Raw genomic sequence first — 40,887 nt, 5'->3', positions numbered from 1 at the left:
TATTCCTACTACGTCTCTTGTACTACTTGTTGATATGTAATGCTTTCAAAGAACTCTTTTCGCTTTCTCTTAGCGAACGTGGGTGCAAAGATAATAACTTTTATTTTTAACTTCCAAATTTTATCGAAACTTTTTTCAAAAGTTTTTTGTTTCATCATTTAAACACCTGCGTTCTCTCTCGAATGCGGATGCAAAAGTAGTGCTTTACAACATATCCACCAAACATTTCTGCAACTTTTTTTTCACCCGGTTGCTATCTCTTTACGCTAACTACTGAACCTCTGAACGTTACAACTGCAACTTTTTTTATCTCTCACTTTACAACAGTTTATGGATATACGGAATGATTTTATAGATCCTTATAATGTACATGGAAAGACGGTATACTGATAAAACATCTATACTTTTGGATTTCTCAAATCGTAGTAATGAATTTGGAAACTCATTACTATAATGTATCTTTGTCACCATATCAATTATTCACCTAAAAACTTAATTCTAGAATGGAATCAGTAATGAAAAGAACGACAGCCACCGGCTTTTTGTCTACTTGTGCCATATCGTTGGCCCTATTTTCTTCGTGTACCAGTGTTGAACCCAATACACTTACACCCGAAGAAATCGCAGACGGCTGGCAACTCCTCTTCGACGGCAAAACATTAAACGGCTGGAAAGATTACAACGGAACAACCCTGACACAACCCTGGCATGTGGTTGACGGATGCATCCAAGCAAAAGGAGACGGTAGCGACGCGAGTGGTTATATCGTAACCGACAAGCAGTATGAGAACTTCGAATTGTCTTGGGACTGGAAATTGTCCAAAGGAGGCAACAGCGGTATGCTATACCATGTAGTCGAACGTCCCCAATTCGCCGTTCCATACGTCACGGGACCGGAATATCAGTTAATAGACGAACCTAACTTCCCCGAACCACTGGAAGAATGGCAGAAGTTGGGTGTCGACTACGCCATGCACCTCCCCGACAAGGCAAAAATGAAAGTAAACCCGCAAGGAGAGTGGAACAATTCAAAGATCGTATTCGACAACGGACATGTAGAACATTGGTTGAACGGAGTCAAAATCCTAGAATTCGAAGCCTGGACTGACGATTGGTATGCAAAGAAGAACAGCGGTAAATGGGCAAACGCCCCAGAATACGGCTTGGCCAAGAAAGGTGTCCTTTGCCTGCAAGACCACGGATACCCTGCTTCTTTCCGTAACATCAAGATCAAAGAACTCCCCCGCAAGACAAAAGAAGTGACGCTATTTAACGGTACAGACCTGAAGGGATGGGAAGCCTATGGCACGGAAAAGTGGTATGTAGAAGATGGTTTGCTGATCTGTGAAAGCGGTCCGGACAAGAAATACGGCTATCTGGCTACACGCGATTACTATGACGACTTCGACCTGACGGTTGAATTCAAACAGGAAGCAGACGGAAACTCCGGCGTATTCATCCGTTCCTTTATCGAAGAGGATGTTAAAGTGAACGGTTGGCAGGTTGAAGTAGCTCCCAAAGGCCATGACACTGGCGGCATCTATGAATCATACGGACGCGGCTGGTTGATCCAAATCCCGGATGAAAAAGAAAATATCCTGAAAGAGGGTGACTGGAATACCATGCGTATCAAAGTACAGGGAGACAATGTCCAAACTTGGTTGAACGGTCAAGAGATGGTCAACATCAACGATGAAAAGATCGGAGCCGGACAGGGACGCATTGCTCTGCAAATCCATGATGGAGGCGGTATCAAGGTTCTCTGGAGAAACCTGAAAGTAAAAACATTATAAACTCTTGTCCCATAAAAAATGACTCCCGTTCCAAACAATATGAGACGGGAGTCGTTTTTTCATTCCTTGCGACCATGTCTTTTACGAGGAGACTGGGGGCGTTGCTTTTCGAGATATTGTTTATACTGATCCTCCGTCAGTATCTTTTTCATCTCCGCATCCCGATCATCCCGCAAGCTCATCATCTTTTCGCGCATCTTCCGACGATCCAAATCGGCCTGTTTTCTTTCCGCTTTCATCTTATCTCTGAACTCAGCTTCCACTTTACGGAAATCTGCCGCCTGTTTCTCATCCAATTTCAGATCAGCAATCATTTTTTCACAACGTTGTGCCGGATCACCTCCTTTTTTTGCACCTCGTTTGCCATCTTGGGCAAAAACAGAAACCGAACTGATCAAGAGAACCAAACACAATCCTATTACCTTCTTCATAAACTAATTACCTGTTATTAATATTAAACTTATTTGTTTTTGAAGCGCTTCTGGATAATAGACTTGGAGCCGGACGAAAGGTTTAACCCAGATCGATGTTATTTTATTATTTAACAATGATTCCCTATTGAACCGGACCACAGGTAATTCCTTCCGTTTTCCACTTTTGTAGAAAGGAATTCAATTTGTCCAAAAAACGTTGATAGTCCTTGTTGGAAGCATCCGTCCACCCTGTTTCCGCATAAGCGGCCAAGCGGGGATAGACTTTCAGATTCATGCTCTCGACTGTCGGGATAAACTCTCCCCACATTTGGCATCCTAATCCCAATACTTTACTTTTCTGATCATCCGTCAGGCCTTCCGGTACAGGATTGAACGAGTAAGCTTTTTCCATAGGAATCGACTCGTATGAATAATCCAAATAGGTATATTCATGATAAGAATTCACGACATCATATCCCTTTTCTATTGTTTTCCTAATAAGAGCCGTGTCTCCCTTCCAGAAATGGACGATCGTACCGGAAGCCAACTCCTGCTTCACGCCTTCTGTATCGGCATCTGACTGATATTCGTGCAGTTTATCTCCGGTAATTTCATTCCACCCCATCATTCTCTTGCCCTTGGCTGCCAACATATTGGATATTTCATTTGTAAAATAGACCTGAAGTTCGGCCGGAGTCTTCAAATTATGTTTGGTCATGTAAGCACGTATCGCTGGGGAATTTTTCCATTGATCATATTTCACTTCATCACCTCCGATATGGAACACAGAACCGGGGAAGATCGCGATTACCTCATCTGTCACCTCGTCCAAGAATTTCATCACGTCAGGATCAGCCACATTAAAAACTTCATAATGTACACCGAATTTCCCCGGCACTTTTATCTGTTTTCCGCTCGTCCCTAACCAGGGATAAGATGCGATAGCTGCACTGGCATGTCCTGGCATACTCACCTCCGGTATTATCGTTATATGGCGTTTTGCCGCATAATCCACAATTTCTTTTAAATCTTCCTGCGTATAAAAACCGCCATGACGTTTACCGTCATACACGTCACTCCCAAAATGGTTGATTTCGGAAGAATCCCTGAAAGCTCCTATTTCCGTCAACTTCGGATACTTCTTTATTTCGATACGCCATCCTTGATCGTTGGTCAGATGCCAGTGGAAGACATTCATTTTCAGGTCTGCCATTTCATCCAACAGCTGCTTCACCACTTCTTTGCCTTTGAAATAACGACCTTCGTCTAACATAAAGGCACGCCACGAAAAAGCAGGGTAGTCCGTAACGATCGCCTTCTGTACCATCAACTTGCCGTCTTTTTCTTTGATCACCTGCCTCAAAGTCTGAACACCATTCAGGATACCGGCCGGTGAATTGGCTTTTATCATGACCTTCCCGGATATTGCGTCCAAAACATAGCCTTCCTTTTTATCCGGCAAAACAGTCGGGTCCAACTGTAAGGTTATATCCGCCTTCCCGCCACCTTCATTCAATACGGCTCCGACTGAAAAGTCGGAAGACAGATAGGATTGAAGGAGTTGCGCTTCATTCGCCAGCTCCGAAGGATAGGCGACAACGGGCTGGCTCTTCAATTTGACAAACCCGGAAGTGTAGGCGATTTCCGCCGGTTGGGGAATCACGGCATATTCTTCTATCGGGAGTTCCTGACAAGAACAAAGAAATACCAAACAAAGGGAAATAAGAAGACTTGATTTCATAAATGTCCGAATTTAAAGTTAGCTCAATGCGACAACAACATCACACTGAGCTACAAAATTAATCTTTTTATCCGATAGCCGAAATAATTATATCTCAAAAACAACATCTTAGAGCCTGTTTAAACCAAACATTTTACCTCCAAATAAAAACGGTGCAGTCAATAGCACAATATAAACAACTCATTACAAGTAGCTTACAGAGGTTTTCCGTTCATTATGGTTCAATCCTACATCTTAAAATAAATATATTAATATATATATAAGCTCATTTCCTTGCCCCTCTTTAAACCGGCAAAGACACGACAGGAACGAGAAAAATCCCTTCTTTCGCATCCGGAAGTCCGGTCTTTCACCTCCCGAACTCCATGGTTTGACACACCAAAGTCCCTTGTTTCGTACGCAGAAGTCCCTTGTTTCAAGGCTCACCCAGATATTGTACGATCGTCCTCACCTGCAGGGGGAATCAACATCTTCTTTCCTTTCCTCCAACCGTTACCCTGTAGCTCTGTCTTTAGCTCCGGGTTTCCCCCACCCATTTGGACAACCGTTTCCCTGCCGATGCCGGCATCAAATCCAGACCGTAAAAGACCGCCAATTCCTGCCCCCCGTAACTCCTGACTTCGAATTCATTCATCACCATAATCCCCATCATTTTATCGCCCTATAAAGATAAGAAATAATTACTGATATTCAAAACATAATGACATCTATATTCTGCCTTTTCCTACCCGTTTCCGCACCGATCTTCGCCGATACTCCCCAAACCGTATTTCTGCCTGTTGCGAGGCCCTACCTTCGTGTTGTCATCGATAATGAAAACAGATAAATATCCTCGAAAACAAACAGCAAAACAGTGTCGAACAAAATTCAAACAGGCTCTAAATCAACACTGAAAAAAGTCATTCTTCCAGATTCTTTTTCCGGAGCAGTGCTTCCAGAAAATAATAATCAGCATAAACGATCGGAACATCGATCTCCGTTCCTGCCGGTTTATGCCCGGTGCTTGAATGCAACAAAAAACCATGCATCTGATTCAAGGGAACCCTATATGATTCCGTCAGATTTTCCATAATGGTATCAGCCCATTTTTTATATTGTCCACCCTTATCCGAATAAGCCGACAATTCATATAAAGCAGATGCAGTTATCGTAGCAGCCGACACATCCCGGGGAGAGGCTGGGATCTCCGGGTCATTATAGTCCCAATAAGGGATCAGATCCGACGGAAGATTGGGATGATGAAAGATAAAAGAAGCGATTTGTTCAGCCTGATTCAAATATCTCCTGTCTCCAGTCTCCCGAAAACACATCGTATAGCCATATAAACCCCATGCCTGTCCACGCGCCCAAGCAGACTCATGAGCATATCCCTGATGGGTATGTTTGTTTCGGACATTACCTGTTATCGTATCGTAATCAATCACATGATAAGAACTATAATCTTTCCTGAAATGATTCTTCATCGTATTATCGGCATGAGTCACCGCAATTTTGTAGAATGTAGAATCACCCGATGCTTTGGTTGCCCAAAACAGAAATTCAAGGTTCATCATATTATCTATAATAACCGGATATTGCCATTTATCTCCATTATGATCCCAGGAACGAATACAACCGACCACCGGGTTAAAACGAGAGGCCAAAGAGTTTGCCCCCTCCAGCAATACCTGTTTATATTTATCCGATTGCTCCATACGGTATCCGTTGCCATAACTACAATAGAGCATAAAACCCAAATCATGAGTACCCTTATATGATTTTAAAGGCTCCAACAATTCAGTTTGAAACTCCGCCTTTTTTTTCCAAAAATCATCTTTTGTATATTCATACATATACCAAAGTTCACCAGGGAAAAAGCCACTACACCAGTCCCTGGCACGAACCAATCGCAAGGAGCCGTCAGACTGGATATTACGTGGAGATGGTAGTTCTTCCGGCGTCTTACCCAGAGAAATCCGGACATTTTCCGTTTCTGTCAGTGCATAACGCAATTGCTGGTCTGCAAAAGCAAAATCCTGACTGACCAAATCACCCGCTCTTTCTCCTGTACAGGAAAGAGCCATTAAACCTACACAGATAAAAGAAAATGCTTTTTTCATCTTCATAATACCGATTTATATGTAACATTTTTATTTTCTCCCGGTAAAAGGAATACTCTAATACTTTGTTTGGCAGATAATTCCAAATCCGTATCAAATCCGATAATTAAAATACCCGGATTCGGCGAATCATAGCTAAATTCAGATTGGGCAGGTGAAATATGCCAACGAACTTTTTTAGGACCTTCGACCTTTATATACAACTTCTTGCCATCTTTTTCCAATAACATGACATTATCAGCTACAATCTTAGCCGAAGCCGGAGTTACCATCGTCCACGTCATCATCGTAAAACGCTTGGTTGCCTCAATCACATCTTCCACCACCACATACTCTTTATCGACTAAGGAAACAGCCCGTTTTGCACTTTTTACCTGATCCTTATACACCGGGGTCAGATCAGAAATAACATACATATTATTTTCCTGATCCGAATAACCGTCAATCTGAGCTTTGCCCTTTACATCCTGGTATTTATGATTAAATGATAATGTGTTATGGGCAAAATTATTATAACGGTAAACATCCCAACGTTGAGAATTCTGGCGCGAATTCCACAGTTCAACCCCTCTCGTTTCCAATCTGTTGTACTCTTCTCCTCCCATATCCATTCCCCAAAGGACACCATCCGCTTCCAATAAAAAACTACCGACATCCATATGTCCGTGATTGACAGAAGGCGACCCCATTTTCATACCGACATAAACGGCAGACGAATCATTCCAGGAAGAACGCATGAAACAAACCGGATTATCCCCTTGTGCCTTCCATGACAGTCGAGCAGGTATCTGTGGATTCGCCAATGAGGCAGAAGCGCCCCAAATCAACATGGCCGGAGCCAAACGATTCTTTTTGATCCGTTTTTGTCCGTCTTTTTTATATAGTTGCACCTGGTTATATAAGATAGAGGCATCTTTTGTCTTATCATAAAACCAAAACATAGTCGGTGCTAAAAATGCAGTCCCTCCATTGTCTGAATAAGCAAAGTTTTTCAGATTCGGAGTAACGGCATGTAAGATGTACTCGCCTGTCTTTAAGAAACCGGGCAACTCACTTAATCCATAATCCGTTCCAAAGGCCTTTTCTATAGCACTAAGAAACATGGCATTGAATGATGTTCCATAATCCCAATAACCAATACCTTCCGGATAAGCTCCGTCAGGAGCATAATGTCCCATAGGAATCGAGATTTTATCGATAGCCCGGTTTATGACAGTTCGTGACAACTCCGGTTCTTTCTCCCATATAGCCAAAGCACCATAAGTAACACCTGCATGGCAAACCTGGCTCCAATTGTGGACAGCATTGACAAACCAATTGTATCGTTCATCAAAAGAAGGTTTCAGGCCTTTTTCGACAATCGCTTTTTCTATTACCTCCTTTGTCTGTACCGACAATTGAGGATAAAGCCAATCATATCCGATCGCCAAAGCCATCGTCATTTCCCCCACATCCAGGAAATGGGAAGGATTCCAGTCAGAAAAAGAGGCCGCTTTCAACATCTCGCTCTCCGCCCGTTTCAAAAACTCATTCTTCCCAGTCATTCTATAGGCATAACTCAGAATGAAAATGCGGCGTAGATTTTCTCTCGATACACTCAATAAGCGTCTGCCGGTCTTTATCCGTTCATTCAAGGGCAGTTTTACGATTTCTCCCGCTTCGTCCACTAATGACAGATGAATATCTTTCCAAACAGCATCCTTCATTATCACTTTTTTCAACGCTTTTTCTTCCCCCTTCTGTAATAGAATCCGGGGATGACCGGACAAGCGGGCAGAAGCATTCACAAACTCTTTTTGTGCAAATGATGCATTGTGGCAACAAAATAAGGCCACTAACCATACCAAAATACGTGCTTTCATCCTTCTTAAATTTAAGTTACTTATTATATATCACACTCTTTCCTGCATATTCATTTTGAGGCAGCTCTACGGTAATCCGGGTTAAAGCCTGTTTTCCGTCCCATTCGGTTTGTATATTTTCTTGTGCCGTCCCAACGATTCTCTGATTAACAGACAGATGGAGTTTCTTCATGAAACGGGTCGGATCAGAAACGCCCAATGTAAGTATTTCACCGGCATCGTTATATTTCACCATCAACATTCCGGGAGCATCCATCTCCACCACGATCTTGTCATGGATCCGAAGCGTTCCACCTTTATAAAAGACCGCATAAGCCATATTTAATCCGTCATGCCGAACAGCCTGCACATCAGGACAATTCGCCAAAACAACCACTCCTTCCTCTTCTACCTGTTTCTCGATAGACAACGGATCGGCGGAAGGAACGACCATATAGGCATAACCTTCATTATTCGGATAGCTACCGTGATCGACAGAAAGGGTGAACACATCTTGCTGAATAATGTCTGTAGGTGTAGTAGTCTGCCGGTTAGCAATCTTCCAGCTTCCTTCCGTACGCTGATTGGATAATATGACATTCTCTTTATTGAGGAAATAATACCCCACTCTGTCATGCACCACCCATCGTACCCCTTTTTTCATACGAGATCCCCGTTCTTGCGGATGAATGCCGTCGGCATCGCTTACGGTCACCTGCCCGTTCAAGAGACATTGATTGACAGTTGTCAAAACCTGGTTCTTCATCCGGCTGGATATGTCCGTCCCCAAACAAACGTATGTTTTATCGAAGAAGAACCATACTTTCTTGGCCGCTAAACCTGTGTGCGGACTTTTAAAATCGAGACCAACCGCCCCATATGTTCCATCTGTAACCGCCCCGACATAATCAGTCAATCCCCATTTCTGAATTTCATTCTCACCCGGCATCTTATCCAATTGCACAATCGTTGCCCCTGGTATCTTCATCCAATCATAAACTGGTGTCAATCTTTTATATTCATCTCCCCTGACAGAAAGATAATTTGTCCCGTCGCCTCTAAAATGATTCATCAACCCTTCCCCATTATACGGTTCTTCCATATTGGCATTGCGGGTAGAATACATTCTGACAGAAGTATAAAAGTCAGGACGTTGGAACACAAAATGATCCGTTCTCCAAAAGAATTTGGCAAAAGAGCCCGGCCGGCAGGAGGAATCCCCTTTTCTTAAACAGATGATATTATCCAATTCCGCTTGCCTGTAATCAGTCAGGTTTCTCAACTTTTCAGGATCGGAAGGGCTCCACACCCTTTCTTCACCCGGCCGGGTGATGTCCCGGTTCAAGATACCCGGATCCGAAATCCTTCCATAAACCATCTGTTTGCAAATGCCGTCTAAATAATAGTCAATCAATAACCGGACAGCTTGTTCCGAAAAACGGAATTTCGTATCCGCCACATTCGAAGCCCATTCTATAAAAGCACTGGCATAACCGGAACCATAAGAAAGTGTGTTGTTCACCCAATCCGTCCGGTGATGGAAGCTAAAATCATGTTGCATGCCTCTTTCGGTCGAGAATTTTATTTCTCCCTCTATAACTTTCATCAGCATGGCAACCTCTTGGACATCTCTTTTAAAAAGAGCCGCTTTCGCTTGCAAACCTGCGATCTTTATGCGATCACCGCTGGGACGTGCTCCCCAAGCATTGATATTCCCACGTTCCGCTATCTTCAACATCCGTTCCGATTCTTCCGGAGACAAATCCCGGTCGAGTATCAATAACAGGCTCACCATCGTATTAGGCGTACCAATTTGGTTCCACCACCAATTCTCACAAATGAAATCATTTTCCAACCAGAAAGCCAATGCCTGATGAACGGCTTTCCTTACCTGTTTATTTCCTTTGTAAGGAGACCCTTTCTTTTGATAAGCAATGCTTAACGCCAACATATTGCTGAGATGCCGTTCATGCTGGAAAGCCGTACGGGTAGTATCGACATAGTCTATCCCCGGCCAACTTCCATCCGGCTGAAGTGTTTCCAGCAATGTCTTGATCCGGCTGTCAGAAACCAAAGCGCTTAGTAATTGCATGGCAAAACGTTTTCTAAGTTTCTCTATATCGGCATCTTTTTTAGCTACAAACGATTGACCTCCCTGATTATACCCACTTAAAGAGAGTGGCATCAATGTCGGGAAAACCCATGCAAAATGGTGTACCGGATAAATATGAGGGCGGCTATTTTCAACATATTCCCCATATGCAGACTCCCCATATATACCCGCCATAACCTCCAGCAAATTGTCCGGCCAAGTGGCATGCGTCCCAACATTCGGTCCTTCATACCACTTCCATTCAGATGGAGATTTTTGATAGCGAAGCAGATAGTCCAATGCCTTTTTGACCGACTTTCCCTCCTGTTCCCATAAGAACAGATTCTCACCCGTCAAATTATAGGCGACCCAAAAAGAAGCAGTCATAGGAGCCAACGAGAAATAGGTATACCAAATACCATTCTTCTCGCGAACCACTTCTGCCGGCATGTGACCGTCACTTGCGATCTTATCACCCAAATCACCTTTAATCAACTTGATATTACGTTCGATTTCCTCTTTATCATCCAAAAAAGAAGCGGCTAACAAAGAGCCCAGACGTCCCCAATCAGCCCAATTATTCTTCCGTTCACGAATTTCATTTGTCGCTTTCCGATAAACGGACGTCACCCAATCCTTAAAAAGCTGCTTCTCATCGGCGTCCCATACCGACGTATCATCCATTAACTCAGCTGCCATTAAAAATGCCGACCCGGAGTAGCTCATCACCAATGGTCCATCCGGTTCCGAATATTTCTTATTAATGGTAGCCCATGCATTCATAAAATAACACGCTTTTTCTCCATACCTTTTCTTTCCCGACAACCGGTAAGCCAGTGCAGAACAATAAGCGGCAAAAGCATCCTGTTGCAACGCCAACGAATTGGCCCGGTGCTCTTCGGGTTTCACATAGTAACCGGGAACAGCAAAGTCATTTCGTGCATGGTGAGTGACCTGTTGAATGGAATCTGCATAACGGATCAATTGCACATACGCCGTATGATACGGTTCCTGTTTCCGTCCTATCATTTTTTTCACAAAGGCTATTTGTTTTAATGGATGCATGCTATGGTTCGCCCATAGCGATTGGTACATGCCAAACAAACAAAAGGACATCAATATTCCAATAATTACTTTTCTCATAACATTCCTATTATTTCATGGTACTATTTTCAATCACTTCATCTTAAAGACTCTCTCGCCTCCAGTCAAATAGAAAGGTTCTTTCAACATCCCATTCTTCGCTTGTATTTTTATCGGACAATTAGAACGGACAAGAAGTGAGGTTTGATCATATTCCATATAAAAACTACCTCGATTCTCCGACTCAACCTTAAATTCCTTATTTTCTACAAAGGATCCATTTCCCACATACACACTATTTTTTCCTTTCCGCTTTGCAAAAATAGCAAAATCACCACAACATTTCTGATTATTCAATATGACAGGTCCATCTTTCAAAATATTAACTAATGTAAAAGTATCACCTTCTTTTGTCTTTACTTTAATAGCACAACCTTTTTTTCCCAATGAATCCAATTTTATCCGGTCAACAGACTCAATTAAACCAGTGGATAACTTATCCGATATGGGTTCATAAACAACAACAAACGGTTCTTCCACAGCAGGTTTCTCTTTCCGCATCGTAACAACAAGAGAAGGTTTGCTTTGATAAGGAGATGAAGCGGTTTTCGCACTGGGTGCTAAAGCTGTAAAATAAGAAACATCTGAAGATGCCGGCATCCACATCTTCATGTAGCTTGTTCCTGTGTTTAATAGTTTTGCAGAAAATAAAGCGACAACCGTGCTTTCATTGCGTCCGGTTGTCCGTACCGAACGGAAATACCGTAACCCCGGATGATCCTCCCCAACACAAGGATAAGAAAGAACCTCATCTTGTTTCAGTACTTTTCCGTCTTGTGTATAAAGAGCCACACTATCACCTATATTATGGTACAAATAATCATTACTGATCGCATTATCGGAACGATAAAAATCCACATAAAAGCCATGTTTCTCATCGATACGAAGAATCGATAATAAACGGTCTTGATTCGTTTTTGTCGAACCATCATAATATTTTGTCAATGTATACGAAAACTCCTCAGATATAGCCTTTTCACCAACTGAAGGTTCCATCGATACCAATTCAACCTGTCCTATCCTTTTCGTTCCACCTCCACCTCTAAACGGAGTTACCGAAGTAGAGGCACCTGCAGCTACAACCGTGTTATGAGCCGCCCATTGTGTATAATAATTAACATGCATCGGATGTTCATAGGTAGGTCCATTACCCGGATCGATACCTTGAACAGTCCCGGCTCCATATAACTCCATGCTCATACCATTGGAATGATTATGATTATAAGTAGCTCCCTGCACTACACACATTAACCCATTCTGCGGATCTATTCCATTTCGCTGAAGATAACAAGATGCAAAATCCAACTTCTCCGATCTGTTCCAAAGATGATTATCAACACTCTTAGCCTTCGGTAATTCAGGCAAATAACATAACAATCCAGTCAATCCGGATTTTGAACGGTCATATTGTCCTGCCTGTTCCAAAATCATGGCAGCATTCAACAAATCCGGAAGAATCGGTAGCTGATATTTGTCGGCCATCAGAATAGCACTCTCCAAGCACTCCATGCTTTGGCGCGGTCTTCCCGTATCGCCAAAAGCGGAAGCGGTTAAGTCGGGAAACGAATATTTCAACATAACATAAGAAGCGTTCAACAAAATAGGATATTGATTAAAAATCTGATAGCCATTATTTTCAAGCATGAGTGCAGCTTCTATTAACTTCGATACCGGATAATTATGATAACCTCCTGGTTCTTTCCAATGCCCATCCGGTGTAAACCACAACTTGGATGCGGAAGGTAGGCTTAGTTGTCCGCAACCATCCACAACCGTATCCCGGTTCAAATAAAAATCCAAATAAAAATTCCTTTTCTGTGCATCTTTTAATGATAACGCTGCTGCGACCAAAGTCGAACTTTCAGCGGCAAACCAGTTATTCCCTGTATATCCCCTAAACGACAACGCCCAAGCGACCTTTTCAAAAGCTTTGTCATAATTTTCCAAAGGATACTTATATTTTACCAGATAAGGATACAAGAAATCATAAGCCAAAATCAACGGCTTCTCTTTCTCATCTCCCAACGTCTGGATATCTAAAAAGCCGGTACGTCCAGGGCCGTCAATCGGTTCCTGATAGACAACTCCGCTTACCCACTGGTTCAAAATATCGGCAGCAAACTTAGCATATTTTTCTTCTCCTGTCAGCCAATAAATGACAGAAGCCTCATAAGCCAATGCATTGATTCTTCCGTTAATAGTGCCCACATATGCCTGTGGGTCCACACATTCATATTTCTGAGTGTCCGGATTCAGCAAATTCATTGTCATAGACGTATCATTCGGGACAATATCCTCCATTTCAGGAACAACATAAGCCCGGCCTTGCGGTGTGATCGGAGCACGTTTATGTGGTGATACCCGTACAGTCGGAACCGGAGCGTCACCTTCGTAACCAATCAATTGTGTACCTTCTTTATCTGATATAAAACGGGTATAACGTTTTCCGGGAATCCTGTTCATCAAATAGCGGTCCAAAATCCAATCCGGTTCTGCCTGATGCCTTTCCACATAGACAGCCAACCGTTCCTTTGTCTGATTGAAAATATGTTTCGCCCAAGCCTGTTTCTCTATTTTATCTAACACAGCCACTTTATCCTCATCTTTGACAAGAATATGCGGATATTTCTCTGCCCAAACCGATAAGCTGGCAAACAAGACTAAAATTATACTATATATCGTTTTCATCATTTGTCCATTATAATTGTTCCAATTGCAGTTTTTTCTCAGAAGAAAGCCATTCCTGCCGCTTTTCTTTACCGTTCCATCTATAAAGATTATCTTTTATATCTGTTTCTTTCATGCCAAATGCCCGAATGCCATACTCATTATTATACTGAATCTTATTATGCCTAATTTGAATCAAGTTAGAGCCATCATGCAGATATTCACCCATAAAACCACATCCATCATTCCCTTCAACCAGACAATTTTCGATTTTGCCGTTATGACATTCGGCCATCAACAGGCCATGCCAACCATTTCTGGCAATTTCGCAATTTTCGACCTTTAATGACTTACAATGATCAAGAACCAATCCACAACCACGTATGGAAGTATCGAATCGTGAATCCTTTATCATAATATTGGAGGAGTGTTGGATCATCAGGTTATGTTGTAGCCTTGGACCGGGAACGACATGTGCACCATTTTCCGTAAAATCGCAATGGTCGATCTCGATTCCTTCCGCATCCGATATATAAACTCCTGATCTGGAAAAGTTGATCACAGTCAGATTTTTCAATTTAATATTGCTGAAAGCATGTCCTGCTTCTCCTCTCATAGAAATTCCCGCCAAGGCATTACTATAACGCCCGGTTCTGTAGAAACGTCCGGAATTCGGATCATAAGCTTCCTGATGTTCTTTGGAACCATCCACTACAAGATTCTCTATCGTAATATTTTTTGCATCCAAATCACCCAATAAGATAGCTGCCGTCCGGATCGTCGGTTCACAAATCAAGACTGTGCTCCGCCCTTCTCCACAGATATGTATATCAGAAGGAATGGTCAAGGATTGTTTCAATCGATATTCACCGGCACGTAAAAAAAGCGTTTTGCCAGAACCGGCATTCGTATTCAATACTGCTTGAAGATCTTCCCGGCTATTTACTTCGATCACAGAATGCCCCACCGGCTGAGCCTGTTCCAATGTCGCACCTGCATGATAAGCGATCTTACTTTCCTGAATATCAATAAGTTCATAAGGTTTCTGCCGAAACTCTTCACGAAATGCAGTCAGTTTCCATAGGGCATTTGCCGGATTGTTCATGTTAGTACGACTACATAATTCTTTCAGGTAAGGCATGTTGACTCCCTTTGCCGTAAAATGATCGATGCAATGTTCAAATCCTGCACGATATTTAAACCGTTCCCGTTGCGAAGGAACGCCATAAGCATAAACAGAATCACCGCATATAAAACGTGCAGAATACTCCAAACCTAAAGCCAACCTGTTATCCGCAGCACTGAACAGATCCACCCCCTGTGTATAAGCGATACGTGCCGCTCCTGAAAATTCATAAAGTCCCATTTGGACATGTCCCTGATCCCGACGGGTCTCCTGGCACTGGCCGGTAGGATAAATATACTTAATCAGACTGCCATTCGCATTAGCATGCAGATAATGATAGACTGCATTATCGAATAATTCCCTATTATCAGTAAAAACAGCAATGGCCAGCAAGGTATGCATAATAGCTCCATCCCAATTACCGTTTGCAACAGGAAAATAATAACGAATAGTTGGATAGAAAGCCGACATCATCAATCGTGTCATATTTTCCGTATCTATCTTTTTCCACCCAGGATAATTATAGCGCAAAATCTCGGCAGCATTACAAAACTCATAACCAGTCAATGCCACAAGCAATTTGGCGTTATTCTCATCGAAACTGCGTAAAGTATTGGCCCACTTCTCAATAATATCTATCACTATTTCAGCATAACACTCTTCTCTTGAAATATACCATAAGACGGCACAGCTATACGCCATACGTGCCGACTGAGACAAATCCTTTCCTCCTATATCAGGTTGGGAATAGGGTCCACTGATCACATGGGCAAATGGTTTTACTTGAAAATCCAATGGCGTTTTTTCCTTCAACAAATCATAAGCATCCTTCCAAGGTTGTTTTCCCGCCAAAACTTGGTTACGCATATACTCCAAGTCTGCTGAATTCATATCTATTCCGGGATGTACAAACTTTTGGGCAGTTCCGCTACCGGTCACCAGCAAAAGCATAGTCACTATCAATAAAAATCGTATATTATGTCTCATGATATATTGGTTTATATAATAGAATAGACTAAAAAAACAAAATTAAGGGTAATCAGTTGGTAAGTCGAAGAACCTGAATTCAGCAACTTACCAACCTATCAATTCATCAATAGAACTTACATTTTATACCTTTTGACACTAACAGTCACCTCACTCGCAGAAGCCTTGTTAATATAAACATATGCTCTATATTTACCGTCAGCCGTCTCAACCCACGCACCGGCCTCTTCTTTTAATCCCAAGATATAGTTCGTACATTTAGACATATCGATTGTCTCAAAATCCAAATCATCAATAAATTTGCTGTATTGCAAGTCAGACAGTTGTCGATCTTGTAAGCCATAAACTTTGATCATCTTGGTATTATTGACAAAACCGGAAGGGAGTTCTGTTCCACCCATATATTCTTTTGGAGAAGAAGAAGTATAGAAGGCATGTGACAAATCCGATTTTTCACTATACGCATACATGATATCAATTTTCGCAGCCAACGAAGGGTTAGCCTGCAAATCTGCTTTTGAATAAATATGCACGGCCTCTCCCTCATTCAAGAATGAAAGATAACATTTATCATTAGTCACTGACAAATTTTTGGCCATATCCATTTTTGAAATCTTATACGGACCTAATTTGTATTCCGCAACTTGACCGTTACTGGCTTTAACCGAAAATGAAAACTGTACATCTTTGCCACGAGCTTCTTCCGGAATAATATAATAATAACGAAGAGTTGCCGCACAGGTATCAACAGTGAAGTCTATAACAGTTGTTGTCCCGTTCGTCTGTGAATCAGAACAAACTTTTACCGGAATATCCTGACCGGACGAATTGGTATAATACGAATTTGGATCAAAGTAAGTACCGGTAGCACCAGCAATGCTGCTCACAACCTGAGCGGACGACAGTTTCCCAAGTTCATTAGGAATAGCCATCGCATAGGCAAATTCTATTTCATTACCTACAATATTCGGTGCAACAGGCAGACTGCGTTTGATACAATCATTGCTTAATGCAGAGACCGGATCCTTCAATAACACAGGATCATCATCACATGCAACCAAAGTTAAAGCAAATGACAACAATACAAAATAATAATATTTCAGTTTCATACTTTTCATTTTTTATTATTGCAATGGTCTTTCTACTATAAGGAATATGTATTCCTTTTTAATTTCACGATTACCAGCGATAACAGTGAACCGTTTAGCCGTCGAAGGAAATGCCGACGGATTATTCACTATGCGCTCACTCAACTGATCCGACGGATTCCCGGACTTCCAATCACCTTCGATGAATTCCATATTCATTTTGGAACCGGAGAAATCCATCCACCCCGTAATTTTAGGAGCCAGTTTTGCATCTTCACAAAGAGATATACGCGGCCAAACATTATTAATCGGGGTACCAAATTTGACATACATGATAGCAACTTGAGCTGTTGTATCAACATAGGCATTACCCAACTTAATTGTTTGATGATCCGTATTATACAAATCAAAATTACTCACATAACATTCTGCTCTTGTCGTGATTAACAACCCGTCTTCATCTACCGGAAAATCTTCACATGATACAGCAATCAAGGCAATGAACAAAAACAAGCAAATTTTACTAATCATCTTTTTCATATCATCCAATTTTTTAATTACAACCATGGTGTATTCTGTGTCAAATTCGGATTCTTATTTCTTTCAGAAGGTGGAATCCGGAAAATATAGTTTCGCTGATAATTCAACAAGGAAGTATTATTAAAGACGGTCTGCCTCAAAGCACCGTGTGTATCATACATCCTGACTCCCGGAGACGTCTGCGGAGATAAGAATACTCGCTCAATGGAGCGCCAACGACGAAGGTCAAAGAACCGTTGCCCTTCTGCAAACAGTTCTACGATTCTCTCCTGCTCAATCGCATAAAAGAATGTCAATTTATCAACATATTTCTCAGGCTTTAAAGCCGGCAAATTACCACGATGCCGAACCCGGTTAACCACATCGAGTGCCAGCCCCCCATCACCTGTAGGACCATAAGCTTCATTTGCAGCCTCCGCATACATCAAATAAACATCGGCCAGACGCATTACCGGCATATGGTAATCACCATCCGAACGACCTTGTCCCGCATAATTACGGACAAACTTTCTCATAATGTAACCAGTCTGATCTCCATCGGCATTGATAGCCCCATACCCATCTACTGTACCTTTTAATGTCTTATATTGATATTTACGGATTTGGTCAAAAGAAAGATTTAACATAGTTACCATCGTTTCTCCATCCCACAATAACGTCGATTTCATACGATAATCACGATCTTTATAAGATTCCGGATTTAACGCAGAATTAACAGCAGTACGGGCATCTGCATCTGCCGGATTCCTCGGGATCAGTTTCTCGCAAAAATCACCGGTGACTGTAGACTGATAACGATTTGCCAATTCAGCACGTGGTTGTCCCCAGCCTTGGCTACCTTCCGTAGCACGTGTACCGAAATCTCTCATTAATTCTTCCCCCTGTCCGGTTCCGGTTCCACCATGTGTAAAACCGACCATCAGTTCAGGATCTGTATTTGCCGTCGGCAAAAAGAGATAGAAATAATTAGGCAAGACTTCACACCCTCCCATTTCTCCCCAGTCACCAGGTTCACCGCTACGGAACAAGTTAATGCCCGATTCCTCGATCACTTTCTTAAAATCGGCGGCGGCATCTTTATAAGCTTGTACCGATTCAGACGCATTAGGCGTAAATGTGTCCAGTTCCGGCCAACCTCCATTAGGAGAGACGGGGGTATCCCACGGCCAAGAGGTACGGTTCCAGCAAGCCCAGAATAGTTGTAATTTACCACGGAATGCCAAAGCCCCCCATTTAGTAAAACGCCCTAATGCCACTGGTTTCGCCGGCAGTTTTTCCCAAGCATAAGTAAAGTCATCATAAATGTGCTGTTTAATTTCTGTAATAGAAGTACGTGAAATATTAGCAACCTCATCATTACTCTCTATTATCTTATCGAAATAAGGTACATCTCCCCACATAGAAATCAGACGGAAATAGGCCATTCCTCTCAGCATTTTAGCTTCGCCAATAAAGGCCTCCAATTTTGCCTTGGATTCTTCCGTCTTTGCATCGGGAAGCATTTTTTCTATATTCTGAATAGCATAGTTGGCACGATTGACTGTCGCATAAGCATATTGATAGTAATTATCAAAACTACTTCCGTAGGTGGAAGAAGGATTGTTATAAGAACCGTTACGATAAGCGATGCTCCGGTCTCCGGTAGCCTGAGAAGTCCCGACATTCCCTCTGAACCTCAGGTATTCCGTATTTCCATCGAATACATAATCACGATTGAACATGGCTCGTGCCTGGCTATAAACACCATTGACAGCATATTCCGCATCGCTTTCAGTTTTCCAATACAAGGAAGAAGCCAGTTCTCCCCCCGGAGTCTGGTTCAATAAATTATCAACGCATGAAGAAAACATCAGATTAGCTCCAACAACACATGCGACCGTTAATATTTTAAATCTATTTTTTTTCATACCATTCCTGTTTAAAAACTAACATTAAGACCGATTGAGAAAGACCGATTGATCGGATACAAGTCACGAGCACTATTCTTCTTTTCAGGATCCAGCCCCGGATATTGCGTCACGGTAAACAAATTTTCGGCAGAAGCATAAATCCTCAAATTCGTCATCGAGATTTTGGACAAAAGTTTTTTCGGCAAATTATATCCTAACATGATATTTTTCATTCTAAGATAATTCATGTTATAGAGCCAATAACTATTATCGCTTCTGTCCGTGCTTGTTCCTAACCTTGGCCATTTCCCACCTCTATTCTCCAAAGACCAGGGTTCGGTCCAGTGATCCCAAGTGGAAGCATACCGCCTGTCGGCAAATGCCGTATTATTGAAATCTGTAAGCCAGAAATCCTTACGCCCTAAACCTCCATTAAACAACATGGATATATCAAATCCTTTCCAAGCAGCCTGCAGGGTAATGCCGTAAGTGGTTGTCGGACGATCCCGCTGGATATTCGGATAAGCTTTTTTATCCTTCCCATCAATTATACCATCTCCGTTCAAGTCTTTACGGATCACATCGCCCGGAGATAATCCCTGAGGCGTATTGTTATAAATATCCTGCCATGTTTGGGCTATACCATTGTTTTCATAAACATATAAGAAGTGGTAAGGCATATCCAAATAGACCCAACCGCGACTGAGGAACTCATTCCACTCTTTTAATACTGTACGGTTATAAGCCCCGTTCAAGTTGACAGAATATTCCACATTACCAATTTTGTCTTTCCACGTCAAGTTCAATTCCAAACCTCTATTCAGCAGATCACCGATATTAGCACGAGGAGCACTATATGCCCCAGTCAGATGGATTGACATTTGAGACGGACGATTCATGCCTGTACGCAAACGGTTATAAAAATCAATTTCCGTACGTAAACGATTATTCAAGAAGCCTAAATCCAAGCCCACATTAATATCAGTAGAAACTTCCCAAGAAAGATCTTTGTTGATCATTTTCTTGTTCACAAACCCTTTAACAACATCACTCGACATATAATTCATCGCTGTCAGAGTTTCCAACTGTTCGAAACGTCCTACTCCTGAATTGTCACCCAATTTTCCCCAAGAAGCACGAAGTTTACCACTCGATAACCAGGAGGAAAGATATTTTTTCAGGAACTCTTCTTCAGTGAAGCGCCAACCGACTGCAACAGTCGGGAAGAAACCATACTGGTGCCCTTTAATAAACTTTGAAGAACCATCCACACGGAAGCTGAATTCTAACAAATATTTATCATATGCACTATAATTCATACGACCGATATAGGATCTCAAACCTTCTGAAGCAGAACTTCCTGAATTACTTTGAACATTTGTCAGCGCAGAATTGATTTCACTGGTTGACGGATGAATACGATCGTTACGGGAAGCCCCTGTCGAACGAGTATGCCAATACTCTTCGCTATAAACAAACATTGCACCAATATTATGATTTTGCGCAATAGTCGTCTCATATTGCAAACGGCCGTTCAACTGAGTTTTGTAATTGGTAGTATTATTGTCGCTGACACCCACGTTGTCGGCAACATAGTAACGTCCAATATCCTTTCCCGTCTGAAAATCATAAGCAGCTCCGGTTGGAGTATCAGCTCTTTTCTGAAAATAGTTACTAAAGCTCAGAGCATAATCGACATGGGCAGTAAAGCCTTTAAAGACATTCCAGTCCAAATAAATACTTCCGTTCAATTGCTGACGAGTCTGCTTCGGATTGCGACTGTCAAAAAAAGCATACGGGTTATAAGCCTGAATATCTTCGCCATAAGCCATAACACCTCCATAACGACCAGTCACGGGATCATAAGGAGTTACACCCGCAACCGCATATTGCATATCACCACCTCCGGAATCGCTGGTATCGTTGTTTGTAATACCATCGGCATAACCACTATAAGTAAATTCAGACCAATTACCATCAAAACGAGCACCCACTTTCACATTATTGAACATATTATAGTCATAATTGAAACGAGTATTATAACGCTTAAAATCGTTTTTCATCTGAATGCCCTCTTTATCCATCATACCGATAGATATGTAAAAATTAGACTTGTCGTTTCCACCGGTTGCTGAAAGCGTATAGTTTTGAAGGGTACCGGTACGCATGAAGGTATCAAACCAATCAGTATTCGGATAGCGTAGCGGATCGATCATTCCTAACGCCATCCATTGATCGATCGTCCCATCTTTGAAATTATAGCTTTCCCGCTTTGTACCTGATGCTGCCCTAAACTGTTGCAATGTCAATGCACGTGGGTAATCATCCATAAAGTCATAAGAACGTGATGGTTTTTCTATCGCATAAGAGCCCGTAAAATTGATACTCGTCTTTCCCTTTTTACCAGTACGAGTTGTTATCAGAATAACCCCATTGGCAGCACGGGATCCATAAATAGAAGCAGATGCCGCATCTTTCAATACGGAAATACTCTCAACATCAGCCATATTGATACGATTGATATCGACATCCGGCATACCGTCAACAACTACTAACGGACTGGTATTGTTTACCGTACCCATACCACGAATCATCAAAGAGGCATTATCATTACCCGCCATACTGGTCGTTTGGGAAACCTGTAAACCAGGTACCAAACCGGAAAGTCCGGAAGACACATTGGATATTGAACGGCTTGATATTTTTTCATCAATATTGACTGCGGCTACCGCTCCAACCAAATTAACCTTTTTTTGAGTGCCATAACCAACAACGACAACTTCTTCAATTGCCTGAGAATCTTCTTTCAATGTCACATCAATTTCTGATTGTCCCTTGACCGGAATCTCAATGGAAGTATATCCAATATAAGAAATAATCAAAACCGCATTTTCAGGAACATCCAAGCTGTACCGCCCATTTATGTCAGTGATCGTACCCGTCCCATTATCTCCCTTAAGTACGACATTAGCTCCTATGACAGGTTCACCTGTTTGATCCTTTATAATACCGGTAATTCGTTTATTCGCCTGGTATTTTTCATTTTTTGAAGGGATAGCTGATTCAGTCAGGATAATGTCTTTATCTACGACCTTATAAGCGATATTACTATTTTTAAACAAGATATCTAATACTGTAAAGATATCCTTGTTATCTACGGCAAGCGTTACTTTACGATCGACATTAACCAACTTGCTATTATAGAAAAAATGATACTCTGATTTATTTTCTATAACGTTTAACACCTCTGCTATACTCTTCTTCTCTGCATTAATAGACAGTATCGTATTTGAGGCATAAGAGCCTGACGCAAATACTGCTCCTGTGCAGAAGAACAGAAATAAAAAAATAAAATTAAATACTCGATATTTACCAGATTTTATAAAATCTGGTATTGGATCACTGTGATCCAATCGACCATCATTATTTTTAGTCATACTTGTAATTATTGATTTAAGATTAAATTAAATCTGGACAACCAGATTATTAATTAATTTGACGAGAAAAATCCATATTTATTTTTCTGCCGTTTTCTCATTCATTATTAGTTCATTTATTCCATAAGCATTAAATTTAAGTTAAACATCATATTCTTATTTTATCCTGCGAAGCACAATCTGTTCACGCTGTGCGGACAGACTGTCATCCATTTCCATCCGTTTTATCGAATAATCAATCCGAGAAGAAATCCTAAGATAATCTAAAATCTGCGATAATTGCCGATTATTAAAAGTACCAGTAAAGCGGTACGAGTCAAGAACCGGATCCATCACATTAAAATCGACATTATAAAAATTAGCCAAACATCTCAAGACTTCAGGTAAAGGTGTTTCTTTAAATACCAAACGTCCCTCCTTCCAAGCAATCTCACTTTCAACATCAACATTTATAACTTCCAAGGTCTTATCGGTTAAATCATAAACAGCTTTTTCCGACGGATACAAATTTCTTTCATTTGTTTTACCCTTATCTTCTTTCACTACTATATTTACAGATCCGGAGACCAAGGTCGTTTGTACAACATTCTCTTTCTCATAAGCCCGAATATTAAATTCTGTTCCGAGCACCTTCACCCTCAAACGATCATGAGATACACTCACAATAAACGGATGCGCCGGATCATGTTTTACTGAAAAATAAGCCTCACCGACAAGTGTCACCCTCCTTTCCTCTGCATCATATGAAGAAGGATAAGAAAGCGTACTACCCGAATTCAAATAGGCAATCGAACCATCCGGCAAATCAAGACTTGTCCTCACACCTCTATTCGCACAGACCGTTATTTGCTGCGGAGCCAATACAGAAGACTTCCGCAACAAAAATGAAATAGCTGTCGATATTACCAATAGCCCAACAAAACACGCTGCAACAATAGAAATCTCGTACAACCTTATCTTTTTCTTACGTTTATCTATACGCTTTTGGACCTTCTTGTAAGCCTCAATAGAATTTCGGGAAAGAATCCGTTCACTTGTTTGAGAAATATAAAAAATACGGGCTGCCTGTAATACGGTTTTCTCATTTTCTTCTGAAATCTGCATCCAATCCTCCACACGCTTTCTTTCCTCTCCAGTCGTCAAACCTCTAAAGTATTTGAAGAGCAAAGCAGTATCAAGACTTATTCCATCCATATGTTCTTTTCCAATTCCCATTTTATATATGACAAACTCGTACAGACTATACCCTAAACAAAAAATACATTTTTATATAGAAAATTGATTTCAATGATACTTTTACTAAAGTTTCCAGGAAAGAATCTACTCACAAATTCAAAATAGTTTTATTATTTTTTACCTTTGCGCAAAGAGATAAAAAATCTAAATGTAAAGGGCATGGACGATAATAACTTAATAACCTTACTACAACAAGGAGACCGGAATGCTTACAAGCAGCTGTTTATCAAGTATTACTCCCCCCTTTGCGAATATGCATCCCAATATATTTCTGATGATGATTCTGAAGAGCTTGTGCAGGAGTTAATGCTTTTTCTTTGGGAGACACGGGAAAATCTTGTAATTGAGACGTCTTTGAAATCCTATCTGTTTATCTCCACCAAGCATCGTTGCCTCAATGCGATCAGGAAAAACCAGTACCACGAACGTATCCATAACCAGATATATGAGAAAATAAAAGACCAGTTTGAAGATCCGGACTACTATTTCGTGAATGAACTGACAGAAAACATACAGAAAGCGATCGAGAACCTACCCGAAACCTATCGGGAAACATTTGCCATGAGCCGATTCGGGGAAAAGACGAATGTGCAGATTGCCGAGAAACTCGGAATATCGGTAAAAACCGTCGAATACAGAATATCGCAGGCACTTAAGATACTTCGTTTTAAATTGAAAGATTATCTTCCGCTTCTGATAAATATCTTAGGCTAAAAGCATATTGACAAAATGTTACCATCATAACATTAGTTACGACTAATAACCATAAGTAAATAGAAATACTATAGCGGATAATATTTTTAACACTTCATATGGATGGCAAGAGAAGGAAAACAATACTAATCTGTAAGGCACAACGCATTCGTTAATAAATCAAAATCAAACCAAAGCTTATTAAACTTACGGAAAACTTCCGTGTCTATCTTTTCGTACTTAATATCAGATAAGATAAAATAAAAGTTATGAAATCGGGAAGGTATTTTTTTATTCTGTTTTTAATTCTATTGATTATGCCTGCATATGCGCAAAAAGGTGTAGACATCACCGGAACGGTGATTGAGGAAGGGACCAATGAACCGATCGAACAGGCTACAGTTCGTTTGTTAAGTGTCAAAGACAGCTCCATGATCGGAGGTGTCGCCACATCGCGCAACGGAAGTTTCATGCTCAAGAACATCAAGAACGGCAGTTATCTACTGCACGTGTCGTTTGTCGGGTTCGATCCGCTCTATCAACCCCTGCGTGTTACGGGGAAAACCAATCCGGTCAAGTTGGGCAAACTCGCGCTTACCGACGGGGCAATTCAATTGGGCGAAGCTGTCGTGATCGGGAAAGCACCGGAAGTAACCGTACGCAACGATACGATGGAGTACAATGCCGATTCCTATAAAACCACGGAAGGCTCCATGCTGGAAGACCTGCTGAAAAAAATGCCCGGTGTGGAAGTGGATAGCGAAGGAAAGATCACCGTCAACGGGAAAGAGATCAAAAAGGTGCTGATTGACGGAAAAGAGTTCTTCTCCGACGATCCCAAGGTGGCCTCCAAGAATCTACCATCGAAAATGATCGACAAAGTGCAAGTGTTGGACAAACTGAGCGATATGGCCAAAATGACTGGATTTGACGACGGAGAAGAGGAAACTGTCATCAACCTGACTGTCAAGCCCGGCATGAAGCAGGGCTGGTTCGGAAACGCTTTTGCCGGTTACGGTAGCGAAGACCGGTACGAAGGGAACTTCATGGTAAACCGCTTCATCAACAACGATCAGCTGACCTTGATGGGAGGTATCAACAACACGAATAATATGGGATTTTCAGACCTTGCCTCCAGTATGTTCTCTGGGATGGGCGGACCGCGTGGACGTCGGGGCGGAGGAGCCGGCAACGGGATCACAACATCCGGCAATATCGGCCTGAACTTCAGTAAAGAATTTAATCCGAAGTTGACGGTCGGGGGCAACCTCCGTTATTCTCATTCCGACAACGACGCGATCAGCAAGAGCAACCGACAGAATATCCTACCGGGCGACAGCACTTCTTTCTACAACGAAAACAACAGCAGCAACACGCGCAGCGACAATGTAGCAGCCGACCTCCGTATGGAATGGAAACCTGACTCGCTCACCCAGATCATATTCCGTCCGAGTTTCAGTTACAGTAACAGCCATAGCCGTGAAGGGAGCACCTTCAACACGCTGAGCGGAAACCGTGACACGGTCAACATCGGTGAATCCGATTATCTCTCCGACGGAAGCGGCTACAAACTCAATGCCCGCCTGGAGTTCAGCCGCAAACTGAACAGTGAAGGACGTGTTTTCAGCGGATCTCTATCTGGAGGACTAAGCGATTCCTATAATAAGGGACTGAACTATTCGAACACCGAATATCTAATGATGGCTGACGGGATGGACAACGAACTGGTGGATCAACGCTTCCGCTACGACAACAAAGGGTTCAACTACCGGGCTTACCTGTCCTGGGTAGAACCGATCGGCCACAACAACTTCATTCAAGCAACCTACAGCATCCGGCAAAACAAACAGGAATCTCTGAAAAACTCTTATACCCGTGAAGAAGGAAGCGAAGATTACAACGTGTTGGACACGGCTTACAGCAAAAGCTACCGCAACAACTTCATCAACCAGCAGGTCAGCCTCGCCTTCAAAGCTATCCGGGAAAAATATGACTACACGGTCGGTTTGACGGTAGACCCGTCCCATAGTACAAGCGAGAACTTCGTGGGCGATACGGTTCTCTCCAAATTGTCGCGCAACGTGGTGAACCTTTCACCGATGGTTCGCTTCAACTACAAATTCGACAAACGCACGAACCTTCGCATCAACTATCGCGGACGTACCAGCCAACCCAGCATGACACAGTTGCAGCCGGTGGCAGACATCTCCGACCCGCTGAATACGACGATGGGTAACCCGGACCTGAAACCGACTTACACAAACGACCTGTTCATCCGTTTCCAGAAATTTGTGCCGGACAAGCAAACAGCCTTGATGGTAATGTTGAATTTCGACTATGTGATCAACGATATCGTCAACAAGTCCGTCTATGTCGGCAATACCGGTAAAAAGATGACGACCTACGACAACGTAAACGGGAACTACAATGGGAACATTCGCGTCCTGTTCAACACGCCGCTCAAAAACCGCAGATTCTCGATCAACTCCATGACAATGGCCTCATACGCCAACAAGAATGGTTTTATCAACGACGAAAAGAACACAAACAAGAACCTGACTCTGGTGGAACGCGCCGGTATCGATTTCCGTTCCGACTATCTGGATCTCGGACTGAACGGTAACATCCGTTACAACGGAACACAAAACTCACTCCAGGGACAGAGCGAACTGAACACCTTCAACTACGGTGTGGGTGGAACGACAACGATCTATCTTCCACTCGATTTCAAAGTGGAAAGTGATATCAACTGGTCGACAAACTCCGGCTATTCAGACGGTTTCAAACAGAACGAAGTGTTATGGAACGCCTCTGCTTCCAAATCATTCTTGAAAGGGAACCAAGCGACGCTCCGTTTCAAAATATACGATATACTGAAACAACGCAGCAACATATCCCGCAGCGTAACCGCCAGCTATACACAGGACTCCGAATACAACACACTGGGTAGTTACTTCATGGTGCACTTCATCTACCGCTTTAGTATCTTCAAAGGGGGAGCCAGCATGAACGATGTGTCCGGACCTGGCGGAAGAGGGCCGAGACATGGCGGTCCGATGGGGCCGCCTCCGGGTGGAAGATTCTGATGATTTATCCGTTACTTTTGGCTTGATCCAAAAGTAACCAAAAGATCAAGGCTGAACCGTCTGGGCTACTCCTGTCCGCTTAGGCCTTTCATAGAAAGCTACGCTTTCTCTTAGGATGGCCGATACTGCCTGCTACATAGGTGTCGGTATCGACCATCCCCAAAGAGCCGTCAGGCTCTATCTTCGGCCTAAGCTAGCGAGCGTTAAGCGAAGAGACCGGAGTGAGCGCCCGAAGCGTCTGCTGTCTGAGCGAAGCGAGTTTCAGACGCGACAGCGAACGAAGGAAACGGAGTAGCGAGGCAGGTTCGGCCTTGAACTTTTGGTTACTTTTCTTTCAAGAGAAAAGTGACAGATAGAACCTTTTGATCAACGAAGGCTCCAATATAGCCGGGTAAATCAAACCGTAAAGCGCTCCGTAGAAGTGGGCGTTATGATTGACATTATCCCCCGCCTTTCTTGCCATATACTGGCAATAGGCCAGGTAGATCACACCAAAGACAATCCCAGGAACCGGCAGTACGGCAAAAAACAAAATCTTGCCCCACGGGTCCAGGAAGATGGAAGTGAACAAGACAGCCGATACAGCTCCCGAAGCACCTATCGAAACATAGTAAGGATCATTACGCCGGCGGATCAGATCATACAGTGAAGCAGCAACCATCCCGCCAAAATATAATCCCAGATAGCCACCTGTACCGAGTCCCAAATAACCGAAAGCACTTTCCATATATGTCCCGAATGACCAGAAAGTAAACATATTCACAAGTAAGTGTGTCATGTCGGCATGCACGAAACCATGCGTAATCAATCGATACCATTCCCGGTTATGAACGGTACAATACGGTATGAAGGCCAACTTCCGAAACAACTCATGGTTGCCGAAACAAATATAGGACACGACAACCGTGACCCCGATAATAACATAAGTAATCATAATCTATTCTATATTAATGACGTCAAATGTAGTAAAGATTGAACAATGTTTCCCCTATATGGTTTACAAAAACAAAGCTTCCGCATTTGCTATTTCCGTTTTAGCTTCCTATCTTTACAAATTACAACATATTGACAGATATAAAAAACATCCGAAATGCTGGCACTCATACACATACAATGGATAGTGGGTATAATATTCATCATATTATACTGCGTCACCATCCTTGGGCTAGTGTTGGTTATCATCACGGAGAACCGGAATCCGTTGAAAACGATTCCCTGGGTGATCGTGTTACTACTCGCCCCCGGTATCGGGCTCCTGTTCTATTTCTTCTTCGGGCAGGATAACCGGAAGCAACGGATTATCTCCCGACGCACCTATAAGCGTATCATGAAACGGCCGCAGGAAGGGAAACTCCCACAAGATGCCTGTTCCGTTCCGGCCCCCTACCAGCCATTGGTCACACTGTTGACAAACAGCAACCAATCGTCCCTGCTCTACGGAAGCGACATCACGATCTATACGAACGGGACAGACAAGTTTCACGACCTTTTGCAAGAGATTGCCAAAGCAACCCATCATATTCACATCCAATATTACATCTTCTGCGACGACGAGGTCGGAAACAAGGTCAAAAAACTGCTGATCGAGAAAGCCAAAGAAGGAGTAGAAGTCCGTGTCCTTTACGACGATGTGGGCTGCTGGAACGTGAAAGACAAGTTCTTCAAGGAAATGTCGGATGCCGGCATCGAAGTCCATGCTTTCCTGAAAGTGGCGTTTCCAGTCTTCACCAGCAAAGTAAACTACCGGAACCACCGGAAGATCGTGGTCATAGACGGCAAAGTCGGTTTTATGGGTGGCATGAACATTGCAGACCGCTACACGAAAGGGACCAGCTGGGGGACATGGAGAGACACGCACTTCAAGATCATCGGAAAGGGAGTACACGGCTTACAAGCCGCATTCCTTATCGATTGGTATGTGGTCAGCAAGAAACTCCTGAACGAAAAGATCTATTATCCGCCGCTTCCGGTCTATTCGGATGATAACATCATGCAGATCTGTACCAGCGGCCCCGTCGGACAATGGCGTACACTCTTGCAAGCAGCCATCTTCACAGTTGCCAACGCCAAGAAATATGTATTTATCCAGACTCCTTACTTCCTTCCGACCGAAGGGTTGAACCAGGCTTTGCAGATAGCGGCTTTAGGAGGCGTCGACGTGCGGTTGATGCTTCCCAAGCGTTCGGACACGCGTACGGCGAACATGGCGACTCACTCTTTCATTGATGAAATGGTAAAGGCGGGCGTCAAGGTCTATTTCTATAAACCGGGATTCCTTCACTCGAAACTGATGGTGGCAGACGACGAACTGACCTGCATCGGTTCCGCCAATATGGACTTCCGCAGCTTCGAGCATAATTTCGAGATCAACGCATTTGTCTACCAGCCCTCGTTTGCCCAACAGATGAGAAAAGTATTCCTGCACGACATGCATAGTTGCGAAAGACTGGTGCCGTCACGCTGGCTGAAACGCCCGCTCAAACAACGTATAGCCGAATCGTTTATGCGTCTGTTTTCTCCCCTTCTTTAATAAAGATGGAAAAGTTCACCGAACCGTAGACGCGGTGCTGGTAGAAATAGGGCAACCCGGAGAAATCATTTGTCTTCGGATGTTCCATCACGAAGATGCCTCCGTCCCGCAGCAGATCGCGTTTGAAGACAAGTTCCGGCACTTCGGGCAATTCTTTCAAGGCATAAGGGGGATCTGCAAAGATGAAATCAAAACCTTGGGCCGGAGCCGAATGGAGATAACGGAAGACATCGCCACGAATCAGTGTCAGCGAATCCGTTTTCAACTCTTTGGCGACTTTGGTGATAAAGGAGGCATGTGCATTATTCTTTTCGACAGCCGTCACGCTCCGGCATTCGCGCGAAAGCAGTTCGAAAGAAATGCTTCCCGTCCCTGCAAACAGATCGAGCGCATCCACCCCCTCAAAATCGATATGGTTGGAGATCACATTGAAGATATTTTCCTTCGCAAAGTCCGTCGTCGGACGGGCGCTGAAGGTAGACGGGACATCAAAACGTCGCCGTCCGTATATTCCACTTATAATTCGCATAATGATAGAGCTATAAGATCCAACGGAGCCTGCAACACCTCCGACCCCATCAAATAGGCTTCGGAAGGGATCTCCAGCGGATCGATATATTGTAAATAATTCCGCAACGTATTCGTTATATCATTTCGCAAGGGCACATCGCCGAAAAGACGCAACTGGTCTTTCTGTTGATCCATTCCGGCCTGTTTCCATACATATAATATATAATACAAAATATCGTCCGTATGTTCATACTCGAACGAGTTCATGAAAAGCAGGTTTCCCTGCGCATAGCACGCCACATCCATCCTCCGCCGATGCAACACGACATATAGCTGGCGGGGCAAGCGCGCACGGCTCTGCTTCTTCCACAGCGAAAGCAATGGACCGACATGATGGACAAAACGAGGATTGACAAGCGAACGGGAACAGAACTCATACACATCCTCATCCACTCCGAATACCAGTTCCGCCGGTTCGTCTTTCAGTTCATTGCTCAGGCAACGCCCTTCGGGAGATGAAAATGTGAACGCCAGCAGTCCAGCCTTCTGTTTTTCCTGAAAAACAGCAGCCGGCACAAGCGTATACTGGGAAGTGACACACACCACATTGACCTGCCTGTAGAACCAGGTCAGGAAATCATTTTCGAAGAAACATTCTTTCAGAGAAGAGACATAAGGCCTTGTCCGGTCGAATTCGACGTCTCTATAAAAGAAACTCTCGCTCACCGAAGGACTGTATGCGGAAAAAGAAAGTCCACCCGACCGAAGCCGGATGGACATTATGTAATTTTCCGAATGATCAGCTGTTAACTTATCAGACAAGTTTATAGCCATAGGCTGTATTAATCTTCCCAGTTACCTGCGTTGTTATTGATTTCTTCGACAGAACCTACACGCAGACCGGCATATTTACCCATCTTGCTGGCTTTATCTTTCAGGTTATACACTTCTTGCTTGTTCAAGTCACCCAGATAGTCATCATACAGAACACCGCACTGGAATACTTTTACCGTATAACCCGAACCTGAAGTCAAAGTAGCCGTATCCATCGTAAACTGTACGTTCGCACCCGGCACGTTACGCAAATCGTCTACATTATAACCTTTGCCGAACAATGTATCAACAGCTGTTACCCAAACAGTATCACGTCTGATCAAGCCTTTCTTAACGGCTTCTTTCTCAGTCATACCCTTTTCGAGCTGTTCGTCAGTCAATACACCTTCCTTGATAAGGAACGGCAATTTTTCATCTTTTAAAAACTTACTCAGTTCATCAAAATTGGCTGCATGCACCTTGTGGATGTTCTTGTACTCAATCTGTGCTTTACGGATATCGATCAAACGAGCTTTGATCAAATTTTCACGACGATCCCTCTCATCCTTAAATTCGATCGGACCCATAATACTTCTGTAACACATGTACGCAAGCAGTACTACTGCCACAGCCAATAAAATCTTTAATGTAACTTTCATGGTTTATATTGTTTTTTGAATTTATTTCGTTCGGCAAATTTAAAAAAGAATATTTAATACACTACCTTTATCGCGAAAATTATTACAATCAAAATGATAAATAGTTATTTAAGCCGCCAAATTACACAAAATTTTCCATATGATCCGACCGAAGACCAGGTTTTGGCATTAAATCTCCTATCCAATTTCCTGCTTTCGGAAGAATCGGATTCGCTTTTACTGCTGAAGGGATATGCAGGAACCGGTAAAACATCTTTGGTCGGAGCCTTGGTCAAGACGATGACAGAGCTAAAACAAAAAAGCATCTTGCTCGCCCCTACCGGACGGGCGGCAAAGGTATTTTCCGGCTATGCCGGACAGAAAGCATTTACGATACACAAGAAGATATATCGCCAGAAAGCCTTTTCCAACGAACCGACAGGTTTTCATCCGGCTGATAACTTGCATAAAGACACGCTATTTATCGTAGACGAAGCGTCCATGATAGCCAATGAAGGACTAGACTCGTTTGTTTTCGGAACCGGACGCCTGCTGGACGACCTGGTCCAATATGTCTATTCCGGAGAAAACTGCCGCCTGATCCTGATGGGCGATGTGGCACAGTTACCCCCCGTCATGCAAACCGAAAGCCCGGCTCTCAATCCGGAAACATTGCGGGGATATAATTTAAAGGTGCAGGAAATCACCCTCACCCAGGTTGTCCGCCAAAGCGAAAACTCCGGGATCTTGTTCAATGCGACCCGCCTTCGGGACGCCTTACGAAACGGGACGGTCGAGATTTTCCCCAAACTAAGGCTGAAAGGCTTCACCGATTTCAGAAAGGTAAACGGAGACGAACTCATCGAAGAAATCTCCTCGGCCTACAGTCGGGACGGGATCGAAGAGACCATGATTATTTCACGCTCCAACAAGCGGGCTACCCTATATAATAATGGTATCCGCAACCGCATCCTATACCGTGAAGAAGAACTTTCGTCCGGCGACCGGCTGATGATTGCCAAGAATAACTACTTCTGGACTGCCGGCAATAAGGAGATGGACTTCATAGCTAATGGCGAAATCATACAGGTGTTACGTGTACGAAGGACTTACGAGCTCTACGGTTTCCGTTTTGCCGACGTATCGGTCCGTTTCCAGGACTACGATCTCGAAACGGATGTCAAAATTCTCCTCGACACCTTACAGACAGCAGCTCCCGCACTGCCGAAAGATCTTAATGACAAGCTTTTCTATACCATTCTCGAAGATTACGACGATGTCCCGACAAAGGCAGGAAAGATGAAAAAAATGAAAGCAGATCCTCATTACAACGTCTTGCAAGTCAAATATGCCTATGCCGTCACCTGCCACAAGGCACAGGGCGGCCAATGGATGAACGTCTTTCTGGATATCGGCTATATCACGGAAGAAATGCTTGGAGAAGACTTCTACCGTTGGCTTTACACCGCCTTTACACGTGCGACCCACCGGCTCTATCTGGTGAATCTGCCGGAGGAATTCGAAGAATATGCCTCGTCCTGATTTAGGTTGGCCATGCCTCTCCGGTTTCGCATCCATATATTTAAGTAAAAGACAAAGAAGCAACAATATCAATTAATAAACAAATACACAGCTATTAACAGCAATTACTACCACTCCTTTGCTTTTCGCCCTTAGTCGAAAAGGTTTTTGACCAGTGTCGAAAGGGCTTTTGACCAAGGGCGAAAAGGTTTTCGACTAAGGGCAAAAGGTCTATGAGCAGGCGGTATGACAACAGTAGCATGGCGATTGTCACTTAAATAGAGCCTTTCGGGGACGACTTGATCTCTGATAATGGAGCATTTCGGAGCGGTTGTCCTAACTTCACAATAAAAGGAATAACAATATTTCATACAATAAATACGTTACATATATAAGAAATACCTATTTTTGTTGCAATATAAACGAAAACTTGCTTGTAAGTTTTCATGAATGGAAAAAGGAATGGCGAATAAAGAAAAAATAGATTACCTGCTTCTGGATATCCGGGAGCTTGAAACATTGGTTGCCGGCATGCGGGATGCAGAAGTGTATCCGGTGTCTTTTTTCGGCCAGACTTTCGACCTCACCCATAAGATTCTGAAGGACCTACATGCTTTGGAAACGGCCCAGATCGAAATGCTGCGTAAACAGATGGAAGAGCATCAGGCTCTGATCCAGTCTATTCCCCCATCGGTTGCCACTCCGGTACAAACAGTACAGGAAGCTTCGATTACAGCCCCGGCTCCGATTCCGGCCGAACCGGAGCCAGTCATCCAAGAGCAGGAAATCAGACAGGAGCTTCCTGCAGAACAAGGATTATCGGCCGGACCGGAGCCAATCCCCGTTGAAGAGCCGGAGACTCCGGCAGTGGAAACATCCGGCAAAGTGATCCCCGCAGAGCGTCCCGGATTATTCCTCAACGACCTGTTGGAAAAGAAAAATTTTTCGGATTTCCGAAAGGCATTCAGCCTGAACGATCGTTTCCGTTTCCGCCGCGAGCTGTTCGGAGGTGATGAGGCACAGATGAACAAAGTAATCAATGACCTGAACGATCTTCATTCGTATGAAGACTCGGTCACATATTTGAATAACGAATTAAAGTGGAATATAGAGGATGAAGCGGTAGCAGACTTTATCAAGCTGCTTGAAAAACGCTTCCTCTAAGCAATGTGACAATGGACAATTGACAATGTATTTGTCTTTGTCTTTTTAATTGTCAATCGTCAATTATCAATTAAAAAGTGCCATGGCAAAATTAACAGTAGTACCCACTCCCGTCGGAAATCTGGAAGATATGACGTTCCGGGCAATCCGCGTGCTGAAAGAGGCCGATCTCATTCTGGCGGAAGACACGCGTACTACAGGTATCCTGCTCAAACATTTCGAAATACAAAACAGGATGCAGTCGCACCATAAGTTCAACGAGCATAAAACGGTCGAACAAGTGGCAGCCCGTATCAAGGCGGGCGAGAATATAGCATTGGTATCGGATGCCGGTACTCCCGCGATATCCGATCCGGGATTCATGTTAGTGCGTGAATGTGTACGTCAGGGTGTAGAAGTGGAATGCCTGCCGGGAGCCACGGCTTTCGTCCCGGCATTAGTTGCTTCGGGGCTGCCCAACGAGAAATTTTGCTTCGAAGGCTTTCTTCCCCAGAAGAAGGGAAGACAGACGCGCTTGAAAGAGCTCTCGACGGAATATCGCACCATCATCTTCTATGAGTCACCTTTCCGGCTGGTCAAGACATTGACACAACTAGCCGAGTTTTTCGGGAATGACCGCCCTGTTTCCGTATCACGTGAAATATCGAAGATACACGAAGAAACCGTACGCGGCACGCTCGAAGAAGTTATCGCTCACTTCACCGTGAACGAACCGAAAGGTGAAATTGTTATAGTATTAGCAGGCTTAAAAGATAAAAAGGACAAAGAGACAGGAACAGAAGTTTAACGTAACAACAGAAAGAACATGAAGAAAGTATTAATTGCAACAACGATTTGCACAGCCATGCTGGCCTCCTGCGGACAGAATTCAGCAGAATATAAGAAGCTGAAAGCAGAAAACGACTCTCTGAGAATCGAAAACACCAAAAGCAATGCCGAGATGGATGAAATCCTCGGAACCCTCAATGACGTAGAGGCTGACATCCAGTCTATTCGTGATGCAGAAAATTATCTCAACATACAGCAACAAAAGGGAGATCTGAATAAGAGTAATCGCGAACAGATCAAAGAAAACATGCAGTTGATCAGCGAAACACTGAAAAAGAACAAACAGCAGATCAGCGAACTGGAAGAGAAACTGAAAAAGAGCGGAATCCAATCCTCGGCTTTGAGGAAAACAATCAGCCGCCTTTCTTCCGAACTTGACCAGAAAGCCAATATGATTGTCACGCTACAGGAAGATCTGGCAAAGAAGAATGTTCGTATCCAGGAATTGGACGAAATGGTTGCTTCCTTGAACGAAGACGTGGAAGACTTGTCCACTACAACTGCGGCCCAGTCCGAGAAGTTGCAGGAACAGGACAAACAACTTCATACTGCTTATTATTGCTTCGGCACGGCGAAAGAACTGAAAGACCAAAAAATCCTTTCCGGTGGCGGCTTGTTTGCCAAATCCAAAGTATTGCAGAGCGGCTTCAATAAAGATTATTTCATTTCTATCGATATCCGCGAAGTGAAGGAAATCCCGCTGTTCGCAGGCAAGGCAAAGCTGAAATCCAATCACCCGGAAGGTTCTTACGAATTTGTGAAGGACGAGGACGGCAATATGACATTGAAAATCACGGACGAAAAAGCGTTCTGGAGCCTTGGCAAGTATTTGGTGATTGAAGTAGGATGATGAAATACAAAAGTCTTTTTATTGATTTGGACGATACCCTCTGGGACACGTACCATAATAATAAGGAATGCCTCGAAGAAGTATATACCGCTCACCACTTTGACCGGTATTATGCCTCCTTCGAGGCTTTTTTCGAGATCTACTGGCCACACAACAACCTGCTATGGGAACAGTACCGCAACAATGAAATAGACCGCCAGACATTGATCATCGAACGTTTTCGCTATATGCTCCGCCCGTTAGGGATAGAAGACACAAAATCGGTACTGGCGATCAACAACGATTTCCTGCAACGAACAACCCGCAAGACACGCCTAGTACCGGGAGCAATCGAGCTATTGGAATACCTGCGTCCCTCCTATCGCATGTATATCCTGTCCAATGGTTTCCGGGAAGTCCAATTCAAAAAGCTCTGCAATTCCGGTCTGGCCCCCTATTTCAAAAGGATGATCCTATCTGAAGATGCCTGCATCCAGAAACCTCATAAGGAGATTTTCGATTTCGCCCTTAAAAACACCAACTCCCGCCGAAGCGAAAGCCTGATGATCGGCGACAGTTGGGAAGCCGACATTATCGGTGCCCACAATTCCAAAATCGACCAGCTATGGCTGAATCCGAAAGGGCTGCCGGCAAAAGAATTCATACCGACTTACACGGTTGGAAGCTTGGAGGAGATCAAACGGATCTTATGACTTACACCTAAAAGAAAAGGAACCGGAAAAGCCGTCTTCCTGCCCTTTCCGATTCCTTCCCTCTCTTCAGGATGCCTCCTGTCAAAAATTATAATGGAAACCGATGCTGATATTTTCCGTGTCGAAGTTCACACCTCCAAAATCAGAAGTTCCGTTGTACGAATCGCTATAACCAAGAAATCCGACTTTAGTGACAAAAGATATATGTTCCGTCGCTTTCAAAGAAAGTCCCGGACGCAATCCCAACCGGAAACCGGTATCACCGTCACCGGCAGCAATCCCAATCGTCCCATCGACAAACAATCCCACAATACCCGTCTTATAAAACGTATAGCGAGCATACGGAGCAAACTGGAAACGGTTATAATCATCGTAATGCGTATAACCGATTTCACCCCCCCCACGGCCCATTGGTCAGTCAAATGACATCCCACTTCCGGTGAGATCTGGAAAACAAACTCACTATCTTCACTACCGACTGTAAAACCACCGCCAATATACACCTCCTGTGCACCGACCGAGCAAATCGCCATAAAGGCAATCATGCATGAAACAAATAACTTCTTCATTTTACTTTATTATATATAAATATTATTAGAACTCTGAGGTAAAATGGAATTTGATATCGGGGAAATCCTGCTGTGCCATCATCAACACATAGCTGGAATCGGCCAGATAGACATCGCGGCCCTCTTTGTCGAGCGCCATATATTGAGCTTTACGGCGTTTGAAGTTTTCAAGAGCGGCAGCATTATCGCTTTCTATCCAGCAAGCCTTATAGAGGCTGATCGGTTCCCACTTACACTGTGCGCCGTATTCGTGGAGCAAGCGGTACTGGATCACTTCGAACTGCAATTGTCCGACCGTACCGATAATCTTACGTCCGTTGAACTGGTTGGTAAAAAGCTGGGCGACGCCTTCATCCATCAACTGCTCGATGCCCTTGTTCAACTGCTTGGCCTTCATAGGATCGGCATTCTCGATATATTTGAACATTTCAGGAGAGAAACTCGGCAATCCTTTGAAATGAAGTTCTTCACCGGAAGTCAGCGTATCACCGATCTTGAAGTTTCCGGTATCAGGCAAACCGATGATATCGCCGGCAAAAGCCTCGTCCACTACTTCCTTCTTCTGCGCCATGAAAGCCGTAGGACTGCTGAAACGCATCATCTTTCCGAAACGGACATGCTTGTAGTTGGCATTACGTTCGAAACGGCCGGAACAGATCTTCACGAAAGCAATACAACTGCGATGATTCGGGTCCATATTGGCATGGATCTTGAAAACGAAACCGGAGAAGGCATCCTCTTCCGGATCGACCACCCGTTCCACGGCCGACACGGGACGGGGAGAAGGAGCGATATTGATAAAGCAATCCAGCAGTTCTTTCACCCCGAAGTTATTCAAGGCAGAACCAAAGAACACGGGAGCGATATCTCCTTTCAGGTAGGTATCGACATCGAACTCGGGATAAACACCTTCTATCAGTTCGATATCGGAACGGAGCTTTTCTGCCTGTCCGGCCTCGATATAGTTTTCAAGTTCCGGGCTGTTGATATCCTTAAATTCCACGTTTTCCGTCACATACTGCTTGCTCGGAGTATAGAGGTTCAGTTTCTGTTCATATATATTATAGACCCCCCGGAACCGTTGTCCCATGTCGATCGGCCAGCTCAGCGGACGCACATGGATATGCAGTTCTTCTTCGATCTCGTCCAGCAAGTCGAACGGGTCCTTACCGTCACGGTCCATCTTATTGACAAACACGATCACGGGAGTCTTACGCATACGGCAGACTTCCATCAGCTTACGGGTCTGGGCTTCCACACCTTTTGCGGTATCGATCACGATAATAACGCTATCCACAGCCGTCAGCGTACGAAACGTATCTTCAGCGAAATCCTGGTGGCCGGGCGTATCGAGGATATTGATTTTATGGCCGGAATAATCGAAAGCCATCACGGAGGTTGCGACGGAGATTCCACGCTGCTTTTCAATTTCCATCCAGTCGGAGGTAGCTGTCTTCTTGATCTTGTTAGACTTTACGGCTCCTGCCACATGAATGGCACCTCCAAAGAGCAACAATTTTTCGGTAAGAGTCGTCTTACCGGCATCCGGGTGGCTGATAATAGCAAACGTTCTTCTTCTCTCAATCTCTTCTGAATACTGACTCATTGTTATTTATCTTATTTTGTTATTCTTTTCATACATTCACGCAGACTCGCTTCCCAATGGGATATACTGATCTTATAGATCGTTTTGATCTTAGCCTTGTTCAGGACACTGAAATGCGGACGGGCAGCCTTCGCCGGATAATCTTTGGACTCGATCGGGAGAACACGGCAGGGGGCATTCCCTAACTCCATAATCTTCACGGCAAAATCATACCAACTGCAAACCCCTTCGTTAGAATAATGATAGATACCGGGAACGAAAGCATCCGCCTCCGCCTGCACCAACACCGCAAAAATGGCAGCCGCCAGATCCCCGGCATACGTCGGCGAACCAATCTGGTCGAACACGACAGACAACTGTTCCCGTTCATTTCCCAGACGCAACATCGTCTTGACAAAATTATTACCGAACTCGGAGTACAACCATGCCGTACGGATGATTACCGCATCCGGGCACACCTCCTGCAAAGCCTGTTCACCGGCAAGTTTCGTACGCCCGTAGACAGAGGCCGGACAAGTATTGTCCGTTTCCACATAAGGCAAATGATTTGTGCCGTCAAACACATAGTCGGTAGAAACATGGATCACCCTCGCCCCAGCCATACGTGCCGCCTCGCCCAAGTTTCGTACGGCATCCCGGTTGATACGAAGGCAAAGAGCTTCGTCATCCTCCGCCTTATCCACAGCCGTATAGGCGGCACAATTGATGATATAATCGACTTGCTTCTCCTTAACAAAAGCATTCACGGCTTGAGCATCGCAGATGTCAAGCGTATCCACATCCGTAAACACAAACGCATATTGCGGATATCCGGCAGCTAACCGACGGATCGAATTGCCCAGTTGCCCGTTAGCCCCTGTTACTAAAATCGTTTTCATCTTGTCTTATTCTTCTAATTTCAGTTCCCCATTCATATCTTCACGATACTTCTCGGCCAGAAGTGCCAGGAACGAACTGATCTGTTTGATCCCCTCCATCGTTTCAGGGCTGATTTCCTTCCCTTGCATCTTCAGCATCAGGAAACCGTAAATAGCATTGAAGCAAGTCTCCAACTCAGGCAAGTCCTCGCCGCCCGATTTGGCACGGAGCTGAACGATAAAGGGGAGTGTTTTATAATAGGCCGCCCCATACACCATTTCCTTCGGCGATTTCAAAAGACGGAGGTGCAGATCGGTCAGGGCAATGATCACATTCTTGTTCAGCTGGATATGTCCCTTTTCCATCACCCCTTCGGAACGCATCATCTCGATTAGCTCCTCATACCATTTGGCGATTTCTTCCTTTATATCGTCCGG

The 40,887-nt window shown here is 43.7% G+C and carries 30 protein-coding genes (1 of these 30 cut by a window edge); 9 read left to right on the top strand and 21 right to left on the bottom strand.

Going from position 1 to position 40,887, the window contains the following annotated elements; translation table 11 throughout:
* Positions 1–503 precede the first annotated feature (503 nt).
* Entirely contained in the window at positions 504–1,793 is a 1,290-nt protein-coding gene (locus KTG12_RS12185) for a DUF1080 domain-containing protein (protein WP_005634004.1), read from the top strand.
* 59 nt (positions 1,794–1,852) lie between these two features.
* On the opposite strand, the gene KTG12_RS12180 is transcribed toward KTG12_RS12185, so the two are convergent.
* From KTG12_RS12180 to KTG12_RS12120, 13 genes are all read right to left on the bottom strand, one after another.
* Positions 1,853–2,224 (bottom strand): hypothetical protein, encoded by a 372-nt coding sequence (locus KTG12_RS12180; protein ID WP_005634005.1) that lies wholly within the window; start codon positions 2,222–2,224, stop codon positions 1,853–1,855.
* Between the two features lie 124 nt (positions 2,225–2,348).
* Positions 2,349–3,947, bottom strand: a complete 1,599-nt coding sequence (locus KTG12_RS12175) for a beta-N-acetylhexosaminidase (RefSeq protein WP_005634007.1) — start codon at positions 3,945–3,947, stop codon at positions 2,349–2,351.
* Between the two features lie 511 nt (positions 3,948–4,458).
* The gene (locus tag KTG12_RS21755; protein ID WP_227226024.1) at positions 4,459–4,599 is read right to left on the bottom strand and encodes a DUF4248 domain-containing protein; all 141 of its coding nucleotides are present in this window, start codon (positions 4,597–4,599) and stop codon (positions 4,459–4,461) included.
* Between the two features lie 247 nt (positions 4,600–4,846).
* Entirely contained in the window at positions 4,847–6,052 is a 1,206-nt protein-coding gene (locus KTG12_RS12165) for a glycoside hydrolase family 88 protein (RefSeq protein WP_046451650.1), read from the bottom strand.
* On the bottom strand, positions 6,049–7,908 hold the full coding sequence (locus KTG12_RS12160) for a heparinase II/III family protein (RefSeq protein WP_022321738.1): 1,860 nt from the start codon (positions 7,906–7,908) through the stop codon (positions 6,049–6,051). The genes KTG12_RS12165 and KTG12_RS12160 overlap by 4 nt, the downstream gene beginning before the upstream one ends.
* 16 nt (positions 7,909–7,924) lie before the next feature.
* A complete protein-coding gene (locus KTG12_RS12155; RefSeq protein WP_229055491.1) occupies positions 7,925–11,008 on the bottom strand; it encodes a polysaccharide lyase family 8 super-sandwich domain-containing protein in 3,084 nt (1,027 codons plus the stop codon).
* Between the two features lie 147 nt (positions 11,009–11,155).
* Complete coding sequence (locus KTG12_RS12150; RefSeq protein WP_022321736.1) at positions 11,156–13,813, bottom strand: heparinase II/III family protein; 2,658 nt, start codon at positions 13,811–13,813, stop codon at positions 11,156–11,158.
* A gap of 7 nt (positions 13,814–13,820) precedes the next feature.
* Positions 13,821–15,902 (bottom strand): right-handed parallel beta-helix repeat-containing protein, encoded by a 2,082-nt coding sequence (locus KTG12_RS12145; protein ID WP_046451647.1) that lies wholly within the window; start codon positions 15,900–15,902, stop codon positions 13,821–13,823.
* Positions 15,903–16,018: 116 nt separating this feature from the next.
* Positions 16,019–17,011 carry a DUF4466 family protein gene (locus KTG12_RS12140; protein WP_005649438.1) on the bottom strand — a complete coding sequence of 331 codons (993 nt, stop codon included), beginning with the start codon at positions 17,009–17,011 and terminating at the stop codon, positions 16,019–16,021.
* Positions 17,012–17,026: 15 nt separating this feature from the next.
* On the bottom strand, positions 17,027–17,530 hold the full coding sequence (locus tag KTG12_RS12135; protein ID WP_005649440.1) for a hypothetical protein: 504 nt from the start codon (positions 17,528–17,530) through the stop codon (positions 17,027–17,029).
* A gap of 17 nt (positions 17,531–17,547) precedes the next feature.
* A complete protein-coding gene (locus KTG12_RS12130; protein ID WP_022321733.1) occupies positions 17,548–19,437 on the bottom strand; it encodes a RagB/SusD family nutrient uptake outer membrane protein in 1,890 nt (629 codons plus the stop codon).
* Between the two features lie 11 nt (positions 19,438–19,448).
* On the bottom strand, positions 19,449–22,856 hold the full coding sequence (locus KTG12_RS12125) for a TonB-dependent receptor (protein ID WP_155143489.1): 3,408 nt from the start codon (positions 22,854–22,856) through the stop codon (positions 19,449–19,451).
* 156 nt (positions 22,857–23,012) lie between these two features.
* Positions 23,013–24,071 carry a FecR family protein gene (locus KTG12_RS12120; protein ID WP_046451645.1) on the bottom strand — a complete coding sequence of 353 codons (1,059 nt, stop codon included), beginning with the start codon at positions 24,069–24,071 and terminating at the stop codon, positions 23,013–23,015.
* Between the two features lie 180 nt (positions 24,072–24,251).
* Here KTG12_RS12120 and KTG12_RS12115 point away from each other — a divergent pair, with 180 nt between their 5' ends.
* Both KTG12_RS12115 and KTG12_RS12110 read left to right on the top strand, forming a co-directional pair.
* The gene (locus KTG12_RS12115; RefSeq protein ID WP_005649444.1) at positions 24,252–24,806 is read left to right on the top strand and encodes an RNA polymerase sigma-70 factor; all 555 of its coding nucleotides are present in this window, start codon (positions 24,252–24,254) and stop codon (positions 24,804–24,806) included.
* A 248-nt stretch (positions 24,807–25,054) separates the two neighbouring features.
* Positions 25,055–27,871 carry a TonB-dependent receptor gene (locus tag KTG12_RS12110; RefSeq protein ID WP_022321729.1) on the top strand — a complete coding sequence of 939 codons (2,817 nt, stop codon included), beginning with the start codon at positions 25,055–25,057 and terminating at the stop codon, positions 27,869–27,871.
* Positions 27,872–28,205: 334 nt separating this feature from the next.
* On the opposite strand, the gene KTG12_RS12105 is transcribed toward KTG12_RS12110, so the two are convergent.
* A complete protein-coding gene (locus KTG12_RS12105) occupies positions 28,206–28,805 on the bottom strand; it encodes a rhomboid family intramembrane serine protease (RefSeq protein ID WP_022321584.1) in 600 nt (199 codons plus the stop codon).
* Positions 28,806–28,961: 156 nt separating this feature from the next.
* Here KTG12_RS12105 and cls point away from each other — a divergent pair, with 156 nt between their 5' ends.
* Positions 28,962–30,401, top strand: coding sequence for a cardiolipin synthase (cls, locus tag KTG12_RS12100; RefSeq protein ID WP_022321585.1), 1,440 nt, complete (start codon positions 28,962–28,964; stop codon positions 30,399–30,401).
* Here cls and KTG12_RS12095 read toward each other — a convergent pair.
* The 3 genes from KTG12_RS12095 to KTG12_RS12085 are packed head-to-tail and all read right to left on the bottom strand — an operon-like array spanning position 30,373 to position 32,383.
* Complete coding sequence (locus KTG12_RS12095; protein WP_155143485.1) at positions 30,373–30,930, bottom strand: RsmD family RNA methyltransferase; 558 nt, start codon at positions 30,928–30,930, stop codon at positions 30,373–30,375. The two genes, cls and KTG12_RS12095, sit on opposite strands and share 29 nt — an antisense overlap.
* Complete coding sequence (locus KTG12_RS12090; protein ID WP_216945446.1) at positions 30,918–31,745, bottom strand: DUF3822 family protein; 828 nt, start codon at positions 31,743–31,745, stop codon at positions 30,918–30,920. The genes KTG12_RS12095 and KTG12_RS12090 overlap by 13 nt, the downstream gene beginning before the upstream one ends.
* An 8-nt stretch (positions 31,746–31,753) precedes the next feature.
* Positions 31,754–32,383, bottom strand: coding sequence for a hypothetical protein (locus KTG12_RS12085; protein WP_005634050.1), 630 nt, complete (start codon positions 32,381–32,383; stop codon positions 31,754–31,756).
* A 93-nt stretch (positions 32,384–32,476) separates the two neighbouring features.
* Here KTG12_RS12085 and KTG12_RS12080 point away from each other — a divergent pair, with 93 nt between their 5' ends.
* The 5 genes from KTG12_RS12080 (at position 32,477) to KTG12_RS12060 (ending at position 37,417) form a co-directional block, all read left to right on the top strand.
* Complete coding sequence (locus KTG12_RS12080) at positions 32,477–33,904, top strand: ATP-dependent RecD-like DNA helicase (protein ID WP_022321588.1); 1,428 nt, start codon at positions 32,477–32,479, stop codon at positions 33,902–33,904.
* 441 nt (positions 33,905–34,345) lie between these two features.
* On the top strand, positions 34,346–35,047 hold the full coding sequence (locus KTG12_RS12075) for a hypothetical protein (RefSeq protein WP_173022974.1): 702 nt from the start codon (positions 34,346–34,348) through the stop codon (positions 35,045–35,047).
* A gap of 82 nt (positions 35,048–35,129) precedes the next feature.
* Complete coding sequence (rsmI, locus tag KTG12_RS12070; RefSeq protein ID WP_005634056.1) at positions 35,130–35,834, top strand: 16S rRNA (cytidine(1402)-2'-O)-methyltransferase; 705 nt, start codon at positions 35,130–35,132, stop codon at positions 35,832–35,834.
* Positions 35,835–35,852: 18 nt separating this feature from the next.
* A complete protein-coding gene (locus KTG12_RS12065; protein WP_005634058.1) occupies positions 35,853–36,725 on the top strand; it encodes a hypothetical protein in 873 nt (290 codons plus the stop codon).
* The gene (locus tag KTG12_RS12060) at positions 36,725–37,417 is read left to right on the top strand and encodes a YjjG family noncanonical pyrimidine nucleotidase (RefSeq protein ID WP_172676528.1); all 693 of its coding nucleotides are present in this window, start codon (positions 36,725–36,727) and stop codon (positions 37,415–37,417) included. The genes KTG12_RS12065 and KTG12_RS12060 overlap by 1 nt, the downstream gene beginning before the upstream one ends.
* 81 nt (positions 37,418–37,498) lie before the next feature.
* On the opposite strand, the gene KTG12_RS12055 is transcribed toward KTG12_RS12060, so the two are convergent.
* From KTG12_RS12055 to KTG12_RS12040, 4 genes are all read right to left on the bottom strand, one after another.
* Positions 37,499–37,828, bottom strand: coding sequence for a hypothetical protein (locus KTG12_RS12055; protein ID WP_224204772.1), 330 nt, complete (start codon positions 37,826–37,828; stop codon positions 37,499–37,501).
* A 183-nt stretch (positions 37,829–38,011) separates the two neighbouring features.
* The gene (locus KTG12_RS12050; RefSeq protein ID WP_022321599.1) at positions 38,012–39,592 is read right to left on the bottom strand and encodes a peptide chain release factor 3; all 1,581 of its coding nucleotides are present in this window, start codon (positions 39,590–39,592) and stop codon (positions 38,012–38,014) included.
* 11 nt (positions 39,593–39,603) lie between these two features.
* Complete coding sequence (gene rfbD, locus KTG12_RS12045) at positions 39,604–40,470, bottom strand: dTDP-4-dehydrorhamnose reductase (protein ID WP_005634066.1); 867 nt, start codon at positions 40,468–40,470, stop codon at positions 39,604–39,606.
* 6 nt (positions 40,471–40,476) lie between these two features.
* Positions 40,477–40,887 carry the 3' portion of a DUF4924 family protein gene (locus tag KTG12_RS12040; RefSeq protein ID WP_005634068.1) on the bottom strand. The gene runs 138 nt beyond the window's last position, so only the last 411 of its 549 coding nucleotides appear in the window; the start codon falls outside the window, past its right edge; its stop codon occupies positions 40,477–40,479.

The sequence above is a fragment of the Parabacteroides sp. MSK.9.14 genome, from assembly GCF_019041495.1.
Taxonomy (GTDB): domain Bacteria; phylum Bacteroidota; class Bacteroidia; order Bacteroidales; family Tannerellaceae; genus Parabacteroides; species Parabacteroides merdae.
The sequence above is the reverse complement of the archived record's forward strand: the minus strand, read 5'-3'. Positions and strand labels throughout refer to the sequence as shown.

What these genes read in the sequence shown, in the direction of transcription:
- KTG12_RS12185 (WP_005634004.1), top strand. Translation starts at nt 504, where the DNA reads ATGGAATCAGTAATGAAAAGAACGACAGCCACCGGCTTTTTGTCTACT.
- KTG12_RS12180 (WP_005634005.1), bottom strand. Translation starts at nt 2,224, where the DNA reads ATGAAGAAGGTAATAGGATTGTGTTTGGTTCTCTTGATCAGTTCGGTT.
- KTG12_RS12175 (WP_005634007.1), bottom strand. Translation starts at nt 3,947, where the DNA reads ATGAAATCAAGTCTTCTTATTTCCCTTTGTTTGGTATTTCTTTGTTCT.
- KTG12_RS21755 (WP_227226024.1), bottom strand. Translation starts at nt 4,599, where the DNA reads ATGATGGGGATTATGGTGATGAATGAATTCGAAGTCAGGAGTTACGGG.
- KTG12_RS12165 (WP_046451650.1), bottom strand. Translation starts at nt 6,052, where the DNA reads ATGAAGATGAAAAAAGCATTTTCTTTTATCTGTGTAGGTTTAATGGCT.
- KTG12_RS12160 (WP_022321738.1), bottom strand. Translation starts at nt 7,908, where the DNA reads ATGAAAGCACGTATTTTGGTATGGTTAGTGGCCTTATTTTGTTGCCAC.
- KTG12_RS12155 (WP_229055491.1), bottom strand. Translation starts at nt 11,008, where the DNA reads ATGATAGGACGGAAACAGGAACCGTATCATACGGCGTATGTGCAATTG.
- KTG12_RS12150 (WP_022321736.1), bottom strand. Translation starts at nt 13,813, where the DNA reads ATGATGAAAACGATATATAGTATAATTTTAGTCTTGTTTGCCAGCTTA.
- KTG12_RS12145 (WP_046451647.1), bottom strand. Translation starts at nt 15,902, where the DNA reads ATGAGACATAATATACGATTTTTATTGATAGTGACTATGCTTTTGCTG.
- KTG12_RS12140 (WP_005649438.1), bottom strand. Translation starts at nt 17,011, where the DNA reads ATGAAACTGAAATATTATTATTTTGTATTGTTGTCATTTGCTTTAACT.
- KTG12_RS12135 (WP_005649440.1), bottom strand. Translation starts at nt 17,530, where the DNA reads ATGAAAAAGATGATTAGTAAAATTTGCTTGTTTTTGTTCATTGCCTTG.
- KTG12_RS12130 (WP_022321733.1), bottom strand. Translation starts at nt 19,437, where the DNA reads ATGAAAAAAAATAGATTTAAAATATTAACGGTCGCATGTGTTGTTGGA.
- KTG12_RS12125 (WP_155143489.1), bottom strand. Translation starts at nt 22,856, where the DNA reads ATGACTAAAAATAATGATGGTCGATTGGATCACAGTGATCCAATACCA.
- KTG12_RS12120 (WP_046451645.1), bottom strand. Translation starts at nt 24,071, where the DNA reads ATGGGAATTGGAAAAGAACATATGGATGGAATAAGTCTTGATACTGCT.
- KTG12_RS12115 (WP_005649444.1), top strand. Translation starts at nt 24,252, where the DNA reads ATGGACGATAATAACTTAATAACCTTACTACAACAAGGAGACCGGAAT.
- KTG12_RS12110 (WP_022321729.1), top strand. Translation starts at nt 25,055, where the DNA reads ATGAAATCGGGAAGGTATTTTTTTATTCTGTTTTTAATTCTATTGATT.
- KTG12_RS12105 (WP_022321584.1), bottom strand. Translation starts at nt 28,805, where the DNA reads ATGATTACTTATGTTATTATCGGGGTCACGGTTGTCGTGTCCTATATT.
- cls (WP_022321585.1), top strand. Translation starts at nt 28,962, where the DNA reads ATGCTGGCACTCATACACATACAATGGATAGTGGGTATAATATTCATC.
- KTG12_RS12095 (WP_155143485.1), bottom strand. Translation starts at nt 30,930, where the DNA reads ATGCGAATTATAAGTGGAATATACGGACGGCGACGTTTTGATGTCCCG.
- KTG12_RS12090 (WP_216945446.1), bottom strand. Translation starts at nt 31,745, where the DNA reads ATGGCTATAAACTTGTCTGATAAGTTAACAGCTGATCATTCGGAAAAT.
- KTG12_RS12085 (WP_005634050.1), bottom strand. Translation starts at nt 32,383, where the DNA reads ATGAAAGTTACATTAAAGATTTTATTGGCTGTGGCAGTAGTACTGCTT.
- KTG12_RS12080 (WP_022321588.1), top strand. Translation starts at nt 32,477, where the DNA reads ATGATAAATAGTTATTTAAGCCGCCAAATTACACAAAATTTTCCATAT.
- KTG12_RS12075 (WP_173022974.1), top strand. Translation starts at nt 34,346, where the DNA reads ATGGCGAATAAAGAAAAAATAGATTACCTGCTTCTGGATATCCGGGAG.
- rsmI (WP_005634056.1), top strand. Translation starts at nt 35,130, where the DNA reads ATGGCAAAATTAACAGTAGTACCCACTCCCGTCGGAAATCTGGAAGAT.
- KTG12_RS12065 (WP_005634058.1), top strand. Translation starts at nt 35,853, where the DNA reads ATGAAGAAAGTATTAATTGCAACAACGATTTGCACAGCCATGCTGGCC.
- KTG12_RS12060 (WP_172676528.1), top strand. Translation starts at nt 36,725, where the DNA reads ATGAAATACAAAAGTCTTTTTATTGATTTGGACGATACCCTCTGGGAC.
- KTG12_RS12055 (WP_224204772.1), bottom strand. Translation starts at nt 37,828, where the DNA reads ATGGGCCGTGGGGGGGGTGAAATCGGTTATACGCATTACGATGATTAT.
- KTG12_RS12050 (WP_022321599.1), bottom strand. Translation starts at nt 39,592, where the DNA reads ATGAGTCAGTATTCAGAAGAGATTGAGAGAAGAAGAACGTTTGCTATT.
- rfbD (WP_005634066.1), bottom strand. Translation starts at nt 40,470, where the DNA reads ATGAAAACGATTTTAGTAACAGGGGCTAACGGGCAACTGGGCAATTCG.